The organism is Methylohalobius crimeensis 10Ki (assembly GCF_000421465.1).
In the GTDB taxonomy this organism is placed as follows: Bacteria; Pseudomonadota; Gammaproteobacteria; order Methylococcales; family Methylothermaceae; genus Methylohalobius; species Methylohalobius crimeensis.
In genome coordinates this window covers 2,130,344-2,188,014 of the sequence record NZ_ATXB01000001.1, presented here as the reverse complement: position 1 = coordinate 2,188,014, position 57,671 = coordinate 2,130,344, and the positions used below count along the sequence as shown (strand labels likewise).

Below are 57,671 nucleotides of genomic sequence, written 5' to 3'. Positions count from 1 at the left end.
ACCGTGAGTTGCCACGATCAAAAGTTCGTTATCGGCCAGCCGCAAAGCCGATATATGAATAAAGCAGTCCCAGACCGGTCGACGCCCTTCCAAGTGACGCATCTGTCCGGGCCTAAGCGATCTAAAGAACAGCCAGGCTGGGGTGGCGCGATTCCAGGTGTTGGGAATTCGGGTGTTTTCCTTGATCCGAATATGAAAGGGAATGCCCTGGGTCTGAAGCCAGGTAAACCATTTTTGACCGACAAACTCTCGATCGGCCAACAGCGCCCGGATGCGGGTTTTACCAAAGTTCGCCAGAAAGCGTTGCATCAATTCGATGCGCTGGTCGGTATGAGAATTGCCCGCTTTGCCCAACACCGTCCACAGCACCGGCAAGGCCATCCCCTTCTGGGCAATGCCCAACACCAGAAAATTGATTTCGATCTTACCCAATTTCCAATTGGTACGATCCAAGGTCAGATACCACGGCCCTTCACCCACCGCAAACAAATGCACCAGCAGCCGCGCCAGCACGTCATAGTTGATCGTAAAGCCCCGAAAGAACCGCTGCAAACGCTTATAGTGCGAAGCCACTTGCGCCTTGCCACGGAAAGCCGTGGCCAATTCGGCCAGATTGACGCTGCGTACCTGGAACAAGGCCAACAGAAACTGAGCCAGAAAGTTCAAGCGGGCACCATGCCAGGGGAGATGCTCAGCCAATACGGCCCGAAGCGCAGAAACGGAATCATTCATATCAAGGATAGGGTGAAAATCATCAAATGATCCCCATACTATCAGTAGGTTACAGATTTTGTCCTGTACTAAGGCTACAAGCTACATCCTTATTTCCTTCCATGTAACCTTCAAGGGCTTTTGATCTGGCAAAATTTTGCCGCTTGCTTGATCCAAGCGTCGGTCGGTTGACGCAATTTATTCGGGATGGTCGTACTTTTCCTGATTTTTTAAGAGGATAAGTAAATGGCACGAGTTATGCCTTTTTAAAATATAGAATAAAGTGACATGAAACTTATATGATTAAAATTGGCTTGACTCATCAAGGGTGCAGCAATGAAAGGCTCTTTAGGGAAGAAAGATTAGAGCCGGTCCATGTGAAACGACCGGCGATGCCTCCACTTGAGGAATTCATCTCATGCCTTGAGGCCATCTGGGATAGCCGCGTTTTAACCAACTGTGGTCCGTTTCACGAACAATTCGAGCGTGAGCTAGCGGAATTTCTCGGGGTTGAGCATTTAGCACTTTTTTGTAATGGGACTATTGGTTTGGTTACCGCACTGCAGGCACTGCGAGTTGCTGGCGAAGTAATTACTACTCCCTACTCTTTTGTAGCCACTACTCACGCCCTACTTTGGAACGGCCTAACGCCTGTCTTTGTCGATATCGATCCTGTCACTTTTTCAATTGATCCCAAAAAAATTGAGGAGGCGATCACTCCTCGTACTACCTCTATCCTTCCTGTCCATACTTACGGCATTCCCTGTGATTTTGAAGCAATTCAACGCATCGCTGATATATACGGGCTCAAGGTTATCTACGATGCGGCGCATGCTTTCGGAGTCAGGGATTCAGGCGGTTCGATATTGCGCCATGGCGATCTATCAGTGTTGAGTTTCCATGCGACGAAAGTGTTTCACACTTTTGAGGGTGGTGCCATCATCTGTCCTGATGCAAAGACTAAGCAACGGATTGATTATCTAAAGAATTTTGGTTTTGCTGATGAGGTTACAGTCGTCGCTCCGGGAATTAATGGCAAGATGAACGAATTTCAGGCGGCATATGGGGTTGTGGCGCTCAAGCACTACGGCACTTGGCATGCATCTTGTTCTGCAGTTTCTCATCGCTATCGCGAGCTACTTACGGGCGTGTCGGGGATTCGGTTGTTGAATGTGCCTGAGAAGTTGGAGTGGAATTACGCATATTTTCCGATTCTTGTGGAGGATGGGTATCCGCTGACGCGTGATGACCTCTATTATAAACTGCGAAGAGAAGGAATACATGCGCGCCGGTACTTTTATCCATTAATTTCTGAATTTCCGATGTATCGGGGGTTTGAGTCCGCCAAGTTGGAACATCTGCCGAGGGCATACGAAGTCAGCCGAAAAGTTCTGTGTTTGCCGATGTTCGCCGAGTTACCAATAGATGTTGTCGAGTCTATCTGTCGATTAATTGCAGAAGGGTGATTATGGTCTGGCTTACCCGAAAACAGTTGAAGAGCATGGGTTTTGCAAGTTTAGGTGAACACGTTTTGATTTCCGATAAGGCGTCGATTTATGGTGCTGAAAGTATTTCGATCGGAAATCATGTGCGTATTGATGATTTTTGTGTGTTATCTGCTGGAGATGGTGGTATTCATCTAGGCAACTATATTCACATTGCGGTGTTTAGTAGTCTGATCGGTCAAGGAAAAATTGTTTTGGAAAATTTCTGCGGACTTTCTTCGCGGGTTTCGATTTATTCAAGTAATGACGACTATTCCGGGGTTGCGCTTACGAATCCAATGGTTCCAGATGCGTTCAAGGCGGTCACACATGGCTCCGTAGTACTTGAAAAGCATGTCATTATTGGGAGCGGATCGATCGTCTTGCCGAACGTCCGGCTTGGTATTGGATGCGCGATAGGCGCGTTGACTTTGGTCACCCGTGATTGTGAACCGTTCGGTGTATATTGGGGTGTTCCAGCTAAACGCGTCAGAGAGCGTAAACGGGGTATGCTCGAGTTGGAGATTTCTCTCCTTAAAGATTCTGATAATTAAAGCTGACTGTTATTTATCACGCTATGAAAACTATCTTTTTATTTCCTGAGTCAAAAACCTGTAGGGCATGAGATGCAGGAAGCAATTCGTTTACATATAGGTAGCGGCAAGGTATATTTACCGGGATTTATCAATATAGACCTTGATAGCGAGGACGCGGATTTAAAATGGGATGTGCGTCATGGATTGCCATTTGATAATGATAGCGTCTCGCATATATTCAGCGAGCATTTTATTGAACATCTGACTCAGACTGAGTTGATTGTTTTTCTTCGGGAAGTTAGGCGTGTATTGAAGCCTAGTGGCCGCATTCGATTGGCCACTCCTGATTTGAACCAAGCGGTTCAATCTTACTTGGATGGCACATGGCGTCGGAGGCAATGGATAAATAAGTTTGGCTATGAATGGATACAAACAGGGGCTGAATACTTAAATATCTGTTTTCGCGAATGGGGACATCAATATCTTTTAGACCAAGAAGAACTTAATCGTCTGGCTCGTTTTGTAGGTTTGATCCCTTCGGGTAAATATGAGGTTGGAGAAAGCCACGATCCGTGGTTGAGAGGGCTAGAAACGAGGGATGATTCGTTTGTCGTAGAATACAGAAAGAAATGCAGGCAAATCAAAGATCTGCCTTTGGTTTCGATGGTAATCCCAGCCTGCAAACCGCAATTTTTTGCGCAATCTCTAAAAAGCGCTATAGAGCAAACGTATGAACCCAAGGAAATCTTGGTGCTCGATGATAGCAAAGGGAAAGAAATTGAAAGCATTACGCGCGAATATTTGCGTAAATATCCTAAGATCACTCTTCGCTACGTGCGTAACGATCCTCCAGAAATCGGTGAGGCTCCTAATCTTACCAAAGGTATCCAATTGGCAAAGGGAGACTTGATTAAGCCTTTGTATGATGATGATTGGTTGGAACAAAATGCGGTTGAAGTACTTGTCAAGGCAATTCAGAGTGATCCTAATGTAACCTTGGCAATGGGGTGGCGTGACCCAGTCAATATTCATGGTCGTCCGCTTGAACCTGCCCATTGGGGAGGGCGTTTTTCTAATCAGAACAGAAAAATTCATGGCCCTGAAGTTGTGAAAAAGATTTTTTCCCAAGGTTTTAACAATCTTGGTGAACCAATTTGTATGCTATTTTGGCGAGAAGATGCCTTGGCAATTGAAGAGCCTAACGTAATGTCTCTTTTTGGGCGACTTTGTTCTGGTTGTGGAGATGTCTGTTTCGTTTTGCACTTGCTTTCCAAAGGCGATTTGGCTTATGTAGCTAGAAAAATTGCATGGTTTAGAATGCCTAGTGAGGAGAAAGTCAAATACCTCCGAAAAGTTTCAGTATGGAATTATCTGGAATTTAATGCTAAGCGGCTGGGGATGGTGTGTTATTCCAATGCCTCTATTGACAATATATCCAAAAAATTTATATTTCAGGATAATCCTTCTAATTCTAGAGTTCCATATTATTCCATATATACTGAAAGCGCTCAGTATCAGCACTGGTTAAACCGAAGTATTCCTCCTGAGCGAGAATTAATCCACCGGCTTGAGCGGATTCAAAAATGGCCAAATCAACCAAAATTCCATTGTGTTGTCCCGCTTATAGATAGTAGTAAACAAAATTACTTGGCCGACACGCTAGACAGCATCGCTGCCCAGTCTTATGAACATTGGCGATTATCAGTAATTAGCCCGTTGCCATGCCCCGACCCTCTGTGGCAAGACTTACCTCAATTGGCCTGGCATCAGATGGATTCCAAATCTTCCTTAGCCGAAGCCTTGAACAAAGCGATTGCCGCCATAGAAGCTCACTGGGTCTGGCAGCTTAAGCCCGGAGATCGCTTGGAAACGCATGCCTTGCTTACAGGTGCGGAAGCGGTTCATGCCCGTCCGGAGTGGCGTCTGATTTATATGGACGAAGGACAGGTTTCATCGGATGGAGTATTCCATGCTCCCCGTTTTAAACCGGATTTCAACTTGGATTTGCTGCGGGCAAATGATTATTTAGGTCCTATCATGGTTCGTCGGGATGCGTTGTTGGAGTTGGGTGGTTTAACCGATCTTTTTGGTGCTGAAAGTTACGACTTGGCGCTTCGAGTGTTGGATATCTGGGGGGAGAAAGGATTCGGTCACTTGGCCGAGGTGCTGGTGCACCGACCGGATCAAGATGCTTCTGTCACTTCGGAACGATCCGCGGCGCAAACCCACGCAGTCAATGACCACTTGGCGCGCTGCGAGGTGTCTGCAAAAGTAAGGGAAGGTTTTCTGGCCGGTATACGAAGCATTCAATACCCCCTCGACAAGACGCCGCGAGTTTCCATTCTTATACCCACCAAGGACCGACTGGATTTGCTTCAGCCATGTGTCGAGAGCGTACTGGAAAAGACCGTCTATCCCGACTACGAGATCATTGTGATCGACAATCAAAGCCGGGAACGGGAAACCCTTGATTATCTGGAGCAGTTAACCGTTCGAGATTCCCGGGTTCGGGTGCTTCCTTATCCTCATCCTTACAACTTTTCAGCAATCAATAACGCGGCCGCGGAAGTTGCAACAGGGGAATTTCTCCTGCTTTTGAACAACGATACCGTTATTTTGCAGGAAAATTGGTTGGAACGGCTGATGCGACACGGTTTGCGTTCCGAAGTGGGTGCGGTGGGCGCACGCTTGGTTTATCCAGACGGTACTGTGCAACATGCCGGCGTCATCCTGGGTATGGGCGGTGTTGGTGTCGCCGAGCATTGGCATATTGGCTCGAGTCTGGATGACCCGGGGTATATGGGACGTTTGCAGCTTGTTCAAAATCTGTCGGCGGTTACTGCAGCCTGTTTGTTGGTCCGCAAATCTCTTTATCGGGAAATTGGCGGCTTGAATCCCGAGCGTTATAGAGTTCTATTTAATGATATCGACTTTTGCCTCCGGTTGCGTCAACGGAATTATCTGATTGTCTGGACGCCGGAAGTGACCGTAATGCATCATGGCTCGGGTAGCTTGCGAAGTGAATATGATTTCAAGGGACAACAGCGCGCCATCCAAGAAAAAGATGCGATGCTGGAAGATTGGCTGCCGGTCCTTGCCCGCGACCCCGCCTATAATCCGAATCTCAGCCTCAGAGACCGTACGCCGACATTGGAAATCAGCGTTGACGTCCCTTGGACGCATCTGAGACGCGATACTTTAAAAATCGTCGGTATGCCATTGGATGATGCGGGCATCGGCGAGTACCGCATGAGAGCGCCGGTGCGGCAATTGACGAATACGGGAGCGGTGTCCAGCAAGCTTTTGCCGCCACATGCCGGCGAAAGCAATCCTTTGCGGATGAGCGTCACCGAGCTGGTCCGGGCGGCGCCCGATGTGGTTTTTCTGCACGAAGCGCTGACCGATTCCTATGTGGATTTGTGGGAAACCTATCGCCGATATACCGACACTTTCCTGATTTATTCCCAGGATGACTTGATCTTTCAATTGCCCTCCCGACATCCCTTGGCCGGAAAGAACAAGGACGCCAAGAAACGCTTGCGTAAGATGCTCAGGATGAGCGATCGTTTGATTGTCGGTACCCGACCAATGGCTCAGGCGCTGGAAGGAATGATCGAAGATATTCGAGTGGTTCCCAATCGTCTGGAATGGTCTCGGTGGGGGAACATTGAATCTCATCGCCGGAAAGGCGGGAAACCTCGGGTCGGCTGGGCCGGGGCGATCCAGCATCATGCCGATTTGATGTTTTTGTTGCCGATACTCGAAACCACCGCCCCAGAAGTGGACTGGGTATTTTTAGGCATGTGCCCGGAGCCTTTGCGTCCCTATGTGGCCGAATTTCATTCCGGTGTGGCGTTCGATGGCTATCCTGAAAAGCTTGCCAGTCTCGACCTGGATCTGGCGATGGCCCCCCTCGAGCGGAATAAATACAACGAGGCGAAATCCAATCTGCGGCTCTTGGAGTACGGTATTCTCGGTTGGCCGGTCATCTGCACCGATATTTACCCCTATCAATATGAAAATCCCCCGGTTTGTCGCTTGCCCAATCAGCCCGATTTGTGGATAAAGGCAATCCGGGAACGGGTCAACGAGCCGGATGCTTTGGCGAAAGAGGGCGAGCAATTGAGAGATTGGGTACGCAAATCCTGGATTTTGGAGGATCACCTTGACGAGTGGCTCACCGCTTTGACTCCGACTCGATCACCTGACGGATCGCCGAGGTCGAAAATTCCAATTCCCGGTCGTTCATGATATAGGCCGGCATGGTATAGACCAGCTTCCCGAACGGTCGCAGCCAGACACCGGCATCTACGAAGCTCGGCGTGATGACCGCCAGGTCCACCGGTTCCCGCATTTCCACTACGCCGATCGCTCCCAGCACCCGCACTTCTTTGACGCTGGCCAGTTCCGCGCAAGGCGCCAGTCCCCGGCGCAGCCCGGTTTCGATTCGTTTCACACGGGACTGCCAGTCCGATTCCAGCAGGAGGTCGATGCTGGCCGACGCCACCGCGCACGCCAAGGGATTGGCCATGAAGGTGGGGCCGTGCATGAAACAGCCGGCTTCGCCTTGGCCGATGGTTTCGGCGATGTTTGGGGTGGTGAGGGTGGCGGCGAGGGTAAGGTAGCCTCCGGTAATCGCCTTGCCCACACATAGAATATCCGGTGCGATATCGGCGTGCTGGCAAGCGAACAGCCGCCCGGTGCGGCCGAATCCGGTGGCGATCTCGTCGGCGATCAGGAGTACTTCATACTCGTCGCATAGCTGTCGAACGGCTTTCAGGTATTCCGGATGATAAAAACGCATGCCCCCGGCCCCCTGAACGATAGGCTCCAGAATCACGGCGGCGAGTTCGTGATGGCGGCGCTCAAGAAGTTCCGCCAAAGGTTGGATCGCTTCCGGATCCCATGGGTCGTGAAAACCGCAGGATGGATGGGGTGCGAACAACTGGCGCGGCAGGAAGTCGGAGAACAGGTGGTGCATTCCGGTCACCGGATCGCACACCGTCATGGCTCCCAAGGTGTCGCCGTGATAGCCGCCGCGCAGGGCCAAGAAGCGTTTCTTCCCCGAATTACCGCGGGCTTGCCAATATTGCAGGGCCATTTTGAGCGCCACTTCCACCGCCACCGAGCCGGAATCGCACAGAAACACTTTATCCAGCGGCGTCGGGGTCAGATTCACCAGTCGTTCACCCAATTCGATCGCGGGCTCGTGAGTCAGTCCCCCGAACATCACGTGGGCCATTTTTCCGAGCTGGGCCTCGACGGCGGCGTTCAGGCGGGGATGGTTGTAACCGTGAATGGCGCACCACCACGAGGCCATGCCGTCGATCAGCTCGCGCTCGTCGGCTAGTTTTAGGCGCACGCCTTGGGCCGATGCGACCGGCCAAACCGGGTAATGGGCGGGGAGATTGCTGTAGGGATGCCAGAGATGATCGCGGTCGAAGGCCAGGCCTCGATTCCAGTCGATCAAAATACCACCTCGATGGTTCGATCCAGGCCGCGCTCGATGATTTCCCGATCCCGGATCACCGCCCAGCGCTCCAACAGAAAGTCCCCCTTACCGCTGCAAGCGATTTCCACCTGTTTGTCCTGACACAAACATTGAATTTGCTGGACGGCGTTCTGCCGTTCCTTGTTCAAGGCAATGGCCAGTCGCAGCAGGGCCACCAGCTTCAGCCATCGTTGTTGCGCGCCTTTGTCCAGATTTTTGAGGGCTTCGCTGTCGGTGTCGGGCAGCTTCTTGCGGTGGGCGCGGACGATGACCGCCAGGAGCTTTTGTTCTTCCGCCGAAATCCCCAGCATCGGCATCGCGCCGATCAGATAATAGGCATGGCGGTGGTGGCCGTCGGGACGGACGAAGATCCCGATTTCATGAATCAGGGCGGCCATTTCCAACAGCAGTCGATCATAGGCGGGGAGTCCGTGAACGGTGGCCAATTGATCGAACAAGGTCAGGGCCAGACGGCGTATGTGTTCCACGTAGCGCATATCGCAGTGATACTTGCGCGCCACCGCCCGCGCCCAGGCGAGAGCGTCGTGGGTGGCTGAGGTAAGGCGGCCCCGTAAAAGGTCGAGTAAAGTCCCTTCGGCCAGCCCGATGCCGGGAATGGATAAATCGGGTTTGCCCACCAGTTTGAGCGACTTGCGAAGCGTGTGGCAGGCGGGAATGATGACATCGGCGCGGTCCGGCCGTAGCCGCAATTGCTCGACCCGCTGGTCGTAGCCCAGTTCGTCCAGGCGTTTGCCGAGGGCTTTCAGATTGGCATAGCTGAGTCGTTTCGGTGAATCGTTGCCGAGCAGGGCGCGGCCCAGTTGTCCCAAAGTCTCGATGTTGCCCCCGGTACCGACACTCAATTGGATGTCGATTCCGTCGATCAACTCGCGCAGCTTGCCGGCATTGGCGTCGAAAAATTCGTCCAGGATGCGGGCGAAATCCTTGTTGTCGCGTCCGGAAAATTGAGACAGGAGCCGGACCGTGCCCATTTTGAAGCTTTCCAGCGCCGCCACTTCGCCTTTTTCCAGTACCACGAACTCCACGCTGCCGCCGCCGATATCGATGAGTAGGACGTTGTTCTCCGCCAGTTCCGGCAAGGCGTGCTGGATCGCCTGATAAACCAGTCTCGCTTCCTCCTCGCCGGAGATGACTTCGATTGGGATGCCGGTTTCCCGCTGTACTTTCTCAATCAATGCTTGCCGGTTGTCCGCCTCGCGCATGGCGCTGGTGGCCACCGCCCGGACCTGGGCTGAAGGGATGGCCCTTTGGTCGATGAGCGCGCGGAAGTCGGAAAAGGCCTTCAGCGTCCGATCGATGGTCGCATCGCTGAGCTCGCCATTCTGAAATACGTCTTGTCCCAATCGTACGGGCGCGCGCACGGATTCGATCAGATTCAGTCGGCCGTTATGGCCGAGTCCGCCGATACGCAGGCGGATTGCGTTGGAGCCGATGTCGATGACGGCGCCCAAGGGAGGGGGTTGATTTTCCGGCATGTCGGTAACGGAGCAGCTTGAATGGTTGAATTTGAATCTTGTTTTTTCGTGTGCGCATGTTAACGCAATCGTGCCGGGACTTCATGGAGTCGAATCGTGGCGTTGTCAGCGCACAATTAAAAATTTGCGATCGACGGCTAAAGTTTTTTTACCTCCGCCCGCTAACTGGAATGAACGCGAAATGTTTCTTTATTCCAAGCACACCGGAGGTAACCTACTATGGCACAAGTTATCAATACCAACATTGCATCGCTCAACGCCCAGCGTCAATTGAATCGCAGCCAGATGTCCCAGCAGACCGCGATGGAGCGACTTTCCTCGGGGCTGCGCATCAACAGCGCCAAGGACGACGCGGCGGGTCTGGCGATCTCGGATCGGATGACGTCTCAGATTCGGGGCTTGAACCAGGCGGTGCGGAATGCCAACGACGGCATTTCGGTGGCTCAGACCGCCGAAGGGGCGCTGCAGGAATCGACCAATATTTTGCAGCGGATGCGCGAATTGGCGATTCAATCCGCCAACGATACCAATTCGGACACCGATCGGGTCAACCTGCAGAAGGAAGTCAATCAGCTTCAAGAGGAACTGAACCGGATTGCCGACACCACCACGTTCAACGGCAAGAAGCTGCTCGACGGTTCGTTTACCAACGGAAAATTCCACATCGGTGCCAACGCCAACGAATCCATCAACGTCTCTATTGGCAGCGCCCGTGCCACGGATATCGGGGCGCATCAGGCCGACGGTCAAAGTCATGTTGGTACGTCAGGCAGTCTAAGTGCAGCGGCGGATATTTCCGGTGGGAATGGGGTTGCACAGCAAGACTTGACAATCAATGGGCCGAATGGGACTGCAACGATTTCTGGGTCGGTTATCACAGCTGATACTGAGGCCAGTACCATTGCCAATGCGGTCAACAATGTTAGCGGTGAGACTGGCGTATCGGCGACGGCGCGAACCGAGGTAACGCTCGACAACTTAGGGGGCGATGGTACGGTTGCCTTTAATCTATCTTCCTCTTCCAATACTGCAGTCAGTATTTCCGCGGGTGTCACCCAATCGGATCTGACAAATCTTGCCGATGCTGTTAATAATCGTACTGGTGAAACCGGCATTACCGCAACACTCAGCGATGATAAGCAGAGTATTACTTTGGTCAATGAGAAAGGCGATGACATAAATATCGCAGATTTTACCAGCACTGCCACTACTGACACGATTGACGTTGGGGGTACCACCTTAGATGGAGGAACAGCTACTGATAGCGTGGTTGTGGGCGGCCAAGTTTCGTTTGAAGCCGACAAAGGCTTCAGTGTGGTGAGCGATGACACGGGCCAGACTTTGCTTACAACTGCCGCCAATACTGCAACCGCTTCCCAGCTTTCTCAAGTGGCCGAGGTTGACATATCGAGTCAATCCAGTGCGAACGACGCTATCTCAGTAATCGACAAAGCATTGAGCGGCATCGCGACCCAGCGCGCCGATCTGGGCGCGGTCCAGAACCGCTTCGACAGTACCATCGCCAATCTGGAAAGCATCTCCCAGAACGTCACTGCCGCCCGCTCCCGTATCCGCGATGCCGACTTCGCCCAGGAATCGGCCGAGTTGGCCCGGAGCCAAGTCCTTCAGCAGGCAGGTACGGCGATGCTCGCCCAGGCCAACGCCGCCTCGCAGGGGGTCTTGCAATTGCTGGGATAAGTTTCCGATCTCTTCTAAAGTGCAGGCGGCTTGGCCGCCTGCATTGACCGATCACGAAGGTGAGGCAGACCCATGGATAGTGGAAAAATTTCTTCCATGGCCGATTTCTTCCGGCCGGTGAATGCTCGAGAATCCTTTTCCGGCGTCCGCGAGGGGACGGGAGAAATCTCTTCTCCCTTGAAACAGGGAAATTCCCCGAGCAATGAGATTCAACCGCAAATGGGTGCGACCGGCGAAGAGGCGGGGAAGCAAGAAGTTTCCCAAGCGGTCACATCGATCAATGATTATTTTCAGCGTGCCAATCGCAGCCTCCATTTCACCTTGAACGAGACCTTGGGTGAAATGGTGGTGGAAATCAAGGATGCGGAGACCGATGAATTGATTCGCTCGATCCCGCCCAAGGAAGTGATCGAGCTTGCCGAGCATCTCGAGGAGATGAGCGGCATGTTTGTCAAAGAGCGTGCCTGACGGAGGATAAAAAATGCCGGTATTGACATCGACGGGCTTGGGGTCCGGGCTGGATATTTCCGGGATGGTGCAGAGCCTGGTTCAGGTTGAGCGTCAGCCGGTTGCCTTCCAGCAGGACCGTCGCGAGGCGGAGCTGCAAACCAAGCTTTCTTCCTACGGCACGTTCAAAAGCGCTTTGTCCAGCTTTCGCAGTAGCCTTGCGGGGCTGCGGCAAAGCTCCGGTTTCGAGGCATTGAAGGCAACTTCCAGCGACGAGTCGATATTGACCGCATCGGCGGAAACGAATGCCGATCCCGGTGAATTCAGCCTCGAGGTCAAGCAACTGGCCGCGTCTCATAGTCTGGCGAGCGGCGGATTCGCCGATCCCGGCGAGGGGGTGGGGTCGGGGACGCTGACCATTCGTTTCGGTACCACCGATTACGATCCGGTGGGCGACACGTATAACGGTTTTACCCAAAATCCCGATCAAGGGGTCCTGACCCTGAATCTGGATGCGAGCAATAATACCCTCACCGGACTGCGCGACGCCATCAACGAGGCCGATGCCGGGGTTAACGCATCGATCGTGAACGACGGCACGGCGTATCGGTTGGTATTGAGTTCGGAGAAAACCGGCGCCGACAACAGCATTCAGATTGACGTAAGCGACGGGGACGGCAACGATACCGATGCCGCCGGCCTGTCGCGATTGGCTTTCAATGCGGCCGCCACCCATATGACCCAAACGCGCGCGGCCCAAGACGCGATAGTCGGTATCGACGGTCTGGATGTGACCAGTCCGTCCAATACCTTGGACCAGACCTTGAAGGGCATCACCCTGAATTTGGAGAAAGCGAACCCCGGCGAACACGTCCAGCTGAGCGTCCAGGAGGATACTTCGGGGATCGTGGATGCGGTGGGCGGTTTCGTTGAGAATTTCAATAAATTGATGGGGTCGGTGAAGGAGTTGACCGGTTACGATCCCGCTTCCCAAACCGGGGGTGCATTGCTGGGGGATGCGGCGATTCGGACCGGCGTCCAACAGATTCGCCGCGTCATGGGAGATGTGGTCAGCGGCTTGGAGGACTCGTCGATTCGGACACTGGCGGATTTGGGCATCCGAACTCAGGTCGACGGCACCTTGGAATTCGACCAGGGGAAACTGGAATCCGCACTGAAACAAGATCCCAAGGGGGTGGCGGCGGTATTCTCGGTAACCGGCATTCCTGCGAGCGAAAGGGTGCAATACCTGGACAGCACCGAGGCCACCGAAAGCGGCGAATATGGGGTGGAAATCACCCAAGCCGCCACGCGCGGCGTTTTGAATGGCGGGGCCGTGAGCTCCCTGAGCGTGGATGCAAACAACGATACCTTCCGCGTTCGTGTGGACGGGACGCTTTCCGGCCAAATTCAGCTGACCCAAAAGACCTACGCCTCCCACGACGAGTTGGCGACCGAAATCCAGGCCCGAATCAACGGGGACTCCGCATTGAGATCCTCGGGAGGCAAAGTAACGGTGAATTACGATTCCGCCAATAATCGCTTTGTGATCGAGTCTCAGTCCCATGGTTCCGATTCCCAAGTGGAAATCACCGAGGTGGATACCAATACCACCGCCAGTCTGGGGCTGGGCGTGGCTGTGGGAACGGCCGGGCAGGATGTCGCCGGAACCATCGGCGGCAATACCGCCGACGGCGAAGGACGGTTCCTCACTGCCGCACAAGGGGATGCCGAAGGGATGAAGTTGTTTATCGAAGGCGGTGCCAGCGGTTCCCTCGGTTCGGTCGCTTTTTCCAGGGGATTGATGGAAAAACTCGATTCCGTCCTGGGAGGCTTGCTGGAAAGCGATGGAACGATCTCCGCCCGCATGGAAGGGTTACAAAAGGGCATCGATCAAATAGGAGAGGAACGCGTCAAACTGAATGAACGGATGGCGAATCTCGAGCAGCGTCTCTTGGATCAGTTTAATGCGATGGATCTAATACTGGGGCGCTTGCAAACGACGGGCGACTTTCTCGGACAGCAATTGGCCACGCTGCCCTTCAATAATCTGTCTTCAAATTCGAAATAAAACAGGAGGGATGGAGATGAGCATGACTGCAAATTATGCGCTCGATATGTATAAGCAGGTAGGCACCCGGGTGGGGGCGGCGACGGCCAACCCTCATCAATTGATCACCATGTTGTTCGAGGGGGGCTTGGAGAGGATAGCAATCGCCAAGGGGGCGCTTCAGCGAGGGGAAATCGCCCTGAAAGGCCAGAAAGTCGGACAGGCCATCGCCGTTCTGGATGGTTTGCGCGCAAGTCTCGACGAAAAAAGCGGGGGCGAGTTGGCGCGCAATCTCGAAGAATTGTATGTCTATATGCAAAGGCGCTTGCTGGAGGCCAATCTAAAGAACGATTTGTCCGCCTTGGATGAAGTTTACGGATTGTTAGAGGGCATAAAAGATGCTTGGCAAGCCATTCCTGAAGAGCTCCGGCAAAGCGTACCGGAGGAATCCTCGTGATTGAAAACTCGGTGAGTGAGCTGTCGGGAGCCGAAGAGGTGTTGCAAGTAAACGCCTTGATGTTGCAAGCAGCCGAGTCGGGCGATTACGACGGGGTGGTGAATTTGGAAAAGCGGCGAAGAAAATTGTTGGCGTACCTCTGTTCGAATCGCCGAATTTTTTTTCGATCGGAGGAAGAATTCAAGACCTTCATAGAAAGAGTTCTCGTGGAAGACTCCGCTTTGACCGAGAACATCGAGCGAAAAAAAAATGAGGTGGCGAGTCGATTGCAACAATTGCGGGGAGGGAAAAAGGCGGTTGCGGCCTATCGGGCCGGTGCCGGTTGAAGGGAGCATACGAATGGAATTGGAAACACTCAATCTGGCCTTGGCCTTAAGTCAAAAAATGCTGGTTTATGCCCGCGAGTCTTCTTGGAATCGGGTGGGACAAATAGAGCGAAAGCGTCAGGTGCTCTATGAAAGAATGAAGCAAGGCCCGGTTGGGGGGGTGGAAAAAGCCGGTGTCGAGAAAGTGCAGGCAATCGTCAGTATCGACCGGGAGATTGTTCGTCTGAGGTGCCGTGAATACAAAAATTTCCCTGAAAGAACGTGGTTGAATTGTGCCGATCGGGCTTAAGATTTAGGTTCTTTCCAGAATAATTTCCAGCACCAGCTTGCTTCCGAAATAAGCCAGCGTGAGCATGACGAATCCTCCCAAAGTCCAGCGGATCGCGGTCCGTCCCCGCCAACCGAAGCGCCACCTCCCTGCCAGCAGTACCCCGAACACCAGCCATGAAAGGATCGACAGCACGGTTTTATGGACCAGGTGTTGGGCGAACAGATCCTGAATGAACAGGAAACCGGTGGCCAAGGATACGCTGAGAAGCAGAAAACCGATACCGATCATCTGAAAGAGCAGGCTTTCCATCGTCTGTAGGGAAGGCAAGGAACGCAGAAACCAATTGGTCCGTTTGCGATGCAGTTGCCAGTCTTGAAAGGCCAGAAGCAAGGCCTGCAGGGCGGCGATGTTGAGCAGGCTGAATGCCAGGATGGAAACCAGGATATGCGCTTCCATGCCCGGAGAAGGATCGGTTAGGGTATGCACTTCCTCCGGAAAAGTCAGTCTAAGGATCAATGTCATCGCGGCCAGCGGCAGGACGGCCACCCCCAGTTTATCCACCGGTTTGTCGATCGCCGCGAGGAGAAACAGCAGGACGATCATCAGGCTGACCAAGGTGGCGGTACTGAAAAAGCCCAGGTCGACGCCCGCGGGGGTGATCATCAAACCGATCAGCGCGGCACCGTGCAGGACGAGTCCGAGCCAAGCCAAGCCAAGCTTAAACGGTACTCGTCCCAGCCATCGGTGTGGGGGGCTGCTCGGGGCGAACTCGTTTCCTCTGGTCGAGACTTGTCCCGGGCTGCCGCCAAGCGTGCCGGGACGGCGCAACAGAAGGGCGGTGGCGACGGCGTATAAGACGATGGCGAAAATGGCGGACATGTGGGTTAAAGTCGACAAAGCTTTCCTCTGGACCTTAGTCTGGCATAATGTATGGATGACATGAAGCTTTGAACAGCCGGTATCGTTCTAGTGTATTTCAGGTGATAGTGCAAAATGTTTGACAATCTTTCCGAACGCTTGACCCAGTCTTTCAAGAAAATCCGCGGCCAGGGGCGGCTGACCGAGGATAATATCAAAGATACCTTGCGCGAGGTGCGCATGGCCCTGCTGGAGGCGGATGTCGCCTTGCCGGTGGTCAAAGCCTTTATCGAAAGGATCAAAACGCGCGCCCTGGGCCAGGAAGTTCAGTCCAGCCTGACGCCGGGGCAGGCGTTCGTCAAGATCGTCCATCAGGAGCTCATCGAGGTGATCGGTGGAGAAAGCTCCGGCCTCGATCTGGCCACCCAACCACCCGCGGTCATCCTGATGGCCGGCCTTCAGGGGGCGGGCAAGACCACGTCCGTGGCCAAGCTGGCTCGCTGGCTCAAGGAACGGCAGAAGAAAAAAGTCGCGGTCGTCAGTACCGACGTGTATCGTCCCGCCGCCATCGACCAGCTCGAGACCCTGGCCGGGGAAGTGGGAGTCGAATTCGTCCCGTCCACCTCCGATGAAGATCCGGTGACAATCGCCCAAAGAGCGGTGGACTACGCCAAAAAGCATCTGGTGGACGCGGTGCTGATCGACTCCGCCGGCCGTTTGCACATCGATCAGGCTATGATGGGGGAGATCCAAGCGATCCATGCCGCGGTTCATCCGATCGAAACCCTGTTCGTGGTGGATAGCATGACCGGTCAGGATGCGGCCAATACCGCCAAGGCTTTTCACGACGCGCTCCCTTTGACCGGGGTGGTGCTGACCAAGGCCGATGGGGATGCCCGCGGCGGGGCGGCATTGTCGATCCGTCATATCACCGGCAAACCGATTAAATTCATCGGGACCGGGGAGAAAAGCGACGCCCTGGAATTGTTTCATCCCGACCGGATTGCCTCCAGGATCTTGGGCATGGGGGACGTGCTCAGTCTTATCGAGGAGGTCGAAAGCAAGATCGACCGCGGCAAGGCGGAGAAATTCGCCAATAAAATTCAAAAGGGCAAAGGTTTCGACCTGGCGGATATGCGCGATCAGTTGATGCAGCTCAACAAAATGGGCGGAGTATCCAAGCTTCTGGACAAGCTGCCCGGCATGGGAGAGTTGCCCAAAAACGTCAAGGAGAGCGTGAACGACCGGGACATCAATCGCCAAATTGCCATCATCAACGCCATGACCCCCCACGAGCGTCGTTTTCCCGCGGTGATCAATAACTCGCGAAAACGGCGGATCGCCGGCGGCTCCGGCGTCCAGATCCAGGATGTGAACCGCTTGCTGAAGCAGTTTGGCCAGATGCAGAAGATGATGAAGAAAATGAAGAAAAAGAAAGGCTTCGGCAAAGGCGGATTCCCGGGGATGCCTGGTGGCGGGATGCCGAAAATGCCGTTTTGAAGGGGTGAATCTTGACCCAACTGATCGATCGTTTCGGCCGCCGAATCCGTTATCTGCGCATTTCCATCACCGACCGCTGCGATTTGCGTTGCCGGTATTGCATGGCCGAGGACATGACCTTTCTACCTCGGGCGCAGATTCTGACGCTGGAAGAGATCTATACCCTGGCGGAAGCCTTCGTGGCGCTGGGAGTGGAGAAAATCCGCATCACTGGCGGAGAACCCTTGGTGCGGCGCGGGGCGCTGGAATTGATCGAAAAAATCGGCCGGCTTCCTCTCAAGGAATTGGTGATGACCACCAACGGCATGCGTCTGGCCGCTAGCGCCCGGCAGTTGGCGGCGGTGGGGGTGCGCCGGATCAATATCAGTCTCGACAGCCTGAGACCCGAACGGTTTCGGCACTTGACCCGGGTGGGGGATCTGAGTCGGGTATTGACCGGGATCGAAGCCGCTCGGCAAGCGGGATTTTCCGGAATCAAGCTCAATACCGTGGTGATGAGGGGCAGCAACCACGACGAGGTGGTGGATCTGGTTCGCTTTGCCGTGGACAAGGGCTTGGATATCAGCTTCATCGAAGAGATGCCCTTGGGGGTGATCGACGGTCACGATCGGGCGGCGGTGTTTTATTCTTCCGACCAAGTGCGGGCCGATCTGATGCGCGAATTCAAGCTTTTGCCGGTGGTCGAGCATCGGCGTACCGGCGGACCGTCGCGCTATTTCAAGGTGGCCGGGACCGAATCGAGGGTGGGATTCATTTCCCCCCACAGTCATAATTTTTGCGCCGATTGCAACCGGGTTCGCCTGACCGTGGAGGGCCGGCTGCTTCTGTGCCTGGGTAACGAGCACTCGGTGGATCTGAAGCAAGTGCTGCGTCGCTATCCCGGTGAAGGGGACCGGTTGAAGGCGGCTATTATGAAAGCGATGGAGATCAAGCCGGAAAGACACTATTTCGAATTGGACGAGCAACCGATCGTTCTGCGTCATATGAATGTGACCGGAGGTTAAGCCATGCCCTTGGCCGAAGCCGAATTTAAATTTACCTATGCGGATTACCTCACTTGGTCCGACGACGAGCGTTGGGAGTTGATCGAGGGCATTCCCCATGCGATGGCGCCCGCGCCGACTAGACGTCATCAGGAAGCGGTTGTCGAGATCTGCCGGCGGCAGGGGGATTCGCTGCCTTCCGGAGAAACGTTCGGCGCGCCTGAGATCCGGGCCTTGGAGGACGTGGCGGTCAGTGAAGCGGTAACGGATTTGCATTTGGACTTGGATCGTTTGGCAAGTATTTTGGAGGTTATGTGACACACTCGAAGAGCTCCGTAGGAGAAAATCTTGATTTGAGCAGGCTGCCCGGCAGACAGCTGTTCCAGGATTCCGACCCGGAGGAAACCCGGGAATGGGTGGAAGCCCTGGAAGCGGTGATTCGAGCCCAGGGGCCGCAGCGAGCTCATTATTTGGTGGAGCGTTTGATCGACGAGGCCCGGCGTTCCGATATCAATATCCCGTTTACCGCATCCACCGCTTATATCAATACCATTCCTCCGCATTTGGAAGAACGCTGCCCGGGCGACTTGGCCATCGAGCGTCAGATCCGTTCCTATATTCGCTGGAATGCCATGGCGATGGTGGTCCAGGCGAATCGAAAATCCACCGAATACGGGGGACACATCGCGTCTTTCGCTTCCGCGGCGACCTTGTATGAGGTGGGCTTCAACCACTTTTTCCGCGCTCCGAGTGAAGATTTCGGGGGAGATTTGGTCTATTTCCAGGGGCATGTCTCACCGGGGATTTACGCCCGGGCATTCCTCGAGGGCCGGTTGACCGAGGAGCATTTGCATCAATTCCGCTCCGAAGTGGGAGGCGAAGGTCTCTCCTCCTATCCCCATCCCTGGTTGATGCCGGATTTTTGGCAATTCCCGACCGTATCCATGGGGCTGGGTCCCTTGATGGCCATCTATCAGGCGCGCTTCATGCGCTATCTGCACGATCGCAACCTGGCCAACACCGAGGGCCGCAAGGTTTGGTGTTTCTGCGGCGACGGCGAGATGGACGAGCCCGAATCCATCGGCGGATTGTCCCTGGCGGGGCGTGAACGCCTGGACAATTTGATCTTCGTGGTCAACTGCAATCTGCAACGCCTCGATGGGCCGGTGCGCGGCGACGGCAAAATCATTCAGGAGCTGGAAGGGCTTTTCCGCGGCGCCGGTTGGAACGTCATCAAGGTGATCTGGGGATCGCGTTGGGATCCGCTATTGGCCCAGGACTCCAAAGGGATATTGAAAAAACGCATGGAAGAGGCGGTGGACGGCGAATATCAGACTTATAAGGCCAAGGATGGTGCCTATGTGCGCGAACATTTCTTCGGTAAGTATCCGGAGCTTCGGGAGATGGTGGCCCACATGTCGGACGAGGAAATCTTCCGTCTCGACCGGGGGGGGCACGATCCGCGCAAGGTGTATGCCGCCTATGCCGCGGCGACGAAGCATACCGGACAGCCCACGGTGATTCTGGCCAAAACCATCAAGGGCTACGGCATGGGGGAGGCCGGCCAGGGCCGCATGGGCGCCCACCAGCAAAAGAAGCTGGAGGAAAAAATACTCCGCCAATTCCGCGATCGCTTCGATATTCCCATTCCCGACGCCAAATTGGCGGAGGCGCCTTTTTATAAGCCGCCGGAGGATAGCCCGCAGATGGAGTACCTCCACGAGCGTCGCCGTGCCCTCGGGGGCTATTTGCCCCGACGCCGGCGCCAACCCAGCAAGTCCCTGCCGAAGCCCGAGGCCAAGGCGTTCGATTTCGCTTTGCAGGGAACCGGCGATCGGGAGATGTCCACCACCATGATGTTCGTCCGCATCCTGACCGGTTTGATGCGAGATCGCCAAGTAGGCAAGCACGTGGTTCCCATCGTACCCGACGAAGCCCGGACTTTCGGCATGGAGGGATTGTTCCGCCAGTACGGGATCTATTCCCATGTGGGGCAGCTTTACGAGCCCGAGGATGCGGGACAGATCGCCTACTACCGCGAGGATCAAGAAGGTCAGGTTCTGGAGGAAGGAATCTCCGAATCCGGCTCCATGAGCGACTGGATCGCCGCGGCCACCTCATACAGCAACAACGATCTGCCGACAGTGCCGTTTTACACCTATTACTCGATGTTCGGTTACCAGCGCGTCGGGGATCTGTGCTGGGCGGCCGGGGATATGCAGGCGCGTGGGTTTTTGATGGGCGGAACCGCCGGCCGAACCACCCTGGCGGGGGAAGGCTTGCAGCACCAGGACGGTCACAATTTGCTGTTTTTCTCCGCGGTGCCCAACTGTGTGGCTTACGATCCTTGCTTCGGTTACGAGTTGGCGGTCATCATTCGCGACGGTATGCGTCGGATGATGGAAGACGGCGAGAACGTCTATTACTACTTGACCGTGATGAACGAGAATTATGCCCACCCGGCCTTGCCGGAAGGTGCGGAGGAAGGCATCTTGAACGGCATGTATCGGTTCTCGGGATCGGAGGATGCCCAGGTGCAGTTGTTCGGCAGCGGCACCATTTTGCGCGAAGTCATCGCCGCAGCCGATTTGCTGCAGGAAGATTTCGGCATTACCGCCGCCGTCTGGAGCGTTACCAGCTACTCCGAGTTGCAACGCGAAGGCGTGGGCGCAGAGCGTTGGAATTTGCGCCATCCCACCTCTAAGAAACCCCGGTTGCCGTATGTGACCGGCTGTTTGGAGCCGACTCGCGGCCCGGTGGTAGCGGCGAGCGATTATATACGTGCCCATGCCGATCAAATCCGCCAGTTCGTGCCGCGTCCTTATTACGTACTCGGGACCGACGGTTTCGGACGCAGCGACGTTCGCAAGAATTTACGGGAATTTTTCGAGGTGGATCGATATAGCGTCGCCATGACGGCGCTCAAGGCGTTGGCCGATGAAGGAAGCATGCCCATGAAGCGGGTCAAGGAGGCTATCGACAAGTACGGAATCGATCCGGACAAACCGCTCCCGTGGACGGTATAGCTCGAGGGCCAGCTACGGAAAACAATTCTGACTTTAGAACAACAGGGTGAGAGGGTGAGTGTAAAGGAAATTTGCGTGCCACCGTTGGGCGATGTGGATGCCGTGGATGTCATCGAGGTGCTGGTGAAACCGGGGGATCGGATCGAGCAGGAATCGCCCCTGATTACGCTGGAAAGCGACAAGGCCTCCATGGACGTGCCTGCGTCCGAAGCGGGGCAGATCAAGGAGGTATTGGTCAAGGTAGGGGATCAAGTGAAGGAAGGAGATCCCATCGTCCGCGTGGAGGCGGTCGAAGCCGAAGCCGAAACCGAACCCGAGGCAGCGCCCTCGGAACCCCCGGCGGAAACCACTGCCCCGGAGCAAGCCGAGGCGCCACCGCAGCCGGAATCCCAAGTTTCCGAAGCGCCGCAACCAAAGGCTGAAAAAGGCGAGATCCAAGAGATACGCGTGCCGCCCCTGGGCGATGTGGATGTCGTGGACGTCATTGAGGTGCTGGTGAAGCCGGGGGATCGGGTCGAACAGGAATCGCCTCTGATCACGCTGGAAAGCGACAAGGCCTCCATGGACGTGCCCTCGCCCGAGGCGGGGCAGGTCGAGGAAGTCATGGTGAAGGTGGGAGATCAAGTAAAGGAAGGGGATCTCATCGTTCGTCTGGCGGCGGCGGGTGCAGCGGTCGAACCCGAGGCCGCGGCCGAGGAAGCGCCCCCCGCCCAGCCGGAACCCGCCGTGCCCGCACAAGCCGAGGCCGCTCCGGAGGCGGCCGCGCCCGCCCCGGCACCGACTCCCCAGGCGCCGGCGGCGAAGAAAGCCCCGGAAGGGGTGCCGCCTTATGCCAGCCCTTCCGTACGCAAATTCGCCCGAAAGCTGGGGGTGGATTTACAACAAGTCGAGGGAAGCGGTCCCAAAGGGCGAATTCTGAAAGAAGACGTGGAGGAATTCGTCAAGTCACGCCTTCAAAAAGCGCCGGCCGAGGAGGGCATCGCGGGTATTCCGGCGGTGCCGGAGATCGACTTTTCCAAGTTCGGACCGGTGGAATCGATGCCCTTGTCGCGCTTGAAGCGCTTGACCGGCCCCCATTTGCAGCGCGCCTGGCTCAATGCGCCGCAAGTCACCCAGCATCACGAAGTGGACATCACGGAATTGGAGGAATTCCGCCAGAGTCTCAAAGGCGAGGCGGAGCGAAGAAAGGTCAAGTTGACGCCGCTGGCGTTCATGCTCAAAGCTTTGCCCAAGGTACTTAAGGAATTCCCCAACTTCAATGCTTCATTGGCCCCGGACGGGCAAAGTCTGCTTTTAAAGCAATATTGTCATATCGGTGTGGCGGTGGCGACGCCCGATGGCTTGGTGGTACCCGTCGTCCGCGATGTGGACCGGAAGGGGGTATGGGCATTGGCCGAAGAGTTGGCGGAGGTCAGCGCCCGGGCGCGGGCCGGCAAGCTGAAGCCGGACGATCTTCAGGGCGGGTGCTTCTCGGTTTCCAGCCTGGGAGGTATTGGGGGCAGTTTTTTCACCCCCATCGTCAACGTGCCGGAAGTGGCCATTCTAGGACTCTCCCGGGCGCGCATGCAGCCGGTATGGGACGGGAGTCAGTTTGCGCCCAGATTGATGTTGCCCATTTCTCTTTCCTACGACCATCGGGTCATTGACGGTGCCGAAGGCGCGCAATTCGTGGTCCGGTACGGGGAATTGTTGGGAGATTTGCGCCAGTTGGTCTTATAAGGGAGGTAAAGATGGCGATCGAAACCGAAGTTCTAGTCTTGGGCGCGGGTCCCGGCGGTTACACCGCCGCATTTCGGGCCGCCGATTTGGGCAAACGCGTGACGTTGGTGGAGCGTTATCCGGTTCTGGGGGGCGTATGTCTGAATGTGGGCTGCATCCCCTCCAAAGCTTTGTTGCATCTGGCCGAAGTGATTTATCAGGCACGGGATTGCGCGGGCAAGGGAATCAAATTCGGCGAGCCGGAAATCGATCTGGAGCAAGTGCGCCGCTGGAAGGATCGAGTGGTCAAGACGCTCAATACCGGTCTTGCGGGGTTGGCCAAGCAACGTCAAGTGCAAGTCGTGCAAGGCACGGGGCATTTCGTTTCCGATCGGAAGCTGGAAGTGGAAACCGAAGAGGGCGCCGAAACCGTCTCTTTTCAGCATGCCATCATCGCCGCGGGATCCCGCCCGGTGAAACTCCCGGGATGGCCCAACGATTCCCGGATCATGGACTCCACCGGTGCATTGGCATTGGAGGAAATCCCCGAATCCCTGCTCGTGGTCGGCGGCGGTGTCATCGGCCTGGAAATGGCGTGTTTCTACCATGCGCTGGGAGCCAAGGTCAGCGTGGTGGAACTCGCCGATCAATTGCTTCCGGGGGCGGATCCGGACCTGGTCAAGCCCCTCCATCAAACCATTTCCAAGCGCTATGAAGGCATCTGGCTGAATAGCAAGGTCACTGCCGTGGAGGCGAGCGATCAAGGATTGAAGGTTAGCTTCGAGGGTTCCGAAGCTCCCGAAAGTCAAACTTTCGATCGTATTTTAGTGGCGGTGGGCCGGCGACCCAACAGCGATTCGCTCGATTTGGAGGCGGCGGGCATTCAAGCCGACGAGCGCGGCTTCATCGAGGTCGACGATCGTCAGCGCACTTCGGTGCGGCACATTCACGCCATCGGCGATATCGTGGGTAATCCCATGTTGGCCCATAAGGCAACCCATGAAGGCAAGGTGGCGGCCGAGGTGATATGCGACCTGCCTTCGGCTTTCCAGGCATTGACCATTCCTTCGGTGGCCTACACCGATCCGGAGGTGGCTTGGATGGGCAAAAGCGAGCCGGAATTGAAAGCGGCCGGCGTGGAATACGATAAGGGTATTTTCCCTTGGGCCGCCAGCGGAAGAGCGTTGGGCATCGGGCGCCGCGAAGGATTGACCAAACTGCTGAGCGATCGCAAGACCGGCCGTATCCTGGGTGCCGGTATCGTCGGTCCTCATGCCGGTGAATTGGTTGCCGAGACGGTGCATGCCCTGGAAATGGGAGCCGATGTGGAGGATATTGCTTTGACCATTCATCCCCACCCCACCTTATCGGAGACAATCGCCTTTGCCGCCGAGATGATTGACGGATCGATCACCGACCTTTATCTTGGCAAGTCTCGAAAAGAGACCAAATAGTCATCCTGAAGCAGGAATCCCCCCGTGGAAACCGTCGATTTATATTGCAAGCGCTTCGGCGACGAGGGACCGCCGCTATTGATTTTGCACGGGCTTTTCGGCGCCGGGCGCAATTGGTATTCGCTTGCCCAGCGTTTGGCGGGGGAGTTTCAAGTGTGGGTGCCGGATTTGCGCGGTCACGGAGAATCGCCGCACGCGGCACCCTTGGATTACCCTCATATGGCGGCGGATTTGGCGGCTCTTCTGGCCAGGGAAGACGTGCAGACGGCCCACTTGCTGGGACACAGCATGGGGGGCAAGGTGGCCATGCGCTTGGCCCTGAGTCGTCCCGATTTGGTGTCCAAACTGGTGGTGGCCGATATCGCACCGGTGCAATATGCGCATAGTTTCGATCACGTCGTCGAAGCGCTCAAGGCCCTTCCTCTGGATCAGGTGACCAGTCGCCGTCAGGCCGATGAGTGGTTGGCGCCTCGAATCGAAAACCCGGTGGTGCGTCAATTTCTGCTGCAAAATTTGATTACCCACAACAGCAGTTATGACTGGCGTGTGGATTTGGATCTGCTCGCCTCCGCTCTGCCGGCACTCAGCGGTTTCCCACTCGATGCGACGATTCAGCCCTTCGCCGGGCCGACCCTATTCGTATCCGGCGGGCTCTCCGAGTACATCAAACCCGCCTACCATCAAGCCATCCGCTCCTTGTTTCCCCAGGCTCGTATTAAAACCATCGAACACGCCGGCCATTGGATCCATATAGATCAGCCGGATTGTTTTGAATCGACAGTGCGCTGCTTTTTGCGCGAAGCGGACTAGAAAAGACGGATTTAAAACCAGCACTCCCCGGCTTCCACCCGCCACGGTTTTCACCCCTAAAGCCAGTCCATCTCCGGCCGATAAATAAGCATACGACTGACCGGATGGAGCGACATGGCTCGAAAACGCATTCCCAAGGAGACCAAGTGGCGGATCAGTCGGCTTGGGTGCCTGAAAGTCGCCGGAAGGATGCAAAGCCGGCGATGGCGAAGCATCACAAATCGGCAGGATAGCCGATTTGGGCGCCTGAAGTGCGCCCGGAAGGGTGCGAACCAAGGATGGCGAAGCATCAAATGGCACTTAGGCTTGTATCTATGGGCCGCCGCGGCAACGGCCGATTTCCATCAAGTCCCTTTGGCGGAAGGGCGGTGGGATGTGTACACGGATCAACAATCTTGTCGTCTGGAACAAGCGATTCCTCATTTGGGACGGGTTCATTTCCTCCAAGAGGCGGGTCAGCCGCTACGCTTGCAGCTCGTGTTGGAAAATGAAGCCCAGGTGATCGAGGCCGGCGTTCAGGTACAGCCGGCGCCTTGGCATCACGGGGAAACACCCGGTCGGCGTCTGCCCGTGGACGGCATTGAATCGCGCGGTCGTCTGGGACAGCGTTTGTGGGTCGAGGGCATCCGCGCGGAGAGAATGCTGACGGCGCTGTTTAACGGTTCCTTTCCCGAGTTTTATTATCGCCGCCCGTGGGAGGATGAAGGCGGCTGGGAAGCCCGAGTCTCCATCTCGGCGGTACGGCTGTGGGAGGTTTACGATCGATTTCAGGCCTGTCGCCGCCGGCTGCCGTCTTTCGGAATCAGGGATTTTCGGAATCTCCATTTTTCCTTTTCTCCTTTCCAGGCATTGATATCTCGGGAGCTCCGGACAGTCTTGTCTCAGATCGCGACGCTCTTGAAGAGCCAAAGCCAAGGGCAAGTTGTGGTGTCGGATGTTCTGTCGAGCTTGGAAGACAAGCAAGGAGCGCTGTGGTTTGAAAAGCGTTTCCGGGCGGTGCGCCAGTTTTTGCGCCAGGAAGGGCTGAAACCTTCCCAGGTGGTGACCGCATCAGAGGCGCAAGCCGCGGCGGGGCCAAAAATTCCATTGAAATTGTTCGGCCCGGAATCGCTGCGTCTATATCATTACGATTCCGACCAAAAATCCTGGTCGCCCCTTCAAAGAAACCGTTTGAATTTGTTGGCGCAATATTGTCTCGAACATTTTTCCGGGGTACTGGTCATCAACGGCCACAGCGACGATGCCCGCTGGCGCAGCGAACAGGTCAACTTGAATTTGGCGCGCCAATGGGCCGAAAAAGTCCGGGATTTTCTGATTCGCCAAGGGATTTCGTCGGAGCGTTTGGAAATGCGAGTATGGGGGGGAGAAAAACCGGTGGCGAGCAATCGGAGTCGGGCAGGACGGGCCAAAAACCGGCGGGTGGAAATCGAATTCGTGCCGATACCCGTGTTGAGCGCGTCCCGTTAATCGTCTCCGACCGCAGCCCGAACCAAGTGTAAGTCGTCTTCGGTATCCACGTCGATGGCAGCATCGGGATAAGGGAGAACCACGAAATTGACTTGGATCCCCATTTTTTTCTCTATCCGCTGCGATATTGCCTGGGTGCTGAGACGGCCCAGCAAATAACGGATGAGGGCGATCATATCGAGCGCCCGAACGAGGCGCCAGGGGTGTTTGCGTTCCCGTTCCAGATTCCGCCAGAATTCGACCATGGTACGACCCTTCGGGGTCAGAAAGGCGAACAGGTTGCAGGTGCAGAAAGGTCCGTCGGTGAATTTCAGGCTGGTGCGCCGGACCCCGGGATAGCGCGCGGCGACGGTTTGATAGGGAATCAGCCCTACCGCCACATCCCCGCCCAGGGTTGCGGCCCCACGGCAAAAATCCTCGAAGACCCGGGGGTCGGGAAAAGCGAGGTCGGCAGTGGTTAGAAGCGCCGGTCGGTTTTCCGGAATGTGCGCCAAGCCGGCCAATGCGCTAAGGCTGGGGGAGGGTTGGGGGGCAATCCATTCCAGCCAAGGAAGCTCGAGTACAGAGGAAATGGAGGGTTCGGACATAATCGGTTCGCTGGGCCCGCAAAGGATGCAGCGCTGCACCGTGGGACAGTGTTCCAAGGCATCCAGAACGCGGGACAGCAGGGATTGGCCGCCGATCGGGGTCAGCGTTTTGCACGGCGCGCCCGCAGCGCGGGCCACCGGATTTTCTCCTTCCCGGTCCGCGGCCAACAGGACGGCATCGAATAGGCGGGGCGTAGTCATGGCAGGGTTTTCGCGTAAATCCGATAGCGCTTGTAACAAGCGGCGCCGAGGTTCTCTATGATTCCTCGAATCCTCGTGTTGTTTTCCAGAATCCAGGATAACTCCATTTGCCGCATGCCTTGGGCAAGTCCTGCTTGCCGCAAGGCCTCGATCAGCCGATAGGCGATGGCCGCCCCCAGAAGGTTTTGCTGCCATTTTCGCGGGATTCCCATCAGCATCACCCGCCCGGCGTCGGGGTAGGCCGTCTTCCAGCGCCACAGGAGCTTGAGCCAGTTGAATGGCAGCAAGCGCCCGTCGAGTCCGGTGAGCAACTGATTCAGGTCGGGCATGGCGGCGATCATGCCCACCGCTTCGCCGTTCATTTCGGCAATCTGGACGAAATCGTCGGGGACGATGTGGCTCAACATTTTGCCCATTTCCTGAAATTCTGCCCGGGTGAAGGGAATAAACCCCCAATTATCCCGCCAGGCGTCGTTGAACAGCGAGCGAAGCAATTCGAATTCCTCGGTCAGGCGAGGCCGGTCAAGCGGCCTGACGCGGATGGTTTCGGCGGCCTTGGCGGCGAGTTGGCTTGCGCCCTCGGGAGGAGCGGTTCGGGCCGATAGCAGGTAAGCCAAAAGGTCCTGAGCTTTGCGATAGTCGTGTTTTTCCAGTTGGTCGGCATAATAAGGTGGATTGTAAGGCATCATGATCATGGGAGGCTGCTGAAAGCCATTGACCAAGAGGCCGCATTCGTGATTGATGGAAAGATTGAAGGGGCCTTGGATCGATTCCATGCCTTCTTTTTTCAGCCAGCTTTCCGCTTGGGCCAACAGGCGGGCGAAGACTTCTTCGTCATCGACCGCCTCGAGCATCCCGAAAAAGCCTACTTTCCGATGATGTTGCTCTAGATAGAGTCGGTCGATCTGAGCGCTGATGCGGCCCACCGGACGACTGCCGCGCCAGGCGAGCCAGCCCTGCCAGTGCGCGTGGGAGAAATAGGGATTTTTGCGGGAGAGAAGCTGACGCCGTTCCAGTCGTAAAGGCGGAATCCAGTGGGGATCATTACCGTATAGCCGGTAAGGGAGACGGATAAATTCAGTCAGATGCCGGGTATGGGTGACGGGCTGGATGGAAATTTTCGCGGTCATTGCTTGGAAATGAACTGTTGTATCGTTGCCGTAAAGATACAGTTGATTGTTAATTGGCAACACGCTATGCTTAATCCCTGAGAGTCAGGGACGTGAAGCCGTACCTGGCGGCGCCAAATCTGGTGCTTGTCTCCGGATTGGCGGAAATGCTATGATGCTTTTTGCTCATAGGTTACCTTGCTTTCGCGCGAAAGCAACTAAAACAACGGAAAACAACATCCTGGGCTACCATTGCCAGGAGCCGCCAAGGATCGCGAAAGGGTGCATATGTTTTGTCCGTTGTTTGTTTTGATGCCTGCCGGATTGCTGGATTTTTAAGGGGAGAGGCTCTTGGGTGCTCAAGCTACGCCAACTGAAAACACGCTCCCGCTCAGGCGGGCCGATTTCGGCTCGCTATCGGAAGCGCTAGACTATGCCGCGCTGGGCCACACGGGTTGTAACTTTTACAACGGCCGCGGGGAATTGTTGGAAGTGCTGCCGTATGCCGATTTGCGCCTGCAGGCGCTTGATTTGGCAAAGCGGTTGGCCGGACTGAATCTGCCCCGCGAGTCCCGAGTGGCCTTGGTTGCTGAAACCACTCCTGACTTTATCCGATTTTTCTTTGCCTGTCAGTATGCCGGCTTGGTGCCGGTGCCTTTGCCCATTCCTTTGAGCCTGGGAAGTCATCAGGCGTATGTACGGCAATTGCGCGCGCTCTTGCAGAGCTGTCGTCCCCACATCGCCATGGCCCCGGAAAACTTCGTCTCCTTCCTGGAGGAAGCCGCCGAGGATCTGGATATTGACTATTTCGGATCGCCCGAGGATTTTCACGCACTGCCCTCGGCGGAGACGGAGCTTGTCCCGCTCAAACTGAATGAGTTGGCCTATTTGCAATATACCTCGGGCAGCACCCGATTCCCGCGCGGGGTGATGATCACTCAAGCGGCGGTGATGGACAATCTGGCGGGCATCGCCCAGTACGGGGTCGATCTGCGCCCGGGAGATCGTGCCGTTTCCTGGTTGCCCTTCTATCACGACATGGGTTTGGTGGGGTTGATGTTGACCCCGGTCGCTTCCCAGGTTTCCGTGGACTACCTGGGAACCCGGGAGTTCGCCATGCGCCCGCGCCAATGGTTGGCTTTGCTTTCCAAGAATAAGGCGACCATTTCTTTCGGCCCTCCGTTCGGGTACGAACTGTGTCAGCGCCGCCTGCGCCCGGGAGAGGCGGCCCAGTACGATTTGAGCGCTTGGCGCGTGGCCGGAGTCGGGGCGGAGATGATTTGCACCGGTTCCCTGCGTGAATTCGCCCAAGCATTGGCGCCGGCGGGGTTTAAGGAAACGGCTTTCCTGCCCTGTTACGGAATGGCGGAATGTTCCTTGGCGGTCACTTTCGCCCCTCTGGGACAAGGGTTGAAAGTGGATCGGGTGGATGCCGAATGCTTGGCCTCCGAAGGCCGTGCCGAACCGGCCGCTTCCGATTCCGGGCGGACCAATGAATTTGTCGATTGCGGTCATTTGCTCTCGGGATTTGAGCTTAAAATCCTCGATGCCGACGGCAAGGAAGTCTCCGATCGTCAGGTGGGAAGCGTGTATCTGCGCGGGCCCAGCGTCATGTCGGGTTATTTCCAAGATCCCGACAGTACCCAGGAAGTGTTGTCGGAGGATGGTTGGCTCAATACCGGGGATCTCGGTTACCGGGTCGGGGATCGCTTGTATCTCACCGGGCGCGCCAAGGATTTGATCATCGTCAACGGTCGCAATATCTGGCCTCAGGATCTGGAGTATTTGGCTCAACGGCAACCGGAAGTGCGTCCGGGAGACGCCTTGGCTTTCGGTGTGCCCGGTCCCGACGGCGGCGATTTGACCGTGATCGTGGTCCAGTGCCGGGAGAATGACGAGGCCAAGCGGGCCGATTTGGTCGCTCGAATCCGCTCGCAGGTGCAGTCGGAGATCGGCGTCGACACCATCGTGGAATTGGTGCCCTTGCACACCTTGCCGCGAACCTCGTCCGGCAAGCTGTCCCGCTCCAAGGCTCGGCAGAATTATATTGCAACCCACGACTTCGCCCAGCCCCAACCCAAGGGACGCCGGGCCGCGGTTTGACGCTTGGTCGGTTTGTCGTCCGCTGAGCCGCGCAATTCTTTAATCGCCCTCACCGGCGCCACCGGTTTCATTGGCGGCCGCATCGCCCGCCACTTGCTTCATTGCGGCTGGCGGGTGCGTCTATTGGTCAGGCCCGGGTCGGAATCCCGCCTTCCCGCCGATGTCAGTTCTCCTCGCGACTCAGAATCGGTCGAGCTGTGTACCGGTTCGATGGCGGATTCGAGCGCCTTGGAACATCTCCTGGAAGGCGCCGAAGGTGTCGTCCATTGCGCCGGCCTGGTGCGAGGCCTCACCCAAGCCGATTTCGATGCGGTCAACGTTGCCGGAACCGAAACCCTGGCGCGTATGGCGGCGGCCCAGGTCAAGCCGCCGCGTTTTGTCCTGATCTCTTCCCTGGCCGCCCGTGAGCCGGATTTATCTCCCTATGCTTTAAGCAAGCACCGAGCTGAAAAAGCCGTCGCCCAATTTGGAGATGCCTTACCGTGGCTGGCATTGAGACCGCCGGCGGTATACGGACCCGGCGATCGCGAACTGTTGCCGCTGCTTGTGGCGATGACGAAGGGCGTGGCGCCTATTTTGGGGGCTTCCACGGCGCGCTTTTCCCTGCTCTTCGTGGATGATCTGGCGCGGGCGGTGGCGCAAGCGATCAGGGGAGGTGAGCGAGGGATTTTCGAATTGCACGATGGCAAAGAGCAAGGTTACGACTGGGAAGAAGTGATCGCCGTGGCCGAAGCGTTTCGCGGCGGTGCCGCCTTGCGTGTGCCAGTTCCGGAATGGCTGCTTCGGATGCTGGCTCGTTTGGCGGCTGGCGGCGCTCGCCTGTCGGGCCGTCCCCCCATGTTGAGCCCGGCGAAGGTGAACGAGCTGCGCCATCCGGATTGGGTGTGCGACAATAGCGCCATCTGCCGGGTGCTGGATTGGCACCCGGAAATTCAATTTGCGACCGGCTTGCGTCTGACCTTGGCCGGTCAGATTTAAGGCGTGCCGGAATAGTAATGAATCCCCTTCAATTTTGATAAATGAAATGATGAGTTATCAAGATATTTTGGCTGAATTGATCGCCACCATTCGAGCTCTGGCCCCCGGAGCCGATGAGGTGGACGAACATACCGAACTGGTGGGTAACCTGGGACTCGACTCCATGAAAGTGATGAATTTGCTGCAGGAAATCGAGGACCGGTTCGATGTGTCCATTCCCTTGAATGTGCTTCCCGATGTGCGCACCGTCGGCGATTTGGCCGACAAGATTCAACAGCTGCTCCAAGACCAATGACCTTGCTGGATAAGTTCAAACCGCTGCAGGAAGCGAGAGATCGGCTCAAGGCTTTGGGCGCCGATCCGTTCAACGTGACCGTAGAAAAAATCCTGTCGCCCACCGAAGCGATCGTCAACGGTCGCCGAGCGATTTTGGCGGGGACCAACAATTATCTGGGCCTGACTTTTCATCCGGACTGCATCGCCGCGGCCGAAAAAGCGGTGCGCGAAGAAGGATGCGGGACCACCGGCTCGCGCATGGCCAACGGCAATTACGCCGATCACCAGGCCTTGGAGCGGGAATTTGCCGAATTCTACGGCCTTCCCCATGGCGTGGTGTTTTCCACCGGTTACTTGGCGAATCTGGCCTTGCTTTCGACCCTGCCCGGTCCGGATGACGTGATCCTGCTGGATGCCGATTGCCACGCCAGCATCTATGACGGCTGCCGGATGAGCCAGGCCGAAGTGCTCCGTTTCCGCCACAACGACGCGGACGACTTGGACAAGCGCCTGCGTCGCCTTAAGGAACGGGCCTCCCGAACCTTGATCGTGGTGGAAGGGATCTACAGCATGCTCGGCGATATGGCGCCGCTGAAAGAGATCGTCGAACTCAAACGGAAATACGGTGCCTACCTGATGGTGGACGAAGCCCATTCCCTGGGGGTTCTGGGGGCGCAGGGACGCGGTTTGGTGGAATCCGAAGGCGTGCTCGACGGAGCGGATTTCATTGTCGGAACGTTCAGCAAGAGCCTGGGGGCGATCGGCGGGTATTGCGTCAGTCCTCACCCGGAACTGGACATTCTCCGCTATGCGGCGCGGCCTTATATTTTCACCGCTTCTTCCTCGCCTTCCTTGATCGCCTCCACCCGGGTGGCCTTGCGGCTGCTGCGGGAAGGCTCGGATCTCCGCGACCGGCTTTGGCGCAATGCCCGTCGTTTCCGGGAAGGACTCAAGTCGTTGGGATGCCGCTTGGGGCCGCAACTGAGTCCGGTCATTCCGATCATGCTGGGAGAATCCCGCGAGCAAGCGCTGCTTGTTTGGCATGAGTTGCTCGAACGCGGCGCTTATGTCAATTTGGTGATGCCGCCCGCAACCCCCGATGAGCACTGTCTCCTCCGTTGCAGTATGAGTGCCGCCCACGAGGAAGAGCAGATCGATCGTTTGCTTGCGATTTTCAGGGAAGTTTTTACCGCACACGGACTGGCCGCGTGAAGCTAAAGCAGCCGGCATGCGCCTTTTGATCCAGTTCATACAAGCTTATCCCTGGCAAAGTGCCGTCGTTCTGGTGGCGTTGATTCTGGCCGGCTTGGTCGAAGGGGCCAGCATGACCGCCCTGCTGCCGGTATTGACCTCGGCGGTGGAACAATCGGGGCAGGGCGGAGAAATCGTTTTGACCGGCAAGCAGGGCGGGAGCGGCTATTTGCTGCAGGCCCTGCGTTGGTTGGGGATGACGCCCACCTTGGGGGTATTGATCGTGGTGCTGCTTACGGGTACGGTGCTCCGGAGCGGCTTCGTTCTATTCGCCAATAAATACGTCGGTTATACCATTGCCCGGGTGGCTACCGATTTACGTCTGAGCCTGCTCAAAGCGCTACTGACCGCCCAGTGGACCTTCTATCTCCGCCAACCGGTGGGGACGCTTGCCAACGCCATGTCCAGCGAGCCGGATCGAGCCTCCAAGGCTTATTTTTTCGGCACTTCCATGTTGGCGGCGATTATTCAAATGTTGGCTTATATCGGAGTGGCGGCGAGCATCTCCTGGCGGGCGACTTTGGCTTATATCGCCGGCGCGGCGGTGGTGATCTCGGTGCTGCATTATTTTGTGCGCATGGCGCGCAAGGCCGGCAAACGTCAAACCCGCGTGTTGAAAGCATTGCTCGGTCAATTGACCGATTGCTTGCAGTCGGTCAAGCCGCTCAAGGCGATGGGGCGGGAGGATTTGGCCGATCGGGTGATCGCGGCGGAGACCAATCGCTTGAACAAAGCCTTGGAGCGGGAAGTGCTCAGCAAGGAGGCACTGAAAGCGGTGCAAGGGCCGGCCTTCATCATTTTGGTGGCGGCGGGATTCTACCTGGGTTTGGTGCATTGGCACATGCCGGCGACGGAAGTCATGGTTTTGTTGTTGCTGCTGAGCCGGGTCATGAGCGGGATGGGCAAGGTGCAGCGGATGTTGCAGAATATGGCCACTTGCGAAAGCGCTTATTGGTCCCTTCGCCAAACCATCGATGAAGCCCGGCGCCATGTGGAGCCGGTGGGCGGTAATCTGGTTCCGACCTTGACCCAAGCGATCGAATTGGAGCACGTCGCGTTTGCCTACGGAACCCAGCCGGTATTCGAGGATCTTTCTCTGCATATTCCGGCCGGTAAATTGACCGCCTTGATCGGTTTTTCCGGGGCCGGCAAAAGCACCGTGATCGATCTGATCATCGGCCTTTTACATCCTCGGCAGGGCCGGATTCTGCTGGACGGTGTGGAAATCGGCGAGGTCGATTTGCGCGCGTGGCGGCGGATGATCGGTTATGTGCCCCAGGACAATCTCCTGCTTCACGATAGCATTTTCTACAATATCACTTTCGGCGACCCCGACTTGACCGAACGGCACGTCCGATGGGCCCTGCAGGCCGCCGGCGCCTGGGAGTTCGTCGCCGATTTTCCCGAGGGCATGCATACGATCGTGGGGGAGCGGGGCGCGCGTCTTTCCGGCGGCCAAAGGCAGCGAATCATGATTGCCCGGGCCCTGGCCCACCGCCCCAGCCTGCTGATTCTGGACGAGGCCACCAGCGCCTTGGACCCGGACAACCAGCGCGCCATTTGTCGCACCTTGGCGGGACTCAAGGAAAAAGTGACGATTCTGGCGGTGTCGCATCAACCCACGATGGTGGAGATCGCCGACGAAGTCTATCAGCTGGGGAATGGGGTTGCCCGCCCGGTGACGGAACCACAAGCGGTAATTGCGGCTTTGTCTTAGGCAATCAGCTTCAGTCCCGGCGGCAAGGCTTCTCCGAACAGGCGTTTTTCGTCTTCCTCGGAAAGCCTTACCACTTCCTGGACCATCCTGATCCAGGAAACCGGCGCCTTGGCCTGTTGGAGCGTTTGAACCACCGCCACCCGCATGTCGGCGTGAATATCCCGCGCCCGATCGCCGCTCCTTCGCGCCAGGAGCGCGGCGGCGAATCCCAGCGCCGGTTTTTGCTTGAAATCCAGGGTCAACAGGGTTTGCAGCCAATGTTCGGCCACGCCGGCGGGCACCGTATGGTGGGTGCTGCCGTAAAAGGGGTCTCGGCTGCCCAACCGGCCCAGCGCCCAAGCGAGGATTTCTTCCGGCTCCTTGGGGTTTTGGAGGCGGGTCAAAAACCATTCCCCCAGCTGAATTTTCTCATCCACCGGCAGATGTTCCAGGACCGCCGCCAAGCGGATCATGTTTTCGTTGCTGCGCAGCTTCAAGTTTTTCTGCGTGCCCTTTTGACGGAGCTTGGCGGGGTCCAGGTAACCGGTCAGGTCATGGAAAATGGCATTCTGATTCGCCGGATCCAAACCGCCGGCGATTCGGCGCCAAAAGGTCCACCACTCGGCCCAATTTTGGATCACATTGACGAATTGCAGTCCTTGCCGATAAATGGGCCAGACTTGTTCGATGCGCCATTCATCCAGGGGATAGCCGAACCCCGGCCGCAGGCAGAAACCGGTCAGGCTGAACCAGGTGCGCTCGTGTTCCGGGCTGCGGCGGCGGAATTTGATCCCTTCCAGCAAGGTATCGGCGAGCGCCCTTAGCAGTGGAACATCCCAACGGTGGCGCGGGCCGAGGCGCTTTTCCAATTCTCCGCGCAGGGTTTTGACCAGCTTGGGGGAGACGTCTTTGGATTTTTTCCCGAATACGGCCCGAATCAAGTTCCGAGCTTCCTCCAAATGAGGATGGGAAACATCCTGAACCTGTGCCTGGCGGCTCGGACGGCGAAGCTCGAAAGCCAGTCGCCAGCGACGACCGGGGTCGTCCAGGGCCACGCACTCCAATTCCAAGGTGCCGATCTCGGTCAGTCTAGCGGCCAGTCGCACTTGGACTTCACCCTTGTCCTCCGCCGACAGGGCCATCGCCAAAGGAGGCAGCAGGGTAAACCTTTCATTGTCCAAAGGCACCTTGTCGCCAGGAGTATATGGGGTGTCTTCGGTGGAGGAAACCAGGTGAAAGCGAACCGGTTGTCCCAGCCGCAGGGCGAAGACGCGGTCCTTCAAGAGGATTTCCTGTTCTTCCTCGGTGCCTCGGGGGAGGAGGCACATGCCTTGCGATTCTCCTGCTTCGCTCTCCACCACCAGAAAATAACTGCGTGCCGACCCGCCTCCGATTTTGGTTTGAAAGCCACGGCGGGCCATGGCATAAGCTACCGCGCCCGATGCCACGGCAAATTCCGGATGGGGATTGTCCAGCGTCGTGACGGGCCGAGGACGCCAACTTTCCAACACTTGCAACAGCCGATCGGTGATTACCGGGCTCAAGAAAACACCGCCGTTGAGCAAGACCGTATCTGGTACCGGCGCGCTTTCCGGGTCTCCCAGGGCTTCTTGGGCCACTTGCGCGTGAGATTTGAGAAATGCGGCGATGTGGCGGGTGACGGCCGGATCGGCTTCATAGGGGAGACCGAACTCCACCAATCCGCTGCGCTTGCCTTGCGGATGTTTGGCCAGGGGGGTGGGGCAGAAGAAGCCTTCCAGAACCACTTCATGGACTTCGTCCCGGTCGAGGGTGACCGAGCGGGCCCCGCCGATGAGTTTGGCGCCGCTGCCCAGCACGGTTACCGTGGCTTGGTCCGGGCTCGGGTCGGCCAGCAGGCGCTCCTTGGCGATGCGGCATTGTTCGATCAATTGAGAAAATTCGCCGGTGGAAAGTTTGTGCCCCTGATCAAGCAGGCGTTCTTCGACCAAATGGGCCAGCATGAGATCGATGTTATCCCCGCCCAAAAGCAGGTGATCCCCGACCCCGACGCGGGTCAGTCGGGGCGAATGGCCGTTCGCCCCTCCTTGGATCCGGATCAAAGTTAAATCGGTGGTGCCTCCGCCCAAATCCGCCACCAACAGCAGACGGGAATCGGCGAGGGGGCTCAAGTCGTCGCGATGGCGGTAGAGCCAGTCGTAACAGACCGCCTGGGGTTCCTCCAGCAGGCGCGGACGGGAAATCCCGGCGATTTTTGTCGCTTCCACGGTCAAGGCCCGGGCCGCCTCGTCGAAGGAGGCCGGAATGGTGACCACCACCTCCTGTCGCTCCAGGGGGTGCTCTGGAAATCGCACATTCCACGCGCCGCGCACATGGGCGAGATAACTGGCGCAGGCGATCAGTGGGGAAACCCGGCTTACCTCTTGGGGCGAGCCCCACGGCAAGATGTCGGCGGTGCGGTCCACGTTGGGGTTGCAAAGCCAGCTCTTGGCGCTGGTGACCAAACGGCCTTGCGACTTGGCGCCCAATTGCCGGGCCAATTCACCGATCACGGGGCCGGGGACCGGATCGCCGATATCTGGCGGCATCCAGGGGAGGTTAAGGGATGCCGGGGCCAGCTCGCCCTCGGTCGGATGGTAGCGTACCGAAGGCAACAAAGAGCGGTCGGCGATCTCTCCGGGAGCGATCAGTTGGGGGACGGCAAACCGCTCGATCGATGCTTCTCTTCCTTGGCTCAGGTCGGCGTAGGCCACCACCGTATGGGTGGTGCCCAGATCGATGCCGACCAGATAGCGTGTTGATTGACTCACCCGAGAAGATTACTTCTTGAATGGCCAGAAACTCGGTTTCTGTTCCTGCTCCGAACTTTCACCTTCCGGCGCGCCGGGTTCCTCTGCGGACTCGGTCGCCTCGGCTTCGGTTTCCGGAGTGGATTCGGAAGTAGGCTCCGGCGATTCGGATTCCGAAGTTTCTTCAAGGCTTTCGGATGTTTCGCGCGTCGAGGACGACTCCTCGGCTTGAGATTGCGTCGATTCTTGTCCGCGGACCTCGAATTCCACTTTCCAGCGTTCGCCGGTGTCTTTGGCCACCGCTTCCAAGCGCAAGGTGCCCACTTCGGTGTAGAGGGCCGCCAGTTGAACCGGAACCACTTCGCCGGGCTGGTGATTTTCCGGGGACAGAGTGACTTCGATTTCCGCCAGTTCCTGGACTTCCTCGTCGGTCCAGTGATCGAGCAGGGCACCTACCGGGTCTTCGCGGCGGATGGTGGAATTGAAAAAGCGGAACCGCACCGGCTCGCCCACCACCACGCCGAACTCGTGGGGCGGCAGGGGCGCTTCGGTGCCTTCTTCCATGCCGAAGGGCGCGACGCACAATAGGCGAATCGGAGGCGGGAAGCCGGGGACCGCGGGCATGGCGCTCTCCACGCCGATGTAGTAGGCCGCCGCCGTTCCGCCGCGAATGCGGACGCCCCCGCCCATGCGAACATAGCCGTAATAGGAGCCGCCGCGGGCCACCGCCAGATCCAGATCGGCGCCTTCCAGGAGGCGGGCGGCCGGGGCGTCATCAGCGGTCAGCCACTGATTGACCACCGCCAGTAGTCGGTCGGACAACAGTTGGGGCTTGAACACCCCGCCGTTGAGAAGCACCGCCGAAGGATGGATAAAACGTGCGTTTTCGGGTAGATCCACGCCTTCCAACTCGTCCACGGCACTCACCTGGCGGCTGAGGAAATGGGCCAAGTGGGCGGTGATGCGGGCGTCCTGGGCGTAGGGAAGGCCCAGGGTGGTCAGACCGGTGCGCGGGCGGGAAATGGGTTTCTCGGTAACCTCCACCTGTGGGAAAAAGCCATCGATGAGGGTTCGGTTCACTTCTTCCCGGGTCAACTCGGCGCGCAGCGTGCCGCCGATCAGCTTGGAGCCGCGGCTGGGGACGACCACCGGGGCCTGGGCCAGATCCGGATCCGCCAAAAGCTGTTCCTTGGCGCCGCGGCAACTGTGGGTCAGCGCCTGTACCTGCCAGGGATCGAGGGGCTTGCCTTCCTGCTCCAGCTTCATTTTGACCACGTAGGCCAAAGCCAGGTCCATGTTGTCGCCGCCGAGAAGAATGTGATCCCCCACCGCGACGCGGTTGAGCTGGAGGTTGCCGTCTTCCTCGGTGACGGCGATCAGGGACAGGTCGGTGGTACCGCCGCCCACGTCCACCACCAGGATGATGTCGCCCACCTGGACCTGTTCGCGCCACTGCCCCTCGGTGCGCTGAATCCAGCTGTACAGAGCCGCCTGGGGTTCTTCCAGCAGAATCGCCTGTGACAATCCCGCTTCCCGGGCGGCTTCGGCGGTCAGCTCGCGCGCCGCCGGATCGAAGGAAGCCGGGACGGTGATGACCAAGTCCTGCTGCTCCAGCGGGCTGTCCGGGTGTTGGTGGTTCCAGGCGTCGCGCAGATGCTGGAGGTATTCCAGGGAAGCTTGGTAGGGAGAGGTCCGGGGGACTTCCTCCGGCGCTTCGATGGGCAGGAAAGCATCCTTGGGGTTGACGCCGGCATGGCAAAGCCAGCTTTTGGCGCTCGCCACCAGCCGGATGGGGGTTTTGCTGCCCATTTCCCGAGCCAGCACGCCGACGATATGATCGACGTTCTCGCGCCACGGGAGAACCCGGTCCTCGGCGCCCAGTTCGTCGGGATGGGGCAGATATTCGAAGGAAGGCAGCTGCCCGCGCTCCTCCACTTCGCCCGGGGCGATCAATTGGGGAATACCCGCCACTTCCACCGGCGCTTTTTCCCGATCGCACTGGCTCAGGTCCACCCACGACACCACGCTATTGGTGGTGCCCAGATCGATGCCGACCGAGTAGCGTTTTTCCTCACTCATAGCTCCACCTCCGCGGGGGCCAGAATGTCCGCCTTGTGCCCCTCCGACAGTTGGGGAAGCTTGACTTGGGTGGCGCGCCAGCCGCGGTGGATCAGCACGCCTTGGAAAGGCGGTTCGCCGACGATATTGCCGGTGAGGCGGGTTTCGGCCGAGTCGAAGCCTTTGGCCACCTTGATCCGGCTGCCTTCTTCTTCGGTTCGAACCGGTGAAATTTCGAAATGCTCGTCAAGCACCTTGCGGCAACCTTCGTGAACGATCCGAGCCGCGGCGCCCACGTCGGCGTCGGAATAGGCGCCGATATCTTCTTCCAGGAAATCGATCAGGCGCGCTTCGGATTGAAGCAGTCCCAAAAGCTGGAGCGCGGCGTCCGGCGTGGGTTCCCGCAAAACGATCGGTTTGGGGGGCGGAGCGGGTTTTTCCTCCACCTCGGGTTTTGCCGCTGGGGGAGGCGTGGGCGCGGGTTTTTCCTCCACCACGGGCTTTTCTACTACCTTTTCGGTGATTTCGGTCCGGGGGGCGGCGCTGCGGCGCAGCAACACGATGACCGCCAAGGTCAACACCAGGACCAGCAAAAACAATAAAACGACTACGGAAACCCCCAGGATCAAATGCAGGGCATCGAGCGTTTCCGGAAGCCTGGATAGATCAATGTTCATGATTCCTCTTCAATTCATCGTTGTTATCGTCACAGGGCGATGGAAATAGGCCGATTGTATCATCCTCCGGCTTGAGCTGACTCATGCCCATCCCCGTTGGTTTTATATTGGGCCTCCATCGCCATAATCAAGCGCAGCACATGACGGGCCGCTTGGGTGCGTTTGCGCTTGAGATAGCGTCGGGTGATGCGCGGATCCACGCCTTCTTCGGCGAAGGCGGTTCGAATCGGTTCCAAGCGCTTTTCGCAAGGCTTGAGCAGCGCCTCGGTCTCGTAGCGGGAGTCGCCGCCTCGATAGCGGTAATGGGCCAACTGGTCTTGAATACAACCGAAATAGTCGCGGCTTGATTGCCGAGCCTGCTTGATCGTCCGATCCGACAAGGTGGTGGGTTGCCACTGCTTGTCCGTTGGCTTGCCTTCCGGCGTACCGGCGCAGCCGGCAAGAATAAAAACAAAGCCCGCCGTCAAGCTCAACCGGATATGCATGGGATAGGTCTCTTGAAATGGAAACACGTGAATTTACGATTGATAAAAGTTTTCAATTATATGGGGGATGATTTCGAGCTGCCAGTGGTTAGGGCAAAGTCCCGACTTTGGGCTAATCCTACACCGATGCGGCCAAGTTCGGCAGATTGTTCTAGCTTTTTCTTATCCCGATCGAGATATTGAAAAAGGAGACTACTTTTTCGCCCGAATGAGTGCTACTGTTTTGACGATCTATCAATCTCAGAGAGGGAGAGATGCCGGATCAATCTGCAACTATGCTAGAAGCTTGGACGGCGGTCTTCAAGTATGCCGTGACCTCGCCATTGGGTATTATTGGGTTGATTATCTTGGTTGCCGGGAGTGTTGTCATTGCCTTATTCAGATCCGTGGACAATCCCCGCACCAAACTCTATGCGGTCATGATGATGTTTCTCTTCTTCGGGGTCCTGGTCACTGTCGCGGTTTATCAAGTACAACCGACGGTTTCGGTTACCGAAGAGATGTTGGCTTCAGCGTCAACCCCACCCGCTCCGAGAGTGAGGTCGGCGGATCCACAGCTATCCGGTAAGGTCGATTGCGGAACCGCTTGGACAGGGTGGGTAGAACCCGGGGATTCGGTGAGCGATCCTTGTCCCAGTGGATGTGCACGTGGCGCTGAGCTTGTCCGGCGTTTTCAGGTAGTGGGTTTTCCTCCCCAACCCCAGGTGAAATACAAGTTTCAGTGTTGGCGAAAGTGAGGACCATTGGAGGGAGTTCCGCATACTTTATTAATATATGGAGTTCCCTCGACAGGGGAATCAAATTCTCCACTTGGCGATGAATTCTTCCCAAGGCAAAGGTCGGTCGAACAGATATCCTTGGAAATAGATGCAGCCGCGTTCTTCGAGAAAGTCCCGCTGAATCCGGGTTTCTACCCCCTCGGCGACCACTTCCAGATTCAGGTGGCGAGCCACCGACAAAATGGTTTCCACCAAGGCGGCATCGTTGAGGTCGTCGGGCAGATCTTGGGTAAAGGTGCGGTCGATTTTAAGCTCTTTGAGCGGTAATCGTTTCAGATAGGCCAGGGAAGAGTAGCCGGTGCCGAAGTCGTCAATGGCGAAGTGAATGCCCAAGGTGCGTAGCTCCTCCATTTTGGCGATGGTATCGTGAATGTCTTCGATAACCAGGTTTTCGGTGACTTCCAGCACCAGGTGGTTGGGATCGGCTCCGGAGTGCAGTAGGGTGGAGCGCAGTCGGTCCACGAAGTTGGGCGCTCGGAATTGGCGGGGGCTGACGTTTACCGCTAGACGCAGCGGATGGCCGGTATCGTCGAAATGCTTGAGTAAACGGGCCGTCTCGCCAAATACCCAATCTCCGAGATTTTGGATGAGGCCCGATTCCTCGGCGATGGGAATGAAAGTGATGGGAGAGACGAGCCCACGCTCGGGATGCCGCCAGCGAAGCAAGACTTCCGCTCCTTTGAGGCGCATGTTGCGGTCCACTTGGGGTTGGAGGAACAACACCAGTTCATCGGCATCCACGGCACGATGGAGATCCTGCTCCAAGGCCAAGCGCTCCCGGACCTCCCGTTGCATGTTCGGCTCGAAGTAGAGCACGCCGCCGCGTCCCGCTTCCTTGGCTTGGTACATGGCGGTATCGGCTTCCCGAAGCAGGTCGTCGCAATTCTCATTTTCCTTGGGAAATACCGTGATGCCGATGCTGGCGCCGATATGATAATCCACGCCGTCTACATTGAAAGGCGGTTGCAGCGTGATGCGTACCTTCTGGGCTACGGATCTGGCCAGGTGCGCGGCCGCCTCGCGCTCGTCGGCAAGATCGGTGAGCAGCACCACGAACTCGTCTCCGCCCAAACGGGCCACCATGTCTCCTTCGCGTAGGAAGCGCGTGAGTCTGGCGCCTACTTGCTTGAGTACCCGGTCGCCCACTTGATGGCCACGGGCATCGTTGACCCGTTTAAACTGATCCAAATCAATGAACAACAAGGCGCCGATGTGGCCACTGCGCTGCGCCCCGGCCAAACTGTGATGCAAGTACTCCATGAGCAGGTGGCGGTTGGGCAAACCGGTGAGGGCGTCGTAATAGGCCAGCCGATGGATTTCCTTTTCGGCGTTCTTGCGGGAACTGATGTCGCGTACCAGCACCACCAGTTCGTCGCTGTTAGCCACTTGATTGATGTGCGCCTCGAACCACCGCTTTCCCTGAGGAAAAGGCAGCTCCAGCTCCTGGGTGACGGTTTGTTCGCTGCGGCGTAACTTGTCGAGGGCTTTCTGAAAATCCCGGGAGACTTGGGGCGGCATCACTTCGCTCACGCGTCGTCCCATGAAATTTTCAGGCGGCAAATAAAGATCGGACGGATTTTGCGCCCGGAAGTCGAGAAATCTGCCCTCGCCATCCAATAGAAAAAAGAGATCCGGGAGTGCCGCGAGAATCGCTTCCAGTTCGGCCCTCCGGTGTTCGATTTCGGTTTGTGCCTGGCGGAGATCGGTGATATCCAAGCAATGACCGATGTAGCCGAGAAAACGGCCTTTGCTGGTGTAGCGTGGTTGGGCCTCGTCGATGATCCAGCGATATGTCCCGTCGTGGCGGCAGAGGCGATAAACCATGCTGAAAGGCTTCCGCCGATCGAACGCTTGTTCATAGGTGGCCAGACAATCGGCGAGATCGTCCGGATGGACTCCTTGGGTCCAACCGTCGCCCAATTCTTCTTCCAAACGGCGGCCGGTGAATGCCAGCCAAGGGCGGTTAAAGTAAGTGCAACGTTTGTCGGGGCCGGAAGCCCAGATGAGCGCCTGGCCGGAATCGGCCAGCGTTCGGTAATGCAGTTCGCTTTCCGCCAGGGCTTCGCGGAGGCGGTAGGCTTCGGTCACGTCGCGGAATACCATCACCACGCCAGTCAGTTGACCTCGGTCGTCTCGGATGGGGGCGGCGGAATCGGCAATGTGATAGCGTTTGCCGTCGCGAGCGATGAGTGCTGTGTGGTTGGCCAACCCCATCGCCTCACCGGTGCGAATGACCTGTTCGACCGGAATCGGCGCGGGGCAACCGGTTTGAGTATTCTCGATGCGAAAAATCCGGTCCACGGACTGGCCTTCGGCTTCGGCGAAGGACCATCCGGTCAGTGTCTCGGCGATGGGGTTCATGAGGGTGATCCGGCCTTCAAGATCGGTGGCGATCAAGGCGTCGCCGATCGAATGCAGCGTCGTGGCCAAATGTTCCCGGCTGGATATCAAATTGCGCATGGCGCTTTCAAGCTCGCTGGCCATGCCTTGGAAGCTTTGGGCCAATTCGGTGAATTCCGGCGCCCCGGTCACATGAATCGGGATGTTGAGATTTCCCCGTCCCAGCTCGCGAGTTGCCTGACGCAAGGATTCAAGCGGTCGGGTGATTTGTTGATGCAAGATCCAGGCGAGCGCGATGCTGACTATCAGAATTGCCGCAGCGATCGGCGCGCTTTCGGTCAAGACTTGCACGCCAATATTGGCAACGGCGGGGCTCAGATCGTATTCCAAATACACGGCGCCCTGCTTAAGGCTGCGCAATTGACCTTCGGAAACGGGGAAAGGATAAGGATGCAGAATGCTAAGTCTCGCCCGGTCGCGCCGTTCGACCACATTCGGCAGAGCCCCTGCGACGGTTTTTTCCAGTCGACTGGCGTCGAAATGAGAGAGCAACTCGGTCAAAAAAAGACCTTGCCATTCCTTGCGGTGGGCGAACAACACCCGGCCATCCGGATCGAGCACCGCAACTACCGCCACCTGCGGATCGGTATACAGTTGGCTGGGTTTGTGCGCCATGAGGCGGGGCGTCGTTCGCATCATACGTTCGGCTTCGCTTGCCAGGTGGAGGGCTTGGGCGGAAATATCCTGGTGAGCTTCACGGTAAAGATGACGATGGCGGTAATGTTGGGTAGACCAGACGGAGACGGTCAAAGTGCCCGCCAATGACAAGAAAATCACAAGCGGCAGCCAAAGGCGCAAGGGGAAACGAATAAGCAAATCCATATTATGTTTCCAGTAAGCTTGCGGTGGCCAGCCCCGTGACTGCGACCGGGCGGGAGAGAAGTTTGTGCTTCAGCATCAATGCCTGCAGCTTGTCTGCTTGACGCTCTAAAGGGGGCGGCGACCCCATGAGCCATTGGCGGTTTTCCTCCAGACCGGGCAGGTGTATGCCTTGATAAGCCTTCAAAATTTCGGTTTCGGTTAATTCCAAGCGTTGCTGCATGTCGCGCACGGTCGCTCGGGGGGCCGTGCGCAGCCGATCGACGGCGCGAAAATGGGCGGCGATCAAACGTCGCGCTGCGCCGGAAAGAATCGGGAGGGCTTCCGGCCTAAAGGCGAGAACATCCATAATCCGATCGGGAATTTGACGACTGTCGAACAGTCGGTTTGCGCCCTCCGCTTCCAGCAGGCTCGCAGTGGGTTCAAAAGTGACCAATGCGTCTACCCGTCCTTTCAAATAGGCTTCACGATGTTCATGATAATAGAGAGGAACCAGGATGATGTCCTTGGAGGTGAGATGCGCGCGTTCGAGTGCCGCCGAGAGCATCACGGCGCCGACCGCAGTGGTTTCCACTCCCACTCGCCTGTCTGCCAGAGAAAAAAGATCGGGGATATCGGGGTGGGCCAGCAGGACGTCGGCGCCGCGGGAAAAATCGAAAATCAGTGCGATTTCCAGTGGTACGCCCTGGGCTTGCGCGGTTAACACCTCGTCCAACGTCAGGGCGGCTCCCTCCACCCGGCCGGCATACAACAGGCGCAGTGCTTCGCTCGTGGATCGGGTTTCTATCAGGCGGATGGATCGGTCGTCGATCCAACCGTATTTCCTGGCCAGGAACATGGGTTCATAACCCAACCACACCCCGCTTGCCACGCGTAGCGGAGGTTGGTGACGGAGTTGGCATCCGGTTAAGTAGGAACCGACAAAAAAACCTGTTGCGGTAGTGAGAAAACGACGTCGGCTGAGAGTACTCACACCTTTGTCCTTTGTGTTTTTCCCCATAAATTAATGAGTCCGGGTTATCGCTTCGAACGACATCCTAACTCTTTGTGAGAATAAATTTGTGAGCACTTTGTCAGAACTGTAGCAGGGGGCTTCATTGATGTCATCTGCAATAGAACCAAACGGGCATATGCTCGAGGACTTTCGAGAAAGGAGGGTTTGATGGGAGGTGGGAAGAAGGTAATGACAGGAATATTGTTGGGGGTCCTTTGGGGGGCCTTCGGGGAGACAAAAGGGGCGGATATCGTAAGTTACGCCATCGTCCAGGAAGACGCGACTCTGAAAGTGAAAGGGCGAACGATCCGGCTGTTCGGTATTTATATTCCTCCTACCGACCGGACTTGCCTGAGGTTTCTACGTCCTACGCCTTGTGGATCGAGAGCGGCCATGGCCTTGGAGCTCAAAATTCAGGGCTTCGTCCACTGTGAAGAAAAGGAGGTGTATGCCGACGGTAGCATTAGCGCTATCTGCTGGGTAGGACGCAGCACTTTCGATGAGGGCGAGGATCTGTCTGCCTATCTCATTAGGGAGGGTTGGGCTGTGGCCCTACCCGATGCGCCTTTCGAATACCACGTGCTGGAAAAAATTGCGCGCCGGCGAAGTCTAGGTGTTTGGGGTTTCCCGGTAGACCGCTTTCGTCATTCTGATTGATCATTCGGGACACGACAGCTAAGAAAAGATAATCGTGACTTGATAGACAAAATAAATGTCTGGGAGCCGCCGCAAGCTTGGCGCTACTAAAACTGATACTACACTTCACTTGGGACCGCGTATGGGTATTTCGCTTTTTGGCGAATAGGTCCGGCCCATGCGCGGCCCATCCATGATTCCCAAAAACTGTCGGGGCGGTTCACCACCCTTTGGTGAAACCCACACAGGCCGGGCGATCCCCGGCCTTTTATATGGTAGAGAGTGTTTGAATCCGGCATCACTGGTGGGATTTTCCACTATGGCCGGAAATCAAGTCGGCTGGTGGTGAAGCCTGATTTACTTCCAACGCTGTGCCGCGCAACTCCCCATTTTCTGTTTGAACACGACCCCTCAAGGTGCAGGGCCTATCAAACTGAATAGGAGAGAAGACCAACATAAGTTGAATCGCTCCGGGTTCACCGGAGACCCGTTAGTTTGAGTCAGGCTGCTTCAACTGACTCCTCCAGTTGGCGATAATACGCCAATTCATATTCCGCCGGCGGCATGTTGCCGATCGGCTCCAACAACCGACGGTGGTTGAACCAATCGACCCATTCCAGGGTGGTATATTCGACATCGTCGATACCGCGCCACGGGCCCTTGTGGCGAATCACCTCTGTCTTGAACAGCCCATTGATGGTTTCGGCCAGGGCGTTGTCATAGGAATCGCCTACGCTGCCCACCGAAGCATCAATGCCCGCTTTCGCCAGCCGCTCGGTGTAACGGATCGACAAATACTGAACCCCGCGGTCGCTGTGATGGACCAGCCCCTCGGCTTTACCTCGCGCCCAGATGGCTTGCTCCAACGCATCCAGGACCAAATCGGTATGGAGTGACCGGTTTACACGCCAGCCCACAATACGGCGAGCAAACACATCGATGACGAACGCAACATAGACAAAACCGGACCAGGTCGCAACATACGTAATATCGGCCACCCACAGCTCGTTGGGACGGTGGGCGACAAACTGCCGGTTGACTTTGTCTGCCGGCCGCTCCAGCTGATCATCGGTTCCCGTCGTCCAGGTGCGCGCGCCGCGTCTAACGCCTTGAAGGCCCAGCTTTTTCATGAGTCGGGCTACCGTGCAGCGGGCCACCATGGTCTCTTCGCGCAAGAGTTGCCGCCAGACCTTGCGAACACCGTAAACACCGAAGTGCTCGTGCCAGACCCGGAGAATCTCAACTTCCAGTGCCCGATCCCGCTTGGCGCGAGCCGGTAGCCGCTCGGGATCTCGTTCTCGGGCTTTCTGCTCATAATACGTGGACGGGGCAATCTGAAGCGCTTTGCAGATTGGCTCGACCCCGTGCGTCGCCCGGTGCTCGTCGATAAAATCCACCCTTATTTCTGTCGGCGGTCGAGCTCCGCCTGGGCAAAATAAGCGGATGCCTTGCGTAATATCTCGTTGGCCCGCTTCAACTCCCTGTTCTCACGTTCCAGCTGCTTGAGGCGTTCTCGCTCCGACGTGGCCATCCCACCACGAATCCCTTGATCCGTTTCCGTTTGCCGTACCCATTTGCGCAGCGTCTCCGGTGTGCAACCAATCTTTGACGCCACCGATTGGATCGCTGCCCACTGAGAACCATGCTCCGCTTGGTGATCCAATACCAGCCGAACCGCCCGTTCCCGGACTTCCGGCGCATATCTTATTCGCTTGTTCATGACTCCATCCTCTCAAGAAATGGAGTCTCCGGCAAAACCGGGGCGGTTCAGTTTTAAGCGTGGTTATGTCTCTCCCGCCGTATCAGGATTGTGGAACCCGCCCAACCGATAAGGAAGAGGGGGAGTGTAGCGGGCTCAGAAATCCGAGTGGCGCTTACCGATCCGCTAAGAACAAAGGAAGTGGGATTGCCGGTGGTCGGGCCTTGGTTTTCGATGGTGACTTGAAGAACATTCAGACCATCGGCGAACCACGAGAGATCGGCAATTGAAAATGGGGTTGGCGAAGTGAATTCTTCACAACCTGTAGACGAGCACGAAGCTCCGGAAATATTGGGGCCGACAAAGGCAATATTCCCATTAAGGCGCATCTCTATCAGCCGGTTATCGGCCGCATATCGCCCCTGGATAGAAATACCATCCAGCGAAGCAAGGTCGAGATTGAACCGGGTTTCATAGGTGTAAAAACCCCAAGGGGCATCAATGTTTGTCTGCATCGAAGCGCTAACCCATCTTGCTTCGGGACCCAAATCAGTGAATCGGCTACGCGATGGGGGGACAACTGAAGCGCTCGTTAATGCCACACCACTTGGCTCTGCTACGACATCCCACTGATTATCGAGACTCCCGTAAGCAATCGGACTCCCTCCAGGACTGATGCCGGTGGAAAGATTAAGGACGGGAACCGCGTAGACGGCGGACATGGGAAGGCAAAGAGCTAGAGCCATGAGGATTCGAAGCATAGGCATACCCCCTTTGATTCAAGTTGCCCCGGCCCCCTGAAAGAACTCTCCCCCCCGTGGCGTATGCGGTTTTTACTTTTTCCGCCAATCTGCTTACACAGCGCTTACATATCGTCTCAAGGCAAGAATGGTTGACTGGGGAACTCCATGCAATCCTTTGATTTAATTGGTGGGTCGTCAGGGATTCGAACCCCGGACCGACGGATTAAGAGTCCGCTGCTCTACCAACTGAGCTAACGACCCAGATTGGGGTGGGTGACCGGACTTGAACCGGCGACAACTGGAATCACAATCCAGGGCTCTACCGACTGAGCTACACCCACCATTGGAGAAGTGGAATTATATCTATTTATCCGATAAAAACCAAGTACCGTATAGGACGATTTGTTTGTGTGATTTGAATCGGGGGCAGGCGACAAGAGGGCTTGGTAAGAAATCATGATTGGGACAAGGCGAGTTGCCGCTTAAGTTCGGCCATGATTTTGAGGTGATAATAGCCCATGCTCAAAGCACGCGCGCTCAAAAAGCCGGTAAACGCGATCCACAGCCCTTGATTGCCCAAGTTTTGCAGCCACCACCAGAGGGGAAGATACACGCCAAGCAAACTGAACAGCATGGCGTTTCGCATTTCCTTGGCTCGAGTCAGGCCGATGAAGATGCCGTCGAATAAAAAGCTCCAGACGGATATGACGGGCAGCAGGATCGCCCACCACAGGTAGTAGACGGCTGTGTGCCTGACCGGTTCCAGCGAGGTCAATAGTCGAATGATCCATTCTCCGGTCAAGGCATAGGTGAGACTGAAGGCGAGGGAAAACAGGAAAGACCAGCTGCAGGACGTGGCGATGGCGGATCGTAACAAAGGGAGGCTGCGGCGTCCCAAAGCTCGGCCCGTCAAGGCTTCGGCGGCGTGGGCGAAACCGTCCAGGGTATAGGCCATGAAGCTTTGCAAGTTGAGCAAAATGGTGTTGGCCGCCAGAACCACATCGCCCAATTTGGCACTCTGAGCGGTGAAAAAGGCAAAGCCGAAAATAAGCAACAGGGTGCGCACGAAAAGGTTGGCGTTGACGTTGAACATGCGTCCAAGCGCTTGCCAATGGAAGATTCCTTTCCAATTTGGACGGGGGATGGTGCGCCAGCGCCGGACGATGAAAATTCCAGCCAGCAAAAGACCGCTGTATTCCGCCGCTACGGAGGCGGCCGCCACGCCGGCTACGTTCCAGTGCATCCCCCAAACGAAGAAGCAATCCAGAACTATGTTGACCAGATTGACCGTCAGGGTGATTAGAAGAGGGATGCGGGTGTTCTGAAGCCCAATAAACCAACCGATGCAGGCGTAGTTCGCCAAGGTGGCCGGTGCGCTGAAAATGCGGATGGAAAAATACTGCTGAGCATATGCCTCCGCTTCCGGGCTCGCCTCCAGCAAATGAAAGGCGAACATCGCCGCCGGATTTTTCAAGCCGATCAGGATAGCACTCAGAATTCCGGCAAGTATCAGCGCCCGGCCCAGAATCGCCCCGATTTCGCAGGGGCTCTCGTTGCCCATCGCCTGAGCCGTGAGGCCGGTGGTTCCCATGCGCAGGAAACCGAAGCCCCAATAAAGAAAGCTGAAAATCGTCCCTCCCAGGGCGACGGCGCCAAGGTAGTAAGACCGGTCCAGGTGACCCACGACCGCCGTGTCCACCATGCCCAATAAGGGGGTGGAAAGATTGGACAGAATCATGGGCAGCGCCAGGCGCCAAGTTTCCCGATTCAAATTGTGGTTTCGTGCAGGCAAGACTATTCTCTTAACGCAGATAAGTTTCTGGATTATTTTTCTATTGTTGCGTAATCATTGGCCTAGAACATGTCGCACCTGAATTATCTCAATCTGACCGATCCCGGTCTCCCCGATTTTGAAACGGATGAGCTCGACCAACAACTGAAGGGCCTGGAAAGCATCGGCGAGGAATCGCGGGAGGAAGGCGAGGGGGCGGTTGGTTTGCAAGCTGCCGCCGAGGCTTTGGCTCCTCATCAGCTCGCTCCCCGAGTTCGCAAATTGGCGGCACGAATCTACGCTGCTTTGGACAGACATCAACAAGTCTTTCATACCCAGCCGCCGTCCGGCTTTCCCTTGTCTCCTGCCGGCATGAGGCGATACCGGCTTTATGTTTCCGCCTGGCGGGCATTGGGTCGAACTTATGCCCGCTGGTGTTTCGCCGGTAAGCAAATTGAGACCGATGCGCTGGTGGGGGCCATGGCCTGTTTAGGACAGATCGTTCGGCTTTGCGGATTTTATCATCATCCCTGGCCGGAAGGATTGTGGAAGGATCTCCACCTATTATTCCAACAGGGGCAAAAAAGGGAGGTGGATCGGAATAAGGTCAAATGGCCGGGGTTGCGTCACCGCGCCGTCACGGTTCCCGAATGGGAATATAGCCGATGCTTGTTGTTGGGGCTGGCCGATTCTGGTCGATTGCTTCCTCAGGAAGTGATCTTGCTGGATTCGCTGCTGGAGAAATGGGCGCCTCTGGTCAAAATCGTCGAGGATTCCGGCAAAGGCTGGCATCTCCCTGCGGCATCGGATTCTCCCGCCCGATGGCTATCGGAGGGAGAAGGGAGAACGAGTCCACGGCTGGATATGAGTGAATTGGCGGTGCTGATTGCCGACCACAAGCATTTGGCGGCATCGGTCGGGCGCTTCGAATATTGGCGTGAACCGGCCGATACGTTGTCCAGCGAATTGCTGGACTATCTGGTCAGGCGCTGGTTTCAGTCGCTTCCACAGGGAGGCGGCTTTGCGGTGATGGACGCCGATTGGGTCGTTGGGTTGGAAGCAATATTCGCGCGTCTTCAAGGAAGGACGGTCGAGGCGATTCCGGTAGCCGATGAATCCGGTCGGGTGCGGATTCTCCAGGCACTTCCGGAAAGCCTGCAAGTGGGGGATTTGATCGGCGTTTTTGCACCCCACGGCGGCGATTTGATCGGCTTGGCGGTGTTGGCGCAGTTGCGGTGGAGCGATACCGAAAATCTTGCAGAGGAGGGGGAGCCGGTGCTCTGGGCCACTCTGGAAGCAGTGCCGGGGGGAGTATTCCCGGTGGGAATCCAGCCCCTATATCGGGTTGGGCATCCGTGTGATTGCCAGCGGGGGTTGCTGTTGGAGGAACAAGGCCGTTTGTCCCTGCTGCTTGCCGAGCAGACGATTCGGGACGGATCGGTCGTTCGCCTGCTTTACGGCGACAATTTGTATCCGATGCGTTTGGGAAAGCCCCATGGAATCGGTCGGGGAGTTTTGCGTTGTCCTTGCGTTAGCGCCACCGACCGGTTTCAAAAGTAGTATTGCAGTTCCGTGTGAATGTAATTCTCCCGGCGGAAGAAGTAGCCGGCGTCCTTCGGGTCGGTATTGACGAAACCGCGCATTTCCAGGTACAGCTTCCAGTGATTGCCGAAGCGGCGGCTCGCCTCGATGTTGTACGAGGTGGTGCCGGTGTCGAAATCGATGATGGCGCCGGCCAGCAATTCGGTGCCCGAGACATCGTTCAAGGCCAGGCGGCTGCCGACGAAAATATCCTTTTCGAAGGGGATGAAATTGACCAGGGGCAGTTGATTTTCCCGGTTGTCGTATAAGAATTCCGCCAGGAATCCGAGGTCGGCGCCGGTCTTGAAGACGCCGCTGAAGGTGTACTCGAATCCCGCGGTGAGTTGTTGGAAACTCTTGCCTTGGCCGGCTCGATGAAAGCCCTCCAGCTTCCACAGCCAGTTGCCGGTCACCCCCTGAATATCCAGGCCCACTTGATCGATGACTTCGTAAACCGGGCGGAGATTCACGGGCTGAAAATCGGGGGTGAGGCCGATTTCAAACCGGGGTTCACGGGTGACGCCGCGAAAATAGGTAAGCCCCACATCCCAATAGCCGAGGGTTTTGGCCCAACGGATGGCGAAATCCGGGTGCGTGGGACGGGCGCTGTCGGGGTGATCCGCCGAGTCGGTGATCGGCAGCGGCGGGCGCAGACGTCCTTCCTTGCCCGGAAAGGTGCGTTTGCGGGAGAAAGGGAGATAAAACAGGCTGGCGGTGCCCCAGCGCAGGCTGCTGTAATCCAAACGCAGCATGGGTTGGCCCAGCTTTTCTTCGGTATCGGAGTTCTCGATCAAATCGGTTTGATTGATGATGTCCACGGTATGGCGGGATTCGGTCACTCCCCAAAACACCCGGTCGATCCCGGCGCGGAAGGTCCAAGGCCCGCGGGTGAAGCGCCATACCATCTCGCGGATGTCGAAATGTGTCCGACGGCTGTCGTGCTGATCGTAGCGCCAAAAAGGCTTGAAGGTCAGCGATTGCCGATTGCCGTCCCAGAGATAGGCGAATTTGGGTTCCAGGTAAAATGAGAAATTGTTGTGATAGTCCATGCCGGGGTTTTCCCCGTGGTCATGGAAAAAACGGTATTCCAGGGCGCTTTGGCCGCTGATTTCCACCGGCAAGGGGGGGGCGGATTCGGACTCGCTTTCAACGACTTCTTCCGCAAACAGAGAGTCGCCTTCTTCGCCGTCCAGCTGCAAGGTTTCTTCTTCGGCCGGCTGGAAAAGGGGGGCTTCACTTTCGTCCTCGAACAGATCGGCCTCGGTGGTTTCCTCCGCCTGAGCGGGCAAACCGGCAAGGATCAGCAGCAACGGCAGATATTTCATCGATATCCCTTGGGTGGATGAGTTTTAAACGCGCATTGTTTATGCATGGTGGCGTTAATCCAAGCATAGATGATTTCCTCTATGGCGGAGAACCAGCCCCGGCCGCAGATGGGATATAATGCCAGTTTTATCCGAAGCCTTCGATTCCCACATGACTCAGGCCACCTTAGATCAACTCCAAACAGTCCGCGATTTTATCCGTTGGGGTGCCAGCCGCTTCAACCAGGCGGGGCTGATTTTCGGCCACGGTACCGACAACGCGCTTGACGAGGCCGCTTCCCTGATCCTCCATACTTTGCATCTGCCTTACGATCTGCCCGACTTCTACCTGGAAGCGCGGTTGGTGGCGGAAGAAAAGCGCGCCGTGGCGGCCGTTATCGAGCGCCGCATCGAGACCCGGAACCCCGCCGCTTATTTGACCCGCGAGGCGTTTCTTTGCGGTTTGAAGTTTTATGTGGATGAACGTGTGTTGGTGCCCCGGTCGCCCATCGGGGAGCTGCTCGAAGGCCGGTTTTCCCCTTGGCTGGACGGGGTGGCAGTCGAACGCGTTTTGGATCTGTGCACCGGATCGGGCTGCATCGCGATTTGCTGTGCCCACGCCTTCCCCGACGCGCAGGTGGATGCGGTGGATATTTCTCCGGACGCCCTGGACGTGGCGAAGATCAATATTCGTCGTCACGGCATGGAAGGGCGGGTGCGGCCGATTCAGTCGGATTTGTTCGAACAGATATCCGGCCGGTATGCTTTGATCGTCAGCAATCCGCCTTACGTGAGTCGTCCGGAATGGGAGGCCGCGGCGCCCGAATTTAAGGCCGAGCCGAAGCTGGGGCTGGAAAGCGGTCCCGAGGGGCTCGATTGTGTGATCCGAATCTTGGAAAAAGCCGCCGATCATCTCACCGACGACGGTATTTTGGTGGTGGAAGTGGGTAATAGCGCCGAGGCGCTGCGCCGCCGTTACCCTCAGGTGCCGTTTCTGTGGATGGAGTTCGAACGGGGCGGCGAGGGCGTTTTCCTGCTCACCGCGGAAGACCTGCGCCGCCATCATTTTTCACGGTAGGGGCGACCCCCCTGTGTCCGCCCCAACAAGGCCCGTGAATATCGGCAGGTCCGGTTTTTCGATTTGAAGCGCTATGAAATGAAATAGGTTTTTTTATGTCTGGCAATACCTTCGGCAAACTGTTTACCCTCACGACTTTCGGCGAAAGCCATGGCCCGGCACTAGGGGCGGTGGTGGACGGCTGTCCGCCCGGCCTGCCTTTGTGCGAAGCCGATCTTCAGCGGGATCTGGACCGCCGCCGACCGGGCAAGTCGCGGCATACCACTCAGCGCCGCGAGCCGGATCAGGTCAAAATTCTGTCCGGGGTGTTCGAGGGCAAAACCACCGGCACCCCCATCGGTCTGGCGATCGAAAACGTGGATCAGCGTTCCAAGGATTATTCCGAGATCGCCACCCGCTTCCGGCCGGGCCATGCCGACTATGTCTATGTCCAAAAATACGGCCTTAGGGATTATCGCGGCGGAGGGCGCTCCAGCGCCCGCGAAACCGCCATGCGGGTGGCGGCGGGCGCGATCGCGAAAAAATACCTTCGCGAGCGATTGGGGGTGGAAGTCCGGGGTTACCTCTCCCAGTTGGGGCCCATCGAGCTGGACATGGTTTCTTGGGATGGGGTGGAGGAAAACCCGTTTTTCTGTCCCGACCCGGCCAAGGTGCCGGAGCTGGAGCGGTTCATGGACGCCTTGCGCAAATCCGGCGATTCGGCCGGCGCCAAGATCACGGTGGTGGCCACCGGCGTGCCGCCGGGTCTCGGCGAGCCCATCTTTGACCGTCTGGACGCGGAACTGGCCCACGCCTTGATGAGCATCAACGCGGTCAAGGGCGTGGAGATCGGCGACGGTTTCCAATGCGTGACCGCCAAGGGGACCGAATTTCGCGATGAAATGTCCCCGGAGGGATTTTTGAGCAACCACGCCGGCGGCATTTTGGGCGGCATCTCCTCGGGTCAGGACGTGGTCGCCCACATCGCCCTCAAACCCACCTCCAGCTTGCGCCTGCCGGGGCGCAGCGTGGATATTCACGGCCAACCGGTGGAAGTGGTGACCAAAGGCCGCCACGATCCTTGCGTGGGGATTCGGGCGACGCCCATCGCCGAAGCGATGATGGCGATCGTCCTGATGGATCAGTATTTGCGCCACCGGGCTCAGAATGGGGATGTGACGCCGCCGCTCGAGCCGATTCCGTCCGCCCCCGCTTGAGGTGAGTGACACCCCCGCTTTTTCCAAATCCGTCCAGTCCGTTCCCTACCGGCGCTTGGGGGCATTTTATTTCTTCTATTTCGCCAGCCTGGGAGCGCTCTTGCCGTATTGGGGGTTGTACCTTCAATCCAGGGGGTTGAGCGCCCACCAAATCGGTATGGTGATGGCGCTCTTATCGGCCACCAAGGTGGCGGCGCCCAATGTTCTCGGCTGGATCGCCGATTATACGGGACGCCCTGTGGCCTGGGTCCGGATTGCGTGTCTTTTGGCGGCCGTCCTGTTTCTACCGCTCTTGCGGGTATCCGCCTATGGCGAAATTCTGGTGGTGACCTTGGCCTTCGGGGTGTGTTGGAGTGCGGCCTTGTCCCAGTTCGAAGCGGTGACCTTGGCTCACCTGGGGGGAGCGGCCCATCGATATCCCTGGATTCGGCTGTGGGGGTCGGTCGGTTTTATCGTTGCGGTATTAAGTTTAGGCATGGGGATGGACCGGTTGGGAGTGGATTATCTGCCTCGGGTATTGGCCGTTCTGCTGGGGTTGATCTGGCTGAGCGTTCAGTTTGTGCCCGACCCGGCCAAAAAAGTGCTCGCTTCCGATGATCGCACTCCCTGGCGGCAATTGTTGTGGCAGCGCCCCGTGATCGCTTTCCTGCTGGCGGTATTTCTGGTTCAGGCCGCCCACGGACCTTACTACGTGTTTTATTCGATTTACTTGGAGGCGCACGGCTATTCCGGTCTGGTGATCGGTGTTCTGTGGAGCCTCGGGGTCGTGGCCGAGATCGTCCTGTTTATCACCTTTCCGTTTCTGGTTCGGTGGATCTCTTTGCGGGGGTTGTGGTTGGCAGCGATGCTGCTGGGGACGGTGCGTTGGCTGACCATCGGCTTCGGCGTGGCGCGGTTGGAAGTATTGCTGGCGGCCCAACTGCTGCATGCGGCCACTTTTGCCGTCAACCACGCCGTAGCGATGCAGCTGTTGCGACACTATTTCGGTACTCGCCACCAAGGCAAGGGGCAGGCGCTGTATAGCAGTCTCAGCTTCGGTTTGGGTAGCATGGTGGGAAGTTATTTGGCCGGCGCCTACTGGCAGGCGGTCGGGGCCCAGTGGGTGTATGGTGCCGCCGCGGCCGCCAGTTTGTTGGCTTTTTTGGTCGCCTGGCTGGGGAGCGGGCGTCAGGAGGCGTTGAGCCAATAGTGCACCGCGATGCTGGCGGCATACCCCACCGCGATCACCGGCGCCCAGCGCAAATGGGCCAGGGAGGTGTAATAACCGCGTGCCTGGCCCAGCATCGCCACGCCCGCCGCCGAGCCCACCGCCAGCAGTGAACCGCCGACGCCGGCAGTCAGGGTGATCAGTTGCCATTGATACAGATTCATGGAGGGTTCCATGTGCAATATCGCCAGCATCACCGGTACGTTGTCCACCACCGCCGACAGTAAACCGGCCAATATGTTGGCATGGGTCGGTCCCATCCCCGCATAGATCGTATGCGAGGCAAGCGTCAAGAAACCTAAATAGCGTAGTCCGCCCACCGCAAACACGACACCGAAGAAAAATAACAAAGTATCCCATTCCACATCCCGTACTTGGTGGAAAATATCGAAGCTTTTCTCGGGTTTCGAGCGCCTCAAGCGGTAGGCGTAGAACATTAAAAAGACCAAACCCATCATCATGCCGAGATAGGCGGGAAGATCGAAGATGCGCTCGTAGAGGACGGCGATGAC

General features: G+C 57.1%; 44 protein-coding genes, 2 tRNA genes and 1 other annotated feature (2 of these 47 running past the window's edge). Of the genes, 27 read left to right on the top strand and 19 right to left on the bottom strand.

Features of this window, described 5'->3' with window-relative positions; genetic code table 11:
* A protein-coding gene (locus tag H035_RS19325) for an IS4 family transposase (RefSeq protein ID WP_084684842.1) crosses the window boundary here: on the bottom strand, nt 1–732 show its 5' portion. The gene continues 321 nt to the left of window position 1, outside the view; 732 of the gene's 1,053 nt are visible here — the first part of the coding sequence; it begins with the start codon at nt 730–732; the stop codon falls past the left edge of the window.
* 278 nt (nt 733–1,010) lie between these two features.
* On the opposite strand from H035_RS19325, the gene H035_RS0110895 reads away from it, so the two are divergent.
* From H035_RS0110895 to H035_RS21360, 3 genes are all read left to right on the top strand, one after another.
* On the top strand, nt 1,011–2,177 hold the full coding sequence (locus H035_RS0110895) for a DegT/DnrJ/EryC1/StrS family aminotransferase (RefSeq protein WP_022949006.1): 1,167 nt from the start codon (nt 1,011–1,013) through the stop codon (nt 2,175–2,177).
* 2 nt (nt 2,178–2,179) lie between these two features.
* On the top strand, nt 2,180–2,749 hold the full coding sequence (locus H035_RS21365; protein WP_084684888.1) for an acyltransferase: 570 nt from the start codon (nt 2,180–2,182) through the stop codon (nt 2,747–2,749).
* 72 nt (nt 2,750–2,821) lie between these two features.
* Complete coding sequence (locus H035_RS21360) at nt 2,822–6,982, top strand: glycosyltransferase (RefSeq protein WP_084684887.1); 4,161 nt, start codon at nt 2,822–2,824, stop codon at nt 6,980–6,982.
* Here the strand turns inward: H035_RS21360 and bioA are convergent.
* Together bioA and H035_RS19315 are read right to left on the bottom strand one after the other, a co-directional pair.
* On the bottom strand, nt 6,909–8,201 hold the full coding sequence (bioA, locus tag H035_RS0110875; protein ID WP_022949003.1) for an adenosylmethionine--8-amino-7-oxononanoate transaminase: 1,293 nt from the start codon (nt 8,199–8,201) through the stop codon (nt 6,909–6,911). The two genes, H035_RS21360 and bioA, sit on opposite strands and share 74 nt — an antisense overlap.
* A complete protein-coding gene (locus H035_RS19315) occupies nt 8,198–9,718 on the bottom strand; it encodes a Ppx/GppA phosphatase family protein (protein ID WP_022949002.1) in 1,521 nt (506 codons plus the stop codon). Before H035_RS19315 ends, bioA begins: the two co-directional genes overlap by 4 nt.
* A gap of 219 nt (nt 9,719–9,937) precedes the next feature.
* Between H035_RS19315 and H035_RS22650 the strand changes: the two genes are divergently transcribed.
* The 6 genes from H035_RS22650 to H035_RS0110840 all read left to right on the top strand — a co-directional run bounded on the left by H035_RS22650 (nt 9,938) and on the right by H035_RS0110840 (nt 14,985).
* Entirely contained in the window at nt 9,938–11,416 is a 1,479-nt protein-coding gene (locus H035_RS22650) for a flagellin N-terminal helical domain-containing protein (RefSeq protein ID WP_022949001.1), read from the top strand.
* 72 nt (nt 11,417–11,488) lie between these two features.
* The gene (locus tag H035_RS20840; protein ID WP_084684886.1) at nt 11,489–11,884 is read left to right on the top strand and encodes a flagellar protein FlaG; all 396 of its coding nucleotides are present in this window, start codon (nt 11,489–11,491) and stop codon (nt 11,882–11,884) included.
* Nucleotides 11,885–11,897: 13 nt separating this feature from the next.
* Complete coding sequence (gene fliD, locus H035_RS0110855; RefSeq protein WP_022948999.1) at nt 11,898–13,934, top strand: flagellar filament capping protein FliD; 2,037 nt, start codon at nt 11,898–11,900, stop codon at nt 13,932–13,934.
* Nucleotides 13,935–13,956: 22 nt separating this feature from the next.
* Entirely contained in the window at nt 13,957–14,370 is a 414-nt protein-coding gene (gene fliS / locus H035_RS0110850) for a flagellar export chaperone FliS (protein ID WP_200861545.1), read from the top strand.
* Nucleotides 14,367–14,696, top strand: coding sequence for a flagellar protein FliT (locus tag H035_RS0110845; protein ID WP_022948997.1), 330 nt, complete (start codon nt 14,367–14,369; stop codon nt 14,694–14,696). Before fliS ends, H035_RS0110845 begins: the two co-directional genes overlap by 4 nt.
* Before the next feature lie 13 nt (nt 14,697–14,709).
* Nucleotides 14,710–14,985 carry a hypothetical protein gene (locus H035_RS0110840; protein WP_022948996.1) on the top strand — a complete coding sequence of 92 codons (276 nt, stop codon included), beginning with the start codon at nt 14,710–14,712 and terminating at the stop codon, nt 14,983–14,985.
* A 3-nt stretch (nt 14,986–14,988) separates the two neighbouring features.
* On the opposite strand, the gene H035_RS0110835 is transcribed toward H035_RS0110840, so the two are convergent.
* Nucleotides 14,989–15,864, bottom strand: a complete 876-nt coding sequence (locus H035_RS0110835) for a cytochrome C assembly family protein (RefSeq protein ID WP_235044572.1) — start codon at nt 15,862–15,864, stop codon at nt 14,989–14,991.
* 96 nt (nt 15,865–15,960) lie between these two features.
* On the opposite strand from H035_RS0110835, the gene ffh reads away from it, so the two are divergent.
* From ffh to H035_RS20835, 8 genes are all read left to right on the top strand, one after another.
* Nucleotides 15,961–17,325: a signal recognition particle protein gene (ffh, locus tag H035_RS0110830; protein ID WP_022948994.1), complete on the top strand. Its 1,365-nt coding sequence runs from the start codon at nt 15,961–15,963 to the stop codon at nt 17,323–17,325.
* Between the two features lie 11 nt (nt 17,326–17,336).
* Entirely contained in the window at nt 17,337–18,329 is a 993-nt protein-coding gene (moaA, locus tag H035_RS0110825) for a GTP 3',8-cyclase MoaA (RefSeq protein WP_022948993.1), read from the top strand.
* 3 nt (nt 18,330–18,332) lie between these two features.
* Nucleotides 18,333–18,626, top strand: a complete 294-nt coding sequence (locus H035_RS19310) for a PDDEXK family nuclease (protein WP_022948992.1) — start codon at nt 18,333–18,335, stop codon at nt 18,624–18,626.
* A 35-nt stretch (nt 18,627–18,661) separates the two neighbouring features.
* The gene (gene aceE, locus H035_RS0110815) at nt 18,662–21,334 is read left to right on the top strand and encodes a pyruvate dehydrogenase (acetyl-transferring), homodimeric type (RefSeq protein ID WP_022948991.1); all 2,673 of its coding nucleotides are present in this window, start codon (nt 18,662–18,664) and stop codon (nt 21,332–21,334) included.
* Between the two features lie 75 nt (nt 21,335–21,409).
* Nucleotides 21,410–23,053 carry a dihydrolipoyllysine-residue acetyltransferase gene (aceF, locus tag H035_RS0110810; protein WP_321162848.1) on the top strand — a complete coding sequence of 548 codons (1,644 nt, stop codon included), beginning with the start codon at nt 21,410–21,412 and terminating at the stop codon, nt 23,051–23,053.
* An 11-nt stretch (nt 23,054–23,064) separates the two neighbouring features.
* Nucleotides 23,065–24,486: a dihydrolipoyl dehydrogenase gene (gene lpdA / locus H035_RS0110805; protein WP_022948989.1), complete on the top strand. Its 1,422-nt coding sequence runs from the start codon at nt 23,065–23,067 to the stop codon at nt 24,484–24,486.
* Between the two features lie 24 nt (nt 24,487–24,510).
* The gene (locus H035_RS0110800; RefSeq protein ID WP_022948988.1) at nt 24,511–25,296 is read left to right on the top strand and encodes an alpha/beta fold hydrolase; all 786 of its coding nucleotides are present in this window, start codon (nt 24,511–24,513) and stop codon (nt 25,294–25,296) included.
* Nucleotides 25,297–25,410: 114 nt separating this feature from the next.
* Nucleotides 25,411–26,763 (top strand): OmpA family protein, encoded by a 1,353-nt coding sequence (locus H035_RS20835; RefSeq protein WP_022948987.1) that lies wholly within the window; start codon nt 25,411–25,413, stop codon nt 26,761–26,763.
* On the opposite strand, the gene H035_RS0110790 is transcribed toward H035_RS20835, so the two are convergent.
* Nucleotides 26,760–27,551, bottom strand: coding sequence for a nucleotidyltransferase family protein (locus tag H035_RS0110790; protein ID WP_022948986.1), 792 nt, complete (start codon nt 27,549–27,551; stop codon nt 26,760–26,762). The genes H035_RS20835 and H035_RS0110790 overlap by 4 nt on opposite strands.
* Nucleotides 27,548–28,681 (bottom strand): GNAT family N-acetyltransferase, encoded by a 1,134-nt coding sequence (locus H035_RS0110785; protein ID WP_022948985.1) that lies wholly within the window; start codon nt 28,679–28,681, stop codon nt 27,548–27,550. The genes H035_RS0110790 and H035_RS0110785 overlap by 4 nt, the downstream gene beginning before the upstream one ends.
* A 330-nt stretch (nt 28,682–29,011) precedes the next feature.
* On the opposite strand from H035_RS0110785, the gene H035_RS19300 reads away from it, so the two are divergent.
* Genes H035_RS19300 through H035_RS0110760 form a run of 5 tightly spaced genes read left to right on the top strand, consistent with a single transcriptional unit; the run spans nt 29,012 to nt 34,985 of the window.
* A complete protein-coding gene (locus tag H035_RS19300) occupies nt 29,012–30,763 on the top strand; it encodes a fatty acyl-AMP ligase (RefSeq protein WP_022948984.1) in 1,752 nt (583 codons plus the stop codon).
* 12 nt (nt 30,764–30,775) lie between these two features.
* Nucleotides 30,776–31,741: an NAD-dependent epimerase/dehydratase family protein gene (locus tag H035_RS0110775; RefSeq protein WP_026596506.1), complete on the top strand. Its 966-nt coding sequence runs from the start codon at nt 30,776–30,778 to the stop codon at nt 31,739–31,741.
* Between the two features lie 46 nt (nt 31,742–31,787).
* A complete protein-coding gene (locus H035_RS0110770) occupies nt 31,788–32,036 on the top strand; it encodes an acyl carrier protein (protein ID WP_022948982.1) in 249 nt (82 codons plus the stop codon).
* The gene (spt, locus tag H035_RS0110765) at nt 32,033–33,229 is read left to right on the top strand and encodes a serine palmitoyltransferase (protein ID WP_022948981.1); all 1,197 of its coding nucleotides are present in this window, start codon (nt 32,033–32,035) and stop codon (nt 33,227–33,229) included. Before H035_RS0110770 ends, spt begins: the two co-directional genes overlap by 4 nt.
* Nucleotides 33,230–33,245: 16 nt before the next feature.
* Nucleotides 33,246–34,985, top strand: coding sequence for an ABC transporter ATP-binding protein (locus tag H035_RS0110760; protein ID WP_022948980.1), 1,740 nt, complete (start codon nt 33,246–33,248; stop codon nt 34,983–34,985).
* Here H035_RS0110760 and H035_RS0110755 read toward each other — a convergent pair.
* The 6 genes from H035_RS0110755 to H035_RS19285 all read right to left on the bottom strand — a co-directional run bounded on the left by H035_RS0110755 (nt 34,982) and on the right by H035_RS19285 (nt 45,950).
* Nucleotides 34,982–37,753: an Hsp70 family protein gene (locus tag H035_RS0110755; protein ID WP_022948979.1), complete on the bottom strand. Its 2,772-nt coding sequence runs from the start codon at nt 37,751–37,753 to the stop codon at nt 34,982–34,984. The genes H035_RS0110760 and H035_RS0110755 overlap by 4 nt on opposite strands.
* A gap of 9 nt (nt 37,754–37,762) precedes the next feature.
* On the bottom strand, nt 37,763–39,811 hold the full coding sequence (locus H035_RS19295; RefSeq protein ID WP_022948978.1) for an Hsp70 family protein: 2,049 nt from the start codon (nt 39,809–39,811) through the stop codon (nt 37,763–37,765).
* Nucleotides 39,808–40,467, bottom strand: coding sequence for a DUF2760 domain-containing protein (locus tag H035_RS0110745; RefSeq protein WP_022948977.1), 660 nt, complete (start codon nt 40,465–40,467; stop codon nt 39,808–39,810). Before H035_RS0110745 ends, H035_RS19295 begins: the two co-directional genes overlap by 4 nt.
* A 59-nt stretch (nt 40,468–40,526) precedes the next feature.
* Nucleotides 40,527–40,952, bottom strand: a complete 426-nt coding sequence (locus H035_RS0110740) for a hypothetical protein (protein ID WP_152486017.1) — start codon at nt 40,950–40,952, stop codon at nt 40,527–40,529.
* 797 nt (nt 40,953–41,749) lie between these two features.
* Nucleotides 41,750–44,953: an EAL domain-containing protein gene (locus tag H035_RS20830; RefSeq protein ID WP_022948974.1), complete on the bottom strand. Its 3,204-nt coding sequence runs from the start codon at nt 44,951–44,953 to the stop codon at nt 41,750–41,752.
* Between the two features lies 1 nt (nt 44,954).
* Nucleotides 44,955–45,950 carry an ABC transporter substrate-binding protein gene (locus H035_RS19285; protein ID WP_022948973.1) on the bottom strand — a complete coding sequence of 332 codons (996 nt, stop codon included), beginning with the start codon at nt 45,948–45,950 and terminating at the stop codon, nt 44,955–44,957.
* A gap of 183 nt (nt 45,951–46,133) precedes the next feature.
* Here H035_RS19285 and H035_RS0110720 point away from each other — a divergent pair, with 183 nt between their 5' ends.
* Nucleotides 46,134–46,601: a thermonuclease family protein gene (locus H035_RS0110720; protein WP_026596504.1), complete on the top strand. Its 468-nt coding sequence runs from the start codon at nt 46,134–46,136 to the stop codon at nt 46,599–46,601.
* Nucleotides 46,602–47,080: 479 nt separating this feature from the next.
* On the opposite strand, the gene H035_RS0110715 is transcribed toward H035_RS0110720, so the two are convergent.
* From H035_RS0110715 to H035_RS0110690, 5 genes are all read right to left on the bottom strand, one after another.
* Nucleotides 47,081–48,300 (bottom strand): IS3 family transposase gene (locus tag H035_RS0110715; protein ID WP_152486016.1). Its coding sequence is split into 2 segments (ribosomal slippage): nt 47,081–48,015 and nt 48,015–48,300, totalling 1,221 coding nucleotides; the frame shifts between segments, so codons are not numbered across the junction.
* Nucleotides 47,906–48,022, bottom strand: a sequence feature (AL1L pseudoknot). (Overlaps the previous gene by 117 nt.)
* 53 nt (nt 48,301–48,353) lie before the next feature.
* Complete coding sequence (locus H035_RS0110705; RefSeq protein WP_022948971.1) at nt 48,354–48,794, bottom strand: hypothetical protein; 441 nt, start codon at nt 48,792–48,794, stop codon at nt 48,354–48,356.
* Nucleotides 48,795–49,207: 413 nt separating this feature from the next.
* Nucleotides 49,208–49,283 (bottom strand) — tRNA-Lys (locus H035_RS0110700).
* Between the two features lie 4 nt (nt 49,284–49,287).
* Nucleotides 49,288–49,363: transfer RNA gene (locus H035_RS0110695), tRNA-His, on the bottom strand.
* Nucleotides 49,364–49,476: 113 nt separating this feature from the next.
* Nucleotides 49,477–50,814 (bottom strand): MATE family efflux transporter, encoded by a 1,338-nt coding sequence (locus tag H035_RS0110690; protein ID WP_200861544.1) that lies wholly within the window; start codon nt 50,812–50,814, stop codon nt 49,477–49,479.
* Nucleotides 50,815–50,883: 69 nt separating this feature from the next.
* On the opposite strand from H035_RS0110690, the gene H035_RS0110685 reads away from it, so the two are divergent.
* Entirely contained in the window at nt 50,884–52,353 is a 1,470-nt protein-coding gene (locus H035_RS0110685) for a hypothetical protein (RefSeq protein WP_022948969.1), read from the top strand.
* Here the strand turns inward: H035_RS0110685 and H035_RS0110680 are convergent.
* Nucleotides 52,344–53,699 (bottom strand): hypothetical protein, encoded by a 1,356-nt coding sequence (locus tag H035_RS0110680; RefSeq protein ID WP_022948968.1) that lies wholly within the window; start codon nt 53,697–53,699, stop codon nt 52,344–52,346. The genes H035_RS0110685 and H035_RS0110680 overlap by 10 nt on opposite strands.
* A 118-nt stretch (nt 53,700–53,817) precedes the next feature.
* Here H035_RS0110680 and prmB point away from each other — a divergent pair, with 118 nt between their 5' ends.
* The 3 genes from prmB to H035_RS0110665 all read left to right on the top strand — a co-directional run bounded on the left by prmB (nt 53,818) and on the right by H035_RS0110665 (nt 57,141).
* Nucleotides 53,818–54,756 (top strand): 50S ribosomal protein L3 N(5)-glutamine methyltransferase, encoded by a 939-nt coding sequence (gene prmB, locus H035_RS0110675; protein ID WP_022948967.1) that lies wholly within the window; start codon nt 53,818–53,820, stop codon nt 54,754–54,756.
* 95 nt (nt 54,757–54,851) lie between these two features.
* On the top strand, nt 54,852–55,952 hold the full coding sequence (gene aroC / locus H035_RS0110670) for a chorismate synthase (RefSeq protein ID WP_022948966.1): 1,101 nt from the start codon (nt 54,852–54,854) through the stop codon (nt 55,950–55,952).
* A gap of 1 nt (nt 55,953) precedes the next feature.
* Nucleotides 55,954–57,141 carry an MFS transporter gene (locus H035_RS0110665; protein WP_022948965.1) on the top strand — a complete coding sequence of 396 codons (1,188 nt, stop codon included), beginning with the start codon at nt 55,954–55,956 and terminating at the stop codon, nt 57,139–57,141.
* Here the strand turns inward: H035_RS0110665 and nhaD are convergent.
* Nucleotides 57,120–57,671, bottom strand: the end of a protein-coding gene (nhaD, locus tag H035_RS0110660) for a sodium:proton antiporter NhaD (RefSeq protein ID WP_022948964.1). 810 nt of this gene lie beyond the right edge of the window; the window shows 552 of its 1,362 coding nt (coding positions 811–1,362); its start codon lies off the right edge, out of view; it ends in the stop codon at nt 57,120–57,122. The genes H035_RS0110665 and nhaD overlap by 22 nt on opposite strands.

What these genes read in the sequence shown, in the direction of transcription:
- H035_RS0110745 (WP_022948977.1), bottom strand. Translation starts at nt 40,467, where the DNA reads ATGAACATTGATCTATCCAGGCTTCCGGAAACGCTCGATGCCCTGCAT.
- H035_RS0110895 (WP_022949006.1), top strand. Translation starts at nt 1,011, where the DNA reads ATGATTAAAATTGGCTTGACTCATCAAGGGTGCAGCAATGAAAGGCTC.
- H035_RS22650 (WP_022949001.1), top strand. Translation starts at nt 9,938, where the DNA reads ATGGCACAAGTTATCAATACCAACATTGCATCGCTCAACGCCCAGCGT.
- H035_RS19295 (WP_022948978.1), bottom strand. Translation starts at nt 39,811, where the DNA reads ATGAGTGAGGAAAAACGCTACTCGGTCGGCATCGATCTGGGCACCACC.
- spt (WP_022948981.1), top strand. Translation starts at nt 32,033, where the DNA reads ATGACCTTGCTGGATAAGTTCAAACCGCTGCAGGAAGCGAGAGATCGG.
- H035_RS0110680 (WP_022948968.1), bottom strand. Translation starts at nt 53,699, where the DNA reads ATGAAATATCTGCCGTTGCTGCTGATCCTTGCCGGTTTGCCCGCTCAG.
- lpdA (WP_022948989.1), top strand. Translation starts at nt 23,065, where the DNA reads ATGGCGATCGAAACCGAAGTTCTAGTCTTGGGCGCGGGTCCCGGCGGT.
- H035_RS20840 (WP_084684886.1), top strand. Translation starts at nt 11,489, where the DNA reads ATGGATAGTGGAAAAATTTCTTCCATGGCCGATTTCTTCCGGCCGGTG.
- H035_RS0110720 (WP_026596504.1), top strand. Translation starts at nt 46,134, where the DNA reads ATGACAGGAATATTGTTGGGGGTCCTTTGGGGGGCCTTCGGGGAGACA.
- H035_RS21360 (WP_084684887.1), top strand. Translation starts at nt 2,822, where the DNA reads ATGCAGGAAGCAATTCGTTTACATATAGGTAGCGGCAAGGTATATTTA.
- H035_RS20835 (WP_022948987.1), top strand. Translation starts at nt 25,411, where the DNA reads ATGGCTCGAAAACGCATTCCCAAGGAGACCAAGTGGCGGATCAGTCGG.
- ffh (WP_022948994.1), top strand. Translation starts at nt 15,961, where the DNA reads ATGTTTGACAATCTTTCCGAACGCTTGACCCAGTCTTTCAAGAAAATC.
- H035_RS19315 (WP_022949002.1), bottom strand. Translation starts at nt 9,718, where the DNA reads ATGCCGGAAAATCAACCCCCTCCCTTGGGCGCCGTCATCGACATCGGC.
- aroC (WP_022948966.1), top strand. Translation starts at nt 54,852, where the DNA reads ATGTCTGGCAATACCTTCGGCAAACTGTTTACCCTCACGACTTTCGGC.
- H035_RS0110760 (WP_022948980.1), top strand. Translation starts at nt 33,246, where the DNA reads ATGCGCCTTTTGATCCAGTTCATACAAGCTTATCCCTGGCAAAGTGCC.
- H035_RS0110740 (WP_152486017.1), bottom strand. Translation starts at nt 40,952, where the DNA reads ATGCATATCCGGTTGAGCTTGACGGCGGGCTTTGTTTTTATTCTTGCC.
- prmB (WP_022948967.1), top strand. Translation starts at nt 53,818, where the DNA reads ATGCCAGTTTTATCCGAAGCCTTCGATTCCCACATGACTCAGGCCACC.
- H035_RS0110685 (WP_022948969.1), top strand. Translation starts at nt 50,884, where the DNA reads ATGTCGCACCTGAATTATCTCAATCTGACCGATCCCGGTCTCCCCGAT.
- H035_RS21365 (WP_084684888.1), top strand. Translation starts at nt 2,180, where the DNA reads ATGGTCTGGCTTACCCGAAAACAGTTGAAGAGCATGGGTTTTGCAAGT.
- fliD (WP_022948999.1), top strand. Translation starts at nt 11,898, where the DNA reads ATGCCGGTATTGACATCGACGGGCTTGGGGTCCGGGCTGGATATTTCC.
- H035_RS0110785 (WP_022948985.1), bottom strand. Translation starts at nt 28,681, where the DNA reads ATGACCGCGAAAATTTCCATCCAGCCCGTCACCCATACCCGGCATCTG.
- H035_RS0110770 (WP_022948982.1), top strand. Translation starts at nt 31,788, where the DNA reads ATGATGAGTTATCAAGATATTTTGGCTGAATTGATCGCCACCATTCGA.
- fliS (WP_200861545.1), top strand. Translation starts at nt 13,957, where the DNA reads ATGACTGCAAATTATGCGCTCGATATGTATAAGCAGGTAGGCACCCGG.
- H035_RS0110705 (WP_022948971.1), bottom strand. Translation starts at nt 48,794, where the DNA reads ATGCAGACAAACATTGATGCCCCTTGGGGTTTTTACACCTATGAAACC.
- H035_RS0110840 (WP_022948996.1), top strand. Translation starts at nt 14,710, where the DNA reads ATGGAATTGGAAACACTCAATCTGGCCTTGGCCTTAAGTCAAAAAATG.
- H035_RS19285 (WP_022948973.1), bottom strand. Translation starts at nt 45,950, where the DNA reads ATGGGGAAAAACACAAAGGACAAAGGTGTGAGTACTCTCAGCCGACGT.
- H035_RS19310 (WP_022948992.1), top strand. Translation starts at nt 18,333, where the DNA reads ATGCCCTTGGCCGAAGCCGAATTTAAATTTACCTATGCGGATTACCTC.
- H035_RS0110790 (WP_022948986.1), bottom strand. Translation starts at nt 27,551, where the DNA reads ATGACTACGCCCCGCCTATTCGATGCCGTCCTGTTGGCCGCGGACCGG.
- H035_RS20830 (WP_022948974.1), bottom strand. Translation starts at nt 44,953, where the DNA reads ATGGATTTGCTTATTCGTTTCCCCTTGCGCCTTTGGCTGCCGCTTGTG.